The sequence below is a fragment of the Alishewanella sp. SMS8 genome (genome assembly GCF_030737935.1).
Classification (GTDB): Bacteria; Pseudomonadota; Gammaproteobacteria; order Enterobacterales; family Alteromonadaceae; genus Alishewanella; species Alishewanella maricola.
The window spans coordinates 291,100-348,770 of record NZ_JAPJEA010000003.1; the positions used below are offsets into that span (position 1 = coordinate 291,100).

The following is a 57,671-nucleotide window of genomic DNA, read 5'->3' on the forward strand; positions in this document are numbered from 1 at the left end:
GATTTGGTGCTACAAAGTATTCAAGCCGGCGCACGAGGGTTTTTACTAAAAGATGTGTCATTAGACACTTTAATTAGTGCAATTGAAAACTTAGCGGCCGGTGGCAGTTTTTTTCAGCCTAACATCACTGAGCGGCTACTTAGCCAAGTACGTAAACCTACGCCCACTGCTTTTACTAAACCCCTACCTTTAGAGCCATTAAGTGAAAAAGAGCTACAAATTTTACAATTAATGGCAGCCGGTTACAGTAATAAAGAGATCGCCAATGCACTTTGTAAATCGGAGGGAACGGTAAAGAATCAGTGCTCCACCATCCTAAGTAAACTAGGTGTTCGCGATCGCACCAGAGCGGTATTAATGGCATTAGAACTCGGCTTGATCAGCCCATAAACACACCCAAATGCTACTTTAAGTGGCTCAATCTGTCTCAGTGTTGCTTGACCAGTCTCTGAGTACGGTCAGACCAGTACCGGAGTGTGGTCTAACCAGTCTCTAAGTGCGGTTAGACCAGTACCGGAGTGTGGTCTAACCTGTCCCAGAGTGCGGTTAGACCAGAGACAGGTTAGCGTGATTTAGGAGGGGGAGTTGTTAAGCTTTGTAACCGTTGGGGTTGTTGCTTTGCCAATGCCAGGTGTCGCGCACCATATCTTGCAATGTTTTCTCAGTTTGCCAGTTTAGTAAGCGTTTAGCTTTGCTCGGTTCAGCGTAGCAAACGGCAATATCACCCGCTCTGCGGGCTGCAATTTGATAGGGTACCGGCACCTTATTCACATCGCTAAAGGCTTTAACCATATCTAACACGCTGTAACCCACGCCTGTGCCTAAGTTGATGGCTTCAATACCTTTAAAGCTTTGTAAAAATTCAAGCGCTTTTAAATGACCTTGCGCTAAATCGACCACATGGATGTAATCGCGCACACCGGTGCCATCGGCGGTTGGGTAGTCATCGCCAAACACACTTAGCTGCTGGCGTTTACCCACCGCCACTTGTGAAATAAATGGCATCAGATTATTCGGGATACCGTTCGGATCTTCGCCAATTTGCCCACTGCTATCCGCACCCACAGGGTTGAAATAGCGCAATACGGCAATTGACCAGTCGTCATCCGCGCGTTGTAAGTCTTCTAAAATATACTCGATCATCAATTTGCTTTGACCATACGGATTGGTCGCTGAACGCGCTGAGGTTTCTTTGATCGGCACTTCTTTAGCATCGCCATACACGGTCGCCGACGAGCTAAAGACCAGTTTCTTCACGTTAAAATGTTGCATGACCCGGCATAAGGTCACTGTACCGGCAACATTGTTATCGTAGTAGTGCAGCGGCAGCTCAGTGGATTCGCCTACTGCTTTTAAACCGGCAAAATGCACCACCGCAGAAATAGTGTATTGGCTAAAAACAGCGGTTAACGCAGCTTGATCGCGAATGTCGCCATTAATACTGATCAGGCTTTTACCTGAAAGCTGTTCAACGCGTTTTAACGCTTCATCTGAGCTATTGCTAAAATTATCAAAGCTAATCACCTGATAACCCGCACGCAGTAAACACAATGCCGTGTGGCTGCCGATATAACCAGCACCACCCGTTAACAGAATATATGACGACATGCTGTCATTCCTTTGAGAGAAGTTGATCGAAAATTAAGGTAATACTTTCTTATACGGTTTCACTGTGGCTTGTTGATACACACCCGCAGCCCAATAAGGATCTGCCTTGGCCCAAGCTTCGGCGTCAGTTAAAGAGGGAAACTCAGCAATCACTAAAGAACCGGTAAAACCAGCAGCCCCCGGGTTGTCTGAATCGATGGCCGGCAGCGGGCCTGCCATCACTAAACGTCCTTCAGATTTTAACTGTTCTAAGCGTGCTAAATGGTCTGGACGGGCTGCTAACCGTTTTTCTAGACTATTTACCGCATCTTCTGCATAAATCATATATAACATGATAAAACTCGGCTGTTAATAAACTGCTTGCACCTTAGCAGATCTGCTTTTTAAAGCCAATTAGCAGTACGCGCTTTGCTGCTCGGACTAGGATTTGCTTCAACAGACTGTTAGCATGCAACTGACTGTAAAAAACAACAACTATAACTACAACATTTATCCAGGAGTCACGCATCAATGAAACGTGAACAATTTAGCTCCAGCCTAGGTTTTATTCTGGCTGCAGCAGGCTCAGCTGTCGGTATTGGTAACCTCGTCGCTTTCCCTGTGATGGCCAGTAAAAACGGCGGCGCAGCTTTCCTCGTTATGTACGCTTTTTTCGTGTTCTTTATTTGTTTACCGGTGATGCTGGCCGAAATGAGTTTAGGTCGTCATACAAGGCAAAACCCGCTTGGCGCTTACACCGAGATTGGCCAAAACCGCGCTTGGCGCACCGTAGGCTGGTTATCGGTGATCACGCCTTTTATGATTGGCGTGTTCTATTTGGTGATTACCGTCTGGATCGCCGGCTACTTGGGTAAAGCCGTTTTTGGGCAGCTAGACCAATTAGCCGATCCTGCAGGGTTTGGTAATTTTATTACCAGCAACGAGTTATTTGGTTATCTCGCCTTTGTTGTAGTATTAACCTTCTTAATTTTGCAAGGCGGGGTGAAAAAGGGCATTGAAAAAGCCACCACCGTGCTGATGCCAACACTGTTTGTTATGCTCATTGCGTTGGTGATTTACGTACTTACTTTAGAAAACGCTATGCTGGGTGTGAAATTCTTTCTGATCCCTGATTTTACCAAGTTAACCGGCGAAGTTCTCAATGGCGCACTGGCGCAAGCCTTTTTCTCGCTGTCTTTAGCCATGGGTATTTTGATTACGTACGGCTCATACATTCAAAAACATGACAATATCGTCTCAGCCGGTAAAACGGTGGCGGGTTTATCGTTAATGGTGGCCTGTTGTTCGGGTTTATTAATATTGCCTGCGGTGTTTTCGTTTAACCCTGAAATTGAAATTTCGGAACTGTCGACCTCCAGTATTGGCATGATCTTTATGTTCTTACCGAAAATCTTTTTAGCGCTACAGGCCGATATTGGTTATTTTGGCGCGTCTTTTGTTGCCGCGTTTTTCTTTTTATTAGTGTTTTTCGCTGCAATGACTTCACTGGTCTCGATTATTGAAGTGCCAGTGGCCAGTGTTATGGATGGCAAAGGGATCAGTCGTCGCAAAGCCTTGTATCTTTTAGGCAGTGTGATGGTAGCGTTAGCTATCGTTTCCGCTTTATCGTTTGGTCGTGTTGATTGGCTGAGCAATATGCTAAGTTACGGCGGTGCCAATAAGTCATTCTTTGATCTGATTTACGATATGTTTTACGAAACCATCCTGCCATTAAACGGCTTATTACTGTGTCTTTTTGTGATTTACCGCTGGAAAAAACAGAATTTAGATGCTGAAATTAGTGATGGCAATCAGCGCTTTGCCGGCTCATTTTTACAAAAATACGTGAATTTCTCACTGGGTACTTTTATTCCATTAATTTTAGCTATTATTTTTATCAACACTGTCTCTACCATTTACTTTGGTAAAAACTTGTTGTTTTAAGTAAGCGACAACCTTGGTGGCCAGTGTGATAACGCGCTGGCCACGCCGCAAATGTGTTACTTTTTTAAACTTGCCGCTTAAACCTGTGTCGAAATTAAACTGGTGCGTTTACTGCCCAGCGTATCGGGGATTTTCCCTAACTGACATTCCGCTTTACTCACGGTTAATCCTTGCGCACTGCAGCGCTCCGTTAAGATCGGTAAAAACTTTTGCGCTTGCTGTAATGCTTGCGGTTGATCGGTATAAAACTGTAATTGCACATCGTCATCTTGCAACTTGGCCACGGCTAATAATTGGCCTTTATCGGCTAAATCAAATTTCATGGTTAACTGCCAAAAGCGCTGTTTTTGTTCGCTGTCTTTTTGCTCGCGTTCTTTTTGTTCTAACAAAATTTGGCTAATTCGGCTTTCTTGTTGTTGCTGCAAGGCTAACGGGATCAGCCATTGCTGCACATTTGCTGGCACTTCAGCGTTTTGTAGTTGTGCCAATTGCAAAGCACTACTGTGGCTGCCGAGTGCTCGTAGTAAGTTAGAGGCTTGCGCCGGTTCAAGCTGCCCGATATTTTGCGCTAAACGCTGCGCCGTTGGCTCACGTAATGGTCCCGAGGGTTGCTTTAACAAGTGCCCTAATAATAATTGAATGGCCACAGCCAAGGTGCCGGCCGAGGTGGTCATGTTAGGTTGGCTTTGTAAAGGTTGAAAGTTTAACGCTGCTTGCAGTTGTTCTTGTACTTGAGGCGGTGTTAATACCTTAGAGCCATCCGGCTGAGCTTGGCGTAGTAGGTTCAACACTTGCTGAACCTCGGCAGGTAAGTCTGGCAGGCTGCTTAAGGTGGCTGGCGCACTTTGTAATAAAGGTAATAATTGCCGCCAGTGTGTATTGCTGACATCGGTTGGCTGTAACTTTGTTACGGTGGGGGCTGCAGGGGCAGGCTGCGCACCCAACGGCAGAGGTTTGGCAAACTGCTGACTGGCGAGCTGAATTTTGTGTTCACTGACAAGCGGCTGCACGCTTAATTGCCAGGAGGTGGCAGCGTTGTTAGCCGTATTAGCCCCTGCCGTTGCTTGGAGCTGTTGCTGCGCTAAATTAGCATTAACGGTTTTATTGTTATTAGCGGGTGGCAATAATATCAGCGATAAATGTTTGGCAATACTGTTACTTGTGGCTGAACGGGCGTTTAACGGCTGCGCAAGCGGCTCGCCCGCTAACTGGGTGATGGTTTCACCGCGCAACACGCTTTGTTGCAAGGCGGCTAATTGTTTGGGATTTTGCAGTAATTGTGCTTGTTTCGCTGTTAGCTGAATGTTCTCTGGTAAGCCGCTTAATACCTTGATATGAATTTCTATTGTGCCGGGTTTGGTTTCTTTAAAACTTAACTGTAAGGGCAAATCGCTTGGAATGGCAGAGAGTTGTTTGGCTGCCAGCGTCAGTGGCAATTGCAGCAAGCCTTGTGCTGTTTGCACAATAAATTGAGCATTTTGGCCAGTTAACTGTAATTTAGCAAAATAGGGTTGCCCTGCTTGCAGTTTTGGCGTGCTTTCGCTGTTTTGGCCAAACTGGCTGAGGATCTTATCAACAATCGCGGTTTTCATCGGTTCCTCTGGTAACGGGGTATTGAGCTTTCCGCCGGCAGACATTTTCGCGCTGGGCTGGCTTAATTGCGTTTGGGCTGTTGCCGTTGCTGCCAAGTGTGTTGCCGTACTTTTTTGTGATGCATCATCAGGTTTGTTCTGGGGTTGCGTGCTGCCCAAGGTTAATTGGCTACCATCAGACAAGCTAAGTTGCAGTGGCCGGTTCAGTGCACTGCCTGGCAGTTGAAATTGGCCTAAATCTTTTAACGGTTGTATGAGTAACACCCAACTCGCTCGCTCAGTGGCATGGTTGGGTGTGGCTTGAGTAACCAAAGGTTGTAGCAACAGCTTTAGCTGCTGGCGCTCAGGCGGGCTAAGGTTGAGTACTTGGTTATTCAGTTGCAACAGCGGGCTTGCCGTTTGTAATTGTTGAAACACAGAAATTTGTACGGCAGGTTGCTGCAAAGCGAGCTGTAGCTGGGGGCTTAGCGTTTGAAATACCGCTGCGTTTTGCAGGTTAGCCATCGCCGCTCTCTGGCTTGGCATATTGGCTGTTAGTGTGTTAGCCGCTTGGTTGTTGTTATTTGTCGAAAGGTTATAGCTACTGCTGTTTTGCAAAGCGCTTTGCGCCGATGAAGCGTTACTGATACTGGGTAACTTGACCAACTGTAATGTAGCTAATTGCGCGGCGAGGTGCGGGTTAACCCCTTGGCCAGCCAAATGATTAAGCGGTTTGCCACTGGCTAATTGTGCACTCAATTGGTTTAGCTGCTCAGGTTGCAGTAACAAATTGGCTTGTGCGGCTGTTAATTGCTGTGCTTGCGGGTTACCGTGCCACTGCATCACGCGTACGTTCAATTTGTCGGCCGTTGTCGCATTAAAACTCAGTTGCAGCGGCACATTCAGCGGTAACGGTGGTAGGGCAGATAAAGCAAGCCGTTGTAAGCCTTGTTGGCTTTGCAGTAATAATTGCTGCGTCACATTGGGGATGTTATTGGTATGGCTTGAGACCACCATTGCCGGATACGGCACGGCGCTGCCAAGTTTAATCACACCACTGTTCACTGTCGTTTGTGGGTTTAAGCTGGTGTTTGTGTTTAGCTGGCCAAAATTAAAGGGTAACATCACGCTCTCAAGGTTCTGTTGGTTAAAGCCGCTTTTGTTAACAGTGATTATTGAACTGTAAGCGGCACTTGCCGACAAGTTGTGCAAATAGCTGATTTGAATCAAGCTTACGAAGCGGTTCTGATTCGTATTCTGGCGGCATTATGCTACTATGCGCCCAATTTTGTTGGTCGTCGATAGTTAGAGGACTGTGAATATAGCACAACCCACCTTTGCTGTTACTGCCCCCATTTTGCTCGATGCTGCTGATTTAAGCTGCGTAAAGCAAGATCGCGTGCTGTTTGAGCATCTGTCGTTACACTTAAAACCGGGCGAACTTTTGCAGATCAAAGGCAAAAATGGCGCCGGTAAAAGCTCATTGCTGCGAATTCTAGCTGGCTTGGCGCAACCCGATGAAGGCCAACTGCAGTATTTAGCTCAACCCTTACCTGCCGCGTTAAGCGATTACGCCGCCAACTTATGTTTTATCGGCCATCAAAGCGGTATTCATGAGCAATTAACGGCGATTGAAAATTTACAATTTTGGCAAGCGGCTAGCGATCTGCATATTCAAGACGAATTTACGTTACTGGCAGAATTAGGTTTAGCCGGTTTAGAAGATATTCCTTGTCGCATGCTGTCTGCCGGCCAACAGCGTCGGGTATCCTTAGCCCGGCTTTGGGCTACCTCTGCGCAAATTTGGATCCTCGACGAACCTTTTACGGCATTAGATCAATCCGCGATTGTCAGTTTACAACAACATTTTATTGCGCATTTACAGCGCGGCGGCGCGATAATCTTAACGACCCATCAACCACTCAGTATTGAATATCATGCCTTGCGCGCGTTAGAGATCCATTATCGATGGTAAAATTTAGCATTTTTTTACAGCGCGAATTACGTTTACTGGCTCGGCAAAAAGCGGATTGGCTGAATCCTGTGTTGTTTTTTATTATCGTGCTAACTCTGTTTCCATTAGGGGTTGGCCCAGAGCCGAATATGCTGCGTATAATGGCACCAGGGATAGTTTGGATTGCCGCGCTATTAAGCGTGTTATTAGCGGCCGAGCGACTGTTTAAAGACGACTATCGCAATGGGGTGATCGAGCAATTAGTGGCGGCGCAGCAGGCATTAATGCCGTTTGTGCTGGCGAAAATTACCGCGAATTGGTTAAGTACCGGTTTGCCGTTATTACTGTTATCACCGCTAGTGGCTTTGTTGCTGAATATGCAAGGGGCCGCCCTAGAAGCGATGGCGCTAACGTTATTACTGGGCACTCCTGTGCTGAGCTTACTCAGCGTGTTAGGGGCAGGTATCACGGTCTCTGCGGATAAAGGTGGGATCTTACTGGCATTGGTTATTCTGCCTTTATATATTCCGCTATTAATTTTTGCGAGTGCCGCCATTGAAGCGGCCAGTATTGGTTTAGGTTTTACTGGGCAGATTGCCATCTTATTGGCAATGTTTTTGTTCTCGCTGGCGTTGGTGCCTATGGCCGTGTGCAGCGCTTTAAAGATAAATGTGAGCTGATATGTTTAAGTGGTTAGATCCGTTAGCAAAACCAGAAACGCTATATCATTTTTGTGGCAAGTTAACGCCGTGGTTAATGAGTAGTGCCTTGTTTACCTTGTTGTTGGGTAATATTTGGGGCTTAGGCTTTACCCCCACTGATTATCAGCAAGGAGACAGTTATCGCATCATTCATATTCATGTGCCGTCGGCCATTATGTCGATGGGTGCTTATATGGCGATGGCCATCGCAGCCTTTACTGCCTTGGTGTGGCAAATTAAAACGGCCCAGTGGGCAGTATTAGCCATAGCGCCGATTGGTGCGGTGTACACGGCCATTGCTTTGCTAACCGGTATGGCCTGGGGTAAACCCATGTGGGGCGCGTGGTGGGTATGGGATGCCCGTTTAACCTCTGAGCTTATTCTGTTGTTTTTATATTTTGGCGTAATGGCGCTTCATGGGGCTTTTTCAGAGCGGCAAACCGGCGCTAAAGTGGCCAGTTTATTGGCGGTTGTTGGTGTGATTAACTTACCCATCATCCATTTTTCGGTAGAGTGGTGGAACACCCTGCATCAAGGTGCGACCATCACTAAGTTTGCTAAACCGTCCATCGATCCCAGCATGCTCTGGCCTTTGTTAATCAGTTTATTGGCGTTTAGTTTGTTATTAGCGGCGTTAACCTGCGTGCGTTTACGTACAGCGATCCTCGAAAATGAGCAGCATCGGCCTTGGGTTAAACAGTTAGTTAGCAAAGCATAAGCGAGGAGATAGCATGTTATTGAGCAGTTTATTGAACACGTTTTGGCAACTGAGTAGCGAATTGCCGGTGCAACTTTTTGGTGTTTTTCCGTTCTACTTTGCTAGCTTCAGTGATTTTTTAGCGATGGCCAGTAACGGCATTAGTTACAGTTTTTTTGTTTGGTTATCTTTCGGCTTAACGTATTTGTTGTTGATGGGCTTGCTGTGGTGGAGTTATTTCCAGCAACGTCAATTTAAGCAGCACCTCGCCGCAAAAATGGCCAGAGAGCAACGAATCAAGCAGTATCAGGAGCAGCAAAGCTAATGCAACCAAGACGAAAGAAACGCCTGTTATCCATGTTGTTGGTAATCAGTTTGATTGCTGGTGCCGTGGGGGCGATGCTATTTGCCTTACAGCAAAACATTAACTTGTTCTATACCCCAGGTCAGCTTATTCAGGGCCTTGGTGAAGGGAAAATTAAACCCGATGTCGGCCAACGGCTGCGTTTAGGTGGCATGGTGGTGCCCGGCACAGTGCAACGTGACGCTGAAAGTTTAAAAGTGCGTTTTGATTTAACCGACGATTCAGGTGAAATCGCCACGGTTGAGTTTGAAGGCATTTTGCCGGACTTATTTCGTGAAGGCCAAGGTATCGTTGCGCAAGGTGAGTTGCGCAGTGCCACGGTGTTAGCCGCTACCGAAGTGCTAGCCAAACACGATGAAGAATATATGCCTCCAGAGGTGGCCGAAGCGCTAAAAGGCATTCGCCATGTGCCTCCCAGCCAACAGCCCGCGGCTAGCAACGCGAATTACGGAGGCTAGTCGATGATTGCAGAATACGGTCAGCTGGCGCTGACCTTTGCCTTTGCGCTGTCATTATTATTGGCTTTAGTGCCTTTAGCGGGCAGCTTTACCGCCAATGAACGTGCTTTATTACTAGCCAAACCCTTATCAGTGGGTATGTTTGTATTTACTTTACTGGCGTTTATGGCGCTAGCCTGGTCTTTTTATCACGATGATTTTACCGTAATTAATGTGGCCACCAACTCAAGTTCTATTTTACCGTGGTACTACAAGTTAACCGCAGTATGGGGCTCACATGAAGGCTCGATGTTGTTATGGGTTATGATGTTAGCCGGTTGGACAGCCTTAGTGGCGCAATATTCAAAAGCATTACCCTTACTAATGCAAGGGCGAATTTTAGGCATTATGGGGCTGATAAACATCGGTTTTATTGCTTTTTCTTTATTTATGTCAAATCCGTTTGAACGCAGCTTACCGTTTTACCCCGTGCAAGGCAGTGACTTAAACCCATTACTGCAAGACTTCGGCATGATTATCCATCCGCCGTTGTTGTATCTGGGTTATGTCGGTTTTGCGGTGTCGTTTGCCTTTGCGATAGCCGCGTTAATTGGCGGTAAATTTGACAGTACTTGGGCGCGCTGGGCCAGACCTTGGACTTTAGCGGCCTGGATGTTCCTGACCCTGGGCATAATGCTGGGTAGTTGGTGGGCTTATAACGAGCTAGGTTGGGGCGGCTGGTGGTTTTGGGATCCGGTAGAAAATGCGTCGTTAATGCCTTGGTTGGTGGGTACGGCTTTAATCCATAGCTTAGCGGTTACCGAGAAGCGCGGCACCTTTAAATCCTGGACGGTATTATTGGCGCTCGGTGCCTTTTCTCTGAGTTTATTAGGTGCCTTTTTAGTGCGCTCTGGTGTGTTGGTATCGGTACACTCGTTTGCATCGGATCCTGATCGCGGTATTTTCTTATTGATTTTCCTGCTAATCGTTATCGGTGGCTCATTGTTACTTTACGCCAGCCGCATGAACTCGGTGCGCAGTCAGGCGCGTTATCAGCTTTTTTCGCGCGAAGTGATGCTGTGGAGCAACAACGTGTTCTTACTAACCGCTACCTTAGTAGTATTGTTAGGTACCTTATTTCCATTGGTACACAAAGAGTTAGGCTTAGGCTCTATTTCGATAGGTGAGCCGTTCTTTAATCAGATGTTTTATTACCTGACCATCCCGTTTGCCCTGTTACTCGGTTTAGGGCCTTGGGTACGCTGGAAGCAACAAAAAGCCGCGCCCTTGCTCAAGCCCATGTCGTTACTGGCCATCGCTACGCTGATTGTCGCTTTGGGTACCTTAAGTTTACTGCAAAGTGTCGTCGCAAACTTGGCGTTGTTAGGCTTATTGTTAGGTGCTTGGGTAGGCTTATCGGCGCTGAGCGAAATTTATCAGCGATTAGATCAGTTCGGTTCAGTAAAAGCCGGATTAAGTAAATTGCAGGCGTCGCATTATGGTATGACGATGGCGCATATCGGTTTTGCCGTGCTGGTAATTGGTGTGGCCATGACCAAAACCTACAGTGTCGAACGTGATGTGCGCATGGCCATCGGTGATAAGGTGGTGTTAGCCGATTATGAATTTGAGCTACAAGACGTTTATAAACTAAACGGCCCTAATTACGGCGGTGAAGCCGCAGAAATTGATGTAAGACGCACGGATGGCCGCTATGTAACGCATCTGCATGCTGAAAAGCGCGAATACAATATTCAACGGATGATGATGACAGAAGCCGCGGTGCATGCGCGCTTAAGCCGTGATCTGTATGTGTCATTAGGTGAAGCCTTACCGGGCGATGCGTGGGCTATCCGTGTGTATGTAAAACCTTTTGTCAGATGGATTTGGCTCGGCGGCTTGTTAATGTCGTTAGGTGCGTTAATCGCTTTGCTTGATAAGCGTTATCGCAGGCAAGTGCCAGTGCGGGAGACGGCGGATGCGTAAGGCGTTATTTTATATTCCTTTAGCGTTATTTTTAGGCTTGTCGCTGTTTTTACTCAGTGGCTTGTTTTCTGATCCGCGTGAGCGTGACTCGGCTATTATCGACCGGCCGCTGCCGAGTTTCTCGTTACCTGATTTACAGGATCCGAATAAAACTTGGACACCGGACGCACTAAAAGGCGAAACTTTTTTGCTGAATGTGTGGGGAGTTTGGTGCCCCACTTGTAATGCTGAGCTCAGTTACATGACGCAGCTACGTAATGAGCAGGGCATTCGGATTATCGGTCTTTACTACGTGTTACCTGAAGATCCGATGTTTGGCCAAGTCTTCGATTTGCCAACCTTACAGCAAGAGGTTGCCACTAAGCTGCAACAAAATGGCGATCCCTACCAATTTAACATTCTTGATCAACAGCGGCGTTTATCGCTGGATTTAGGGGTCAGTGGCGCGCCTGAGCACTTTATCGTGGATGCCAACGGCATTGTAAGGGCGCATCATATTGGTGATATTAATCCGCAAGTTTGGCGCAGCAAACTCGCGCCGATTTACCAGCAATGGGCGGCCAAACCATGAAGCCATTTTTTACCTTTCTTTGCAGCATCCTTCTGACCGTAGGCTTAAGCAGTGCTGCCAGTGCAGCAGAGAGCCAAGAGTTATTGTCTTTTGAAAGTGAGCAGCAACGGCAACTTTATTTAAAACTGACGGCTGAACTGCGTTGTCCGCAATGCCAAAATCAAAATATCGCCGACTCGAATGCCGTGGTGGCCGTAGATATGCGTGATAAAACCTACGAGTTGGTGCAACAAGGCTTAAGCCGTCAGCAAGTGTTAGATTTTATGATCGATCGTTACGGTGACTTTGTGCACTATCAGCCGCCGGTCAATCGCTACACCATTTGGTTGTGGCTAGCCCCGGTGCTGGTGTTGTTATCATTGTTGCTGTTTCAACTTAAACGCCAAGCTGGTCAGACCGCACTCCGGTACAGGTCAGAGCAGTTGTTAGATGACGCTGCTACCGACTCTGCCGAAAAAGCAAAGTTAAACCAGCAGCTTGAGCAAATTATCGACAGTTATCGGAGTAAAAAATCATGATGTGGCAACTTGCCGCCGGTGCACTCGCCATGTTGGTGTTAAGTACCCTTTTTATTATCTGGCCGCGCAAAGCCGATGCAAAGAATAATCAAACTCCGGCGCAACTTTTTGAAGAGCGCATGCAATTATTGGCGTTAGCACGCGATGCCGGTGAATTGGCTGAGCAAGATTTTGATACCGCCGCCAATGAGTTAAAGCAGCAGTTTTTAGAACAAGAACAGCAAGCCATTCGTTATAAGCAACCCAAACAGCAGCGAGTATTACACCTCAGTTTAGTACTGGTGACGGCGTTAATTGTGGCGGTGGTTTACAGCCAAAATGGCCATTATCGGCAATTATCCGATTGGGAGTATGCCCAGCAAAACTTAGCCAGCTATGGTCAACGCGCATTACTAGGCGAGGGTGAGCCCTTAAACGAGCAAGATATGCAGCTGTTTTCTTTGGCACTGCGCACAAAACTGGCCAATGAAGGTGATGATGCGGTAGCTTGGATGTTATTAGGCCGGGTTTGGATGACCTTGGGGATGCTAGAAGAAGCGATTGAGTCTTTTGAGCGCGCTTTAAAGCTAATGCCAGAGCGCACCCCGTTGTTAATTAGCTACAGCCAAGCCTTGATTATGCTGGGCGGTGATATGAACTTAGCCAAAGCCGGCCAAAGTGTTGCGCGAGTGTTAATGCAAGAGCCTGAAAATATTGATGCGATTTCATTAATGGCGTTAATTGCTTATGAGCGTGGCGATAATGCCGAAGCGATAGCCGCTTGGCAATTATTGGCATCGCGCTTAGCACCTGATGATCCACGTTTAGAGGTAGTGAATGCACGTTTAGCCGAATTAAATGCCCCTGCAACGGTCGGCACTGCCGAGCAAAACGCAGCCTTTGTTCGTGAAGTAAAGGTTCAGGTTAGTGTTGGCGCAGAGTTAGCCGCCGCTCATCCTGGTGCTTCATTGTTCGTGTTTGCTCGTGCGGCAGAAGGCCCGGCTATTCCATTAGCTGCGAAGCGCTTGCCACTAGTTGCTGGTGTAACCGAAATCAGCTTATCTGCAGCCGATGCAATGCAAGCGGGCTGGAATATCGAGCAAACTAATCTTATTCAAGTTGTTGCCCGTATGGCTGTTTCAGGAACAGTTGAGCGCTCTGCGCAAGATGTAGAAGTGGTGTCAGCGGTGCTAAGTTTTGAGCAACCGGTAGTATCCGTACAATTAACTTTGGAACAGTAATATGTCTTTATTCTTTTTTCGAGCCCTAATGATAGGCGGTGTGCTCAGCTTAACGGCCTGTGCTAGCGCACCAAGCGAGCAGCAAGCTGCAACAGCGAATAACACTCAGCCCGCCTATGTTGATGTACGAGATCCACTAGAGCGTATTAACCGTCCGCTCTGGGATTTTAATTACGATGTGTTAGACGCCTATTTACTTAGACCGCTAACCGTAGGCTACATCACGGTAGTGCCAAAACCGGCACGTAAAGGGTTAAGTAATGTAGTCAATAACTTAGGTGAGCCAGCTAGCTTCGTCAACAGCGTATTGCAAGCCAAACCCAAGAAAGCAGCCGTAAGCGTTGGCCGTTTTGTGTTAAACAGCACCACCGGTTTTTTTGGCTTATTTGATGTGGCAACCAATATTGGTTTGACCAATGCTGAAGAAGATTTCAGCCAAACCATGGCGGTATGGGGGATTGGCGATGGCCCATTTTTGATGATCCCTGCGCGTGGGCCTACCACGGTAAGAGATACAGCCGGCTCATTGGTTGATAATTTGTATTTCCCATTAAGCTTATTAAACACGCCGTTAACCATTTCACGTGCCGTAATTGGTGCATTAGACGGTCGTGAGCAGTTAATGCAAGTCGAAAATATGTTAAACGACTCGCTGGATCCCTACTCGTTTGTAAAAGAAAGTTATTATCAGCGTCAGATCTTTAAAATTTACGATGGTAATCCACCACAGCCTGAAGAAACGCTAGACGATGATATGTTAGATTTTCTTGAAGAAATCGAATAATACGCCAAAGCACTGAGGTCATACCACACTCCGGTACTGGTCACACCTCTGACCGCACTCCGGTACTGGTTTGTCCAGTAATGGGTAAAAAAGCCTAATGAAGGCGCGAGCAAATGAAAAGGAAAGCGATATGATCAAAGTCTTAAGTGTGTTTGGCACACGCCCTGAAGCCATCAAAATGGCACCATTGGTTAATCAATTAAAACAAGATGCGGCCTTTGATAGCCGTGTTTGTGTTACCGGTCAGCACCGTGAAATGCTGGATCAGGTACTACAGCTATTCAGTATCGAACCTGAATACGACTTAGCCATCATGAAAGCCGGGCAGGATCTCTATGACGTTACTACCAGTATTTTGCTTAACATCAAACCGGTACTGCGCGAGTTTCAACCCGATATCGTGTTAGTACACGGTGATACCAGCACTACTTTTGCCGCGGCCTTAGCCTGCTATTATGAAAAAATTGCGGTAGGTCATGTCGAAGCCGGCCTTCGTACCGGCAATATTTATAGCCCTTGGCCTGAAGAAGCCAATCGTAAGTTAACGGGCGCTTTAACCCGCTTGCACTTTGCGCCGACGCAAACCTCTGCGGATAACTTATTAGCGGAAAACCTGGCTGCCGCTAACATCGTTATTACGGGGAATACGGTGATTGACGCGCTACTGCAAGTTGTCGACAAAATTGATAACAGCCCAGAATTAAGCGCCAGTTTTGCCAAGCAATTTCCTTTTGTAAAAGACGATCGCCGCATGATTTTGGTAACAGGCCATCGCCGTGAAAGTTTTGGCGGTGGTTTTGAGCAAATTTGTGCTGCGCTAGCGGATATTGCTAAGCAATACTCGGATTGCGATATTGTGTATCCAGTTCATTTAAACCCCAATGTGCGCGAGCCGGTTTATCGTTTACTGAGTGATGTATCAAACGTGCATTTAATTGCGCCACAAGATTATCTGCCATTTGTGTATTTGATGAGCAGAAGTTACTTGGTACTGACCGACTCCGGTGGTATTCAAGAAGAAGCCCCGTCACTTGGCAAACCGGTTTTAGTGATGCGTGACACGACCGAGCGGCCAGAGGCGGTTGATGCCGGTACCGTGAAGTTGGTGGGTACAGATAGAGCTAAAATTGTGGCTGAAGTCACTCGCTTACTCAGTGACAAACCCTACTACGACAGCATGAGCTTCGCCCATAACCCTTATGGTGATGGCAAAGCCTGTGCACGAATTATCGCCACCCTAAAAACCTTCCGCTAAAGACTCCTCAGACCACACTCAGACACCGCTCTGACCTCCGACCACACTCCGGTACTGGTTGGAGCTCTTACCGGTGTCTGAGTGCGGTCGGACCTGTTGTTGGAAATAAGATATTCCAAAACAAGATAATTCGGTTTTGATTTGTTCTGGTAAGCTATAAACACTTACTTAGACGCAGGCGGAGTTATCATGGCAGCAAGTAGCCAAAGCCATTTAAAAGCCCTCGAAAACGAATCGATTCAAATTTTCCGTGAAGTGGTAGCCGAGTTTGATAATCCGGTGATGCTTTATTCGGTAGGTAAAGACTCGTCGGTGTTATTGCATCTGGCACGTAAAGCGTTTTACCCCGGCAAAATCCCTTTTCCACTGTTACATGTTGATACCACGTGGAAATTCAAAGAGATGATTGCGTTTCGTGATCAAATTGCTGTCGATCTGGGCTTAAATTTATTGGTACATCAAAACCCAGAAGGCTTAGCCATGAATATCAGCCCTTTTGAGCATGGCAGCAGCAAGCATACCGATATCATGAAAACCCAAGGCTTAAAGCAAGCCTTAGATAAATACAAATTTGATGCTGCTTTTGGCGGTGCAAGGCGTGATGAAGAAAAATCTCGTGCGAAAGAACGTGTTTACTCGTTTCGCGACAAGCATCATCGCTGGGACCCTAAAAATCAACGGCCAGAGCTGTGGAATATTTTTAATGGTCGAGTTGATAAAGGCGAAAGCATTCGCGTGTTTCCGTTATCAAACTGGACCGAACTAGATATTTGGCAATACATTTATCTTGAGAATATCCAAATCCCAGATTTGTATTTCTCTAAACCGCGCCCTGTGGTGGAACGCGATGGCACCCTAATTATGGTTGATGATGAGCGAATGCCGTTACAACCCGGCGAAACACCCAGCATGAAAAGTGTACGCTTTCGTACCCTAGGTTGTTATCCGTTAACGGGTGCTGTTGAATCCTCAGCGGCAACCTTACCTGAAATCATTCAAGAAATGTTGTTAACCAAAACCTCAGAGCGGCAAGGTCGGGTGATTGATCACGACAGCACCGGTTCGATGGAAAAGAAAAAAATGGAAGGGTACTTCTAATGAGCCATACCTCAGAATTAATAGAGCAGGATATTCTGGCCTACTTAAAGCAGCACGAAAACAAGCAATTACTGCGCTTTATTACGTGTGGCAGTGTGGATGATGGTAAAAGTACCCTGATTGGCCGCTTGTTGCATGACAGCAAAATGATTTTTGAAGATCAGCTTGCGGCTATCACTGAAGACAGTAAAAAAGTGGGTACTCAAGGCGAGCGTGTCGATTTAGCCCTGCTGGTCGATGGCTTACAATCTGAACGTGAGCAGGGCATCACCATTGATGTGGCTTACCGATATTTTTCAACTGAGAAACGGAAATTTATCATCGCCGATACGCCAGGCCACGAGCAATACACGCGTAATATGGCCACTGGTGCGTCGACCTGTGATTTAGCGATAATCCTGGTGGATGCACGTAAAGGCGTGCAAACCCAAACGCGGCGACACAGCTACATCTGTTCCTTGCTGGGTATTAAGCACGTGATTGTCGCCATTAATAAAATGGACTTAGTAGATTACTCTCAAGCCCGTTACAAGGCCATTCAAGAAGAGTATCTGGCGTTGGCTGGGGCTTTAGACATCCCCGATATCCGTTTCGTGCCTATTTCGGCCTTAGAGGGCGATAATGTGGTGCATCCCAGTGAAAAACTGAGCTGGTTCCGTGGCTCAACCTTGATGCAGTATCTTGAAAATATGGAATTAACGCTGGCTGAGAATGACGATTTTCGATTCCCGGTACAACTTGTTAGCCGCCCAAATGCCGATTTTCGTGGTTTCCAAGGCACTATTGCTTCCGGCAATATCGCTGTAGGTGATACCGTGCGGGTATTGCCAGCGGGTACCGTGTCTACCATCAAAAGCATCGTGACCTTTGATGGTGACTTGCAAAGTGCCAACGCAGGGCAAGCCGTAACGCTTACTTTGAATGATGAAATGGACGTTAGTCGTGGCAGTATGTTGGTAAAAAAAGACGCGTTGCCGCATGTTTCATCACGGATGCGAGCCAAGTTAATTTGGTTACATGACACCCCACTAAAAACCGACAGGCAATATTACTTTAAATTTAGCTGTAAAACCACGACAGGTGAGATCAGTAAACTGCATCATCGCATCGATGTGAATACCTTGGCAGAGAAATCAGCGGAAGTGTTAGCGATGAATGAAATTGGCTTGGTTGATGTTAATTTAACAGAAACTATGGCGTTTGATGTTTATCGTAAAAACAAGCTTACCGGTGCGTTTATTATTATTGACCGTTTCAGCAATTTAACGGTAGGAGCCGGCATGATTGATGCGCCCTTAGTTGCGACTGTTGCAGAAGAGGAAGAAATTAAAGGCCTCAGCGATTTTGAATATGAATTGATCATGCTTGTGCGCAAACATTTTCCCCATTTAATGTCTCGGCAGTAATAAATGAGCCTTGAAGCGAGTGTGCTTTTAGGGTTGCTGGTGATGTTGCTGATGGCGTTATTACGCTTTCAGCAGCATGCCGCCGCAGTATTTGGTGCCATGTTACTTGGCTTGTTAGCCGTGGGTTTTATTGATACGGCCGATGTATTAAAAAATGCGGCCAACTCGGGTTTAGCCACGTTAGTGTTGCTGGTTTTAATTTCTTACTCGTTAGAGAAAACCAGTATCTTACGACGTATTTCGCGCTTTCTATTTACCCGCTCTGTGTCGGGTTCGGTGTTTCGCACCGTCAGTTTTGCCGCTTTAGCCTCATCAGTATTAAATAATACCGCCGTTGTGGCAGCTATGCTTAACACCGTGCGTAGCAATAAAACGGTGTCGCCAGCAAAGTTGTTGATCCCGCTTTCTTATGCCGCGATCTTCGGCGGAACTTTAACCTTAATAGGTACTTCGACCAACTTAATCGTGCATTCAATGCTAACTGAAAAAGGCCATCCAGGTTTTGGCTTTTTTGACTTTACCTTGATAGGTTTAGGCGTCACGCTAGCCTGCGGTGGGGTCGTTATTTTTATGAGCCGATTTTTACCGAATGACACTATTGCAGCTGAAAACCGAAGCGCTTACTTGTTAGAAGCTGAACTAATGGGGGACTCGCCATTGGTAGGGCTTACGGTGGAAGAGGCTGGTTTGCGCCATCTTGATGCGTTATTTTTAACTGAAATCGTTAGAGGTAAGCAATTAATCCGGCCCGTAGCGCGTTATGACGTATTGTGTGCTGGCGATAAATTACTCTTTAGTGGCAACGTACATAAAGTCAACGTGCTTAAGCAATTTGTGGGGTTACGTTTATTTGCTGATGATAACGGTTTAACGACGCAAGTATTAACCGAGGTGATGATCAAGGAAGAGTCGGTATTAATCGGTAAAACATTAAAAAGTACCGGGTTTCGTGCCCGGTTCGATGCTGCAGTCGTGGCTGTGCGCCGTGAGGGTGAACAAGTCAGCGGTAAGTTGGGCGATATAGCATTAAAAGCCGGTGATGTAATGTTATTGGCAACTGGGCCAGATTTTAGCAGCAGGCATAACCTGAGTAAAAACTTCTATATTTTGTCGGATATTGATACCGAAGATATGCTCAGTGGCCACCGTGAAAAACTGACGTGGTGGGGCTTTGCGGTGATGATTAGCGTGAGTGTGTTTACTCCTATCAGTTTGTTACAAGCCGCGATGTTCTTTCTGGCCGTGTTATTGTTTGCTAAGTGCTTAACCGTTAACGAAATCAAACGTCGCTTCCCAATAGAAATTTGGTTGGTCGTAACCAGTGCGCTTTGTATTGCCACGGCAATGAATACCACCGGCTTATCGAACGTGATAAGTCAATTTGCAAGCACAGGTTTAAGTGGCCAAGCGCCGTTCTTTACCTTAATGGGCATTTTTTTATTAACTTATTTGTTAACCGAAATGATTACCAACAATGCCGCCGCGGCATTAATGTTTCCTATCGCCTACAGCTTGGCACAGGGGATGGGCGTTGATCCAATACCCATGGTGATGGGGGTGGCATTTGCCGCGTCAGCCAGCTTTATCACGCCTTACGGTTATCAAACCAACTTGATGGTATTCAATGCAAGTAACTACCGCCTTAAACATTTTTTCCTGATGGGAGCGCCCGTTGCTTTTACTTACATCGTGGTTAGTTTACTACTGATCCCTCGCGTTTTTCCCTTTTAACCCAGCTCTCCATCCCAAACACTGATCCGACCACACTCCGGTACTGGTCTGACCTTACTCAGAGACAGCTCCTACCATACTCCGGCACTGGTCCGACCGCACTCTGAGACAGGTCTTACCATACTCCGGTACTGGTCCGACCGCACTCTGAGACAGGTCTTACCTTACTCCGGTACTGGTCTGAGGTCTGATAGGTGAAATTTTTATTTGCAGCTTTTAATTTTGTTTACTATTTTAAATTTTGTTTAACATAAGGTTGCTAAAAATGTCTAGGAGGCTGCGTATGTTTATTGATAATATGCCGTATCACATTGTGCACAGGGGGCATAATCGGACGAACTGCTTCAAGTTTGAAGCAGTAAAAGGAATGTTCTTTTCTATGTTATGCAATAAGTTAGATGAGTGTGGCATCAAGTTACATGCTTTTGTGCTGATGTCGAATCACTATCATCTGTTAGTAACCCCACAATCAGGTAAAGAAGTACCGCATTTTATGCAATGTCTAGGGCGGCATTTTGCCGGCTACTATAACTCGCTGAATGAGAGAACCGGTACGGTATGGGATGGTAAATACTTTGCTAGTTTGGTCGAAAACGATTACTACGTTTTGGCATGTTATCGCTATATCGAACTTAACCCTGTTCGTGCAGGTATTGTTAGAACGCCGGATCAGTATCATTGGTCAAGCTATCATAGCAATGCCGGCGGTTTAAACTCGCAAATCATTGTGCCACATCCTAGCTATGAGGCATTAGGCGATAACAAATTTACCCGGCTACGTGCTTATCGTGAACTGTTTAACGCCGACATCGACAAAGCAGAGTTACAGGCTATCCGTCAGTCGCTGAATAAGAACTTGCCGTGTCAGTCTTTAATTGCAAATAGCAAACAAGTTCAGCCTGAGGCTATGTCAATCTCGGTTTGAATTTAATGCGTACTCAAGGGTGTTTGTAGTAAGGATAAATCACTATTTTTTTTATGCAAAGTAAGTTAGCTTTAGCGCACTCAATATTTGCCTGGAGTTTACATGTTATTACCTGTTGTTTTGGCAGGCGGCAGCGGTAGTCGGCTTTGGCCGCTTTCTCGAGAATTGATGCCTAAACAGTTTTTAACGTTGCATGGCGAAAAGTCTTTACTGCAATCAACCTTGCTGAGGTTAGAAGGGATTAGCGCAGCTAATCCCTTAGTTATTTGTAATGAAGAGCATCGTTTTATTGCGGCAGAGCAGCTAAGACAGCTAAATCTGCTGGATAAAAATATCATTTTGGAACCGATCAGTCGCAATACCGCCCCAGCTATTACGATAGCTGCGTTATATGCTATGCAAAATGGTGAAGATCCCATTTTACTCGTGCTAGCCGCCGATCATGTTTTTTCAGATATAGGTGCTTTTGAAAAGGCAATTATTACGGCTGAACCTTTGGCAGAAAAGGAACAGTTAGTCACTTTTGGCATTAAGCCCGCAGGGCCTGAAACCGGCTACGGATACATTAAACAAGGTAAAATGTTAGCTGAATGTGCTAGCGCATATCAGGTAAAACAATTTATTGAAAAACCTACCATTGAACGAGCTAAACAACTGCTTTTAGACAGTGATGTTTGCTGGAACAGTGGCATGTTTATGTTTAAAGCCAGTGCCTTTTTAAAAGAGCTAGCGGTTTATCGACCAGATATTTTGTTGCATTGCCAAAATGCGGTAGCGAAAACGCTGTCTGATACGGATTTTATGCGTATTAATAAAGAGCTGTTTATGCACTGTCCGGCAGATTCTATCGATTATGCCGTGATGGAACATACTCAATCGGTAGTGGTTGTCCCAATTGAAACGCAATGGAGTGATATTGGTTCTTGGTCTGCTTTGTGGGAGTTAGGATCAAAAGATGTTTGCGGTAATGTGCAACATGGCGCGGTGCTACAGCTCAATAGCAACAATAATTATGTGTATGCTGAAAGTGGTTTGGTTGCAACGGTAGGCTTAGAAAACACCATTGTTATTCAAACTAATGATGCTGTGTTAGTGGCGAATAAAGATCAAGTCCAGCAGATTAAAGAAATAGTCAAAAAGCTCAAAGAGGAAGGTCGATCAGAGCATTATACACACCGACAGGTTTATCGGCCTTGGGGGCAATATGACGTTATTGATCAAGGCGAAGGGTATAAAGTAAAACGTATTACTGTTTTACCTGGCGAAAAGTTGTCATTACAAAAGCATCAATATCGCGCTGAGCATTGGATAGTGGTGTCTGGCCAAGCAAAAGTTACACTGGGTAATGTTGAGCAAACTCTAGTCGAAAACCAATCAATCTATATTCCGATTGGTTGCATACATGCACTAGAGAATCCTGGAAATGCTTCATTGGAGTTGATTGAAGTTCAATCTGGTCGTTATCTTGAAGAGGATGATATTGAACGTTTTACTGATCGATATGGCAGAATCTAGCAAAAAATGAGTACCGGTAATTTAGCATACCGGTACTCTTAACTTTATTTTTAACCAAAAATCCCGCGTGTATCAATTACAACTTTTGCAGCCACTTCGTTAATATGCAGCGCTTTGAATTGACGGTGATCTACTAGCACTACTAACACATTGGCGCGCTCTAATGCTTTAGCGAGGGTAGTGAGTTTATCGTTGTGTTGGCTCATGCGTTTAGGCAATTCTTTAATGTTAGGCTCTACTAACAAAATCTCACCGACGTTGTCATTGATAAGATGCTCGGCAATATCTAAAGCTGGGCTTTCGCGTAAATCATCAATATCGGCTTTAAAGGCTAAACCTAAGCAAGCGATAACAGGGCGTTTGAATTGATCAGCCGCTTCTTTCACTTTATTAATAACATAATGTGGTTTGCCGTCATTAATTTCACGTGCAGTGCGGATCAGGTTGGCTAAATCTGGAGCTGAATCAACAATAAACCAAGGGTCAACGGCAATACAGTGGCCGCCAACACCCGGGCCAGGGCTTAAAATATTCACCCGTGGATGACGATTCGACAGTTTAATTAATTCCCAAACGTTAATTTTTAACTTATCGCAGATCAGTGATAATTCATTGGCAAAGGCAATGTTCACGTCACGAAAGGCGTTTTCAGTCAGTTTGGCCATTTCGGCAGTACGGGCGGTGGTGCGTAAACACTCACCACGTACAAACAGCTGATACAACGACATGGCCTTTTCAGCGCAGCGCTCGGTAATACCACCAATAATACGGTCGTTACTTACCAGCTCTTGCAATACACGGCCGGGTAAAACGCGCTCAGGGCAATGCGCAATATACACATCGGCAACGTCTGAATGATCTAACGGCACTTTTAAGTCAGGGCGTAACTCTTTTAACCATTCGGCAATTTGCTCTGTGGTGCCAACCGGCGAGGTCGACTCTAGAACAATCAAGTTACCTTTCTCAATAACTGGCGCAATATTCTCTAACGCGGTACGAATGTAACTGAGATCGGGTGCCTTGTTCTCTTTAAACGGGGTGGGCACCGCAATCATAAACACTTCTGCCTTCTCAGGTACCAGCGAAGCGCGCAATTTACCGGTTGTAACTGCAGCCTGCACCAACATATCCAAGTCGGGTTCCACAATGTGGATCTTGCCCTGGTTGATGGTATTAACCGCATGCTCCGACACATCAATCCCGACGACTTCAACACCACGCGAAGCAATTACCGCTGCTGTAGGTAAACCGATGTAACCTAAGCCAATAACAGACACTTTAGAAAACTGAGATAGCATTAATGATTCCTTGCAACGCTTATACAATGAGTATGAATAAGCTCATCTTAAGGTGCTGAATATGAATATACAATTTATCTGTAAAATAATTATTCAAATATCAGCATGAATTTTTCTTTTTGGGCTATTAAGGGGCTCTGAGTGTTGCCTGACCTGTCTCTGAGTGTGGCCTGACCTGTCTCGGAGTGAGGTCAGATCAGTGTCTGAGTGTGGCCCGCCCCTTTACCGGAGTGCGGTATGACCAGTTGCTAGGGGAGGTAAGCTGTAATGGTTTTGACAATCCCCTCAGCAAAGTTGGTGCTGGGTTGCCAACCAAGTTGCTGGGTGATTTTTGTGGCATCTAAAGCATAGCGACGATCATGCCCGGGGCGGTCTGCCACAAATGTGATCAGCTCGTTGTAATGGTTAATACCCATTTTGCTAGCCGGTATAAGCTTATCGAGCTCATGACAAATAATGCTTACCACCTCTAAGTTAGTCAGTTGGTTATTCGCGCTAATGTTATAGCTTTCACCAACAGTACCTTTTTGCAATACCGTTAATAACGCCTTGGCGTGATCTTCTACAAACAACCAATCGCGAATTTGCTGGCCATCCCCGTAAATGGGCAGCGGTTGGCCTTCAAGGGCGCGGTTTATCACTAACGGTATCAGCTTTTCTTGATGCTGAAATGGGCCATAATTATTGGTGCAATGGCTAATTAACACCGGCAAACCATAAGTACGTTGCCAAGCTTGAACTAAATGATCACTGGCAGCTTTACTGGCCGAATAAGGGCTACTGGGATGATAGGCACTTTGCTCGGTTGCGGCGTGCGCGTTTAGGGGAATGTCGCCATAAACTTCATCCGTTGACACATGCAGTAACCTAAACACCTGCTGCTGTAGAACTGGCAACTGTGCCCAATATTTTCGGCAGGCTTCAAGTAAGCTAAAGGTGCCAACAATATTGCTTTGTATAAAAGGCGCGGCAATATTGATAGAACGATCAACATGGCTTTCTGCCGCTAAATGAATCACATACTGCGGTTGATACTCAGCAAATAGCAAATGAAGCTGAGCCTCATCAATAATATCAAGCTGTTTAAACACGTAACGCGGGTGCTGCTCTGCCGTTTTCAACGCCAACGGGTTTGCGGCATAAGACAGTTTATCAATATTCACGATAGTAAAGTCAGTTGTTGCTAACAGCAAACGCACCACAGCAGAGCCAATAAAACCTGAACCACCGGTAACAAACACACACTTATTCATTCTTTTCTCTTACAAAGCCGTTAAAAGGTGCCAATAAAGCGACAGAGCTTTATGTATAATACACCCATTAGCGCACTACTTAGCCTACTCATGCAGATCACTAAAACACACTTACCAGACTGCCTGCTGATCCAACCGCCGGTGTATCATGATAACAGAGGTCATTTTCGTGAACTTTACGTCGCGGCCAAATACCAAGCGGCGGGTTTAACCCAAGCTTTTGTGCAAGATAACTTATCAAGCTCTCAACAAGGTGTAGTGCGCGGCATGCATTTTCAGCGCTTTAAGCCGCAAGGTAAACTGATATCTGTTTTGCACGGTGAAATTTATGACGTGATGTTAGATTTACGCCCCGCATCAGCCAGCTTTGGCCAATGGCAAGGTATTTACTTAGATGCACAGCAAGCACAACAGCTGTGGATCCCGCCTGGATTCGCGCATGGTTTTCAGGCATTAAGCACTTTTGCTTTAGTTTCATATAAAACTACAGCGTATTACGACCCAACCGATGAAGGCGCGTTTAACGCGCTGGATCCAAAGCTTGCTATTACATGGCCGCAGCCAGTAACTGTGATGTCAGACAAAGATCGCACAGCACCGGCTTTTGAGGTTGTTAAACAGCAACTGATAGCCGCTATATAATGGTAATTACGCCAAACATTTTACTCACCGGCGCTAACGGCCAGTTAGGTAAAGCGATTGCCGCAGAACTACTGGCTGCCAATATGGCTTTTGTGGCTACAAGCCGTGAAGAGTTGGACATTACTAACCAAGCCGCATTATCCGCTTTTTTACACCAGCTAAAACCCACTATTATTATTAACTGCGCGGCCTACACTGCAGTAGATCAAGCCGAAACAGACAGCGAAACCTGCTTTGCGGTAAACGAGCTTGCCGTTAAAGCGTTAGCTGAATACTGCGACCAAACAGAAAGTGTACTCATACACTTTTCAACAGATTACGTATTTGACGGTACCAGCAGCAAGCCATACGAAGAGCAAGACAAGCCAAATCCGCTTAATCAATATGGTAAAAGTAAGCTAGCGGGGGAGTTAGCCATTCAGCACGTAGCCTGTCAGCATTACATTATCAGAACCAGTTGGTTATACGGTGATACGGGCAAAAATTTTTACACCACCATGTGTAAGCTTGCACAACAGCCACAGGCAGTAAAAGTAGTTAACGATCAAATAGGTGCGCCAACAACGGTAAAAGCGTTAGCCGCGGTGATAACCTGCGTTTTAGAAAAACACACAACTCAACAAGCATTACCCTATGGTACTTATCATTATTGTAGTGATGAGTTTAAAAGTTGGTATCAGTTTGCTAAAGACATTTTTACCGAACAGCAAAGTAACACCCCGTTGGATCCGATATCGGCAGCCGACTATGCCCTTAGTAAACCAGGTATTGCAATAAGGCCGAGCAATAGTTGTTTGAATAGCGCAAAACTCGCAAAGTGGCTAAAAAATAACACTGAATTCTAGCCACTGAGTATGAAATGATTAATTAGGTGCAGTAACTTGAATACTGACAGTACTGTACTTAGCCCATTTACCGGTAGCGCGAGCTGAGGCGGTTAGTTTGCTGCGTTCAATTTGATTCAGTAAATACTGCTGATAGCTGGCGTTTTCATCATAGCGAATAACCGACACGGCCACCGTAGCGCGAATATTCTCATCAAATTTGTCGTCAATACCGTAGTCGGCCGGCGCCACATCATCAGGATATTGACCTTGTAACGGCCCTATAAAACTTTGGAAATAGCGGGTACCGTCAGTCAACGTGGTTTGAACATACAAATAAAACGTGTTGAATCCCGGTATTGCCCCTAAGTTGTAGTTAAAATTGTCTGAGGGTAAATCACGCACTAAAAAATTCTCTAATGCACTCATGGCATCACTGGTAGGTATGTTCAATACAACAGCGTCATTTATCGGGGGTAAAAAGTTTATGCGTTGCGATGCAGAACGTAATACCGTGCCTCCATCTGTCACATCAAATTGAGTATCAGAAGCTCGCACCATAATATAGTTAACACCATCTAATTCATTAAAAACAAAAGCCTCATTGCTATTCATGCGGCTTCTTAAATTAATCGTGCCTGTTTCAGTAAAGTGCCCTTCCAGCAATGATGCACTGCTGCTATTTACGCTAACGGGTATGGTCGACACATTTTGATCCAGTGTTAAGCTCACTTCGCTGTTCCCATTGTATTGTCGAATGCTACCCGCGATAGCATTGGCAGAGCCATGGTTGGCAAACGCCGTTAACAGCGGCCAACTGCCGTTAGCGACACGGCATATGCCTACCTGCTCAAAAAGCACTTCATTAAAAGCGGGGGAGGATTTGCGAAGTTCAGGGCTACTAAAACCAGTTAACTGAACGTCGCTAGCACTAAGCGCCCCGTTAGGCGAATTGACTCGCACATTAGTATTGCGACATTCGCAGCCTTGTTGCGTTTTACCAGGAACGAAAATGGTACCCATATCAACCACAGGGTGCTGCGCGTAGGAGTTAACAACAAACTCGGCACCCGCGCCGGTGCTAAACGTGATAACACTTAAGTTCACCGTATTGGCACCGGTAATGGCAGCAGAAATTTGACCTGCCGAATTCGCTTTATGCCGGCTGAGAACTTGCCAGTTTTGATCATGCACCAGTATTTCGGCGTTAGGTGAACTTGTTGTGGTACCGCATTGCGTTTCTTGAATAACATTGGCTTGCAGCGTTAAGGTGGTGTTATTGTTGCCAGAGCCATTTCCCGGGGAAGCATCATTACCGGACCCGCCGCCGCAGCCGGTTAGTAAAAGGCTGATTATGACGCTTGTAATTGCGTTTTTATTTAACATTGCCATGTCCTTATTTGCTTTTTATTGATGTTTTCAACGTAGTTTACATATTAGCGCGAAGCTTTCAATTGGAATATACATAAAAGCCATTTAGATAACATTAACTGGTCCAACCGCACTCCGGTACAGGTACGACCACACTCTGAGTCAGATCCTACCAGTCTCTGAGTGTGGTCTAACCAGTATCAGAGTGCGGTCGGGCCAGTTGGCGGGGTCGAGCGGTGTAATGTGGTTGCTTGCACAGGGGGGCTTTGGTAGCATTGCCAACGAATTAGCCATTACAGGACGTTAAACACAACGATGCGGCTCACTACAACAGTTTCTATGGCGCTTGCCGCCGTGCTATTCACCCAACAACTGCACGCAACGCCGTGGCTGAAAACGGACGATCCTTATTTACAACAAAGCTTACAGCAACTTGCTAACGCCGGTTTGATCACCACACCCGTCAATACCTGGCCAGTAATGTGGCAACCCATCTTGCAAGACTTGGCCAATATCGACGTTAATCAGCTTAGCGCGGCACAGCAACAAGCGTTTTACCGCATTCAATCGGCCGCCAGTTTTTCGCAGCAAACGCAAATTAAAAGCTTAGCCTTGCAGGGCAGTACCGATCCTATCGGTCAACAAGGTTTCGGCGTGCAGCACCAACAAGATGGCTTGTTAAGTATTGGTGCAGAGCTAAAAGGCGGCAACTGGGCGGCAGGGGTGTTTCAACAAGTAAGAACCGACAGTTACGACGCCAACGAATATTCAGAAAACAAACAGCATTGGGATAACAGTTACGCGGCCTATACGGCAGGCAATTGGGTGCTAATAGCGGCACTGCAACCGCAATGGTGGGGCCCGGCTATCCACAGCAGCTTTAACTTCAACAATCAGCAGCGGCCCACTCGTAGCGTGCAATTAAGCCGTTTAAACCCCAATACCCCGTTGCTAAACAACCTGGCCTGGCTTGGCCCGGTAAGTTTTAATATTCAAGTGGGTAGTTTTGCCGGCACTTCGCCGCTGCGCCATGCCAACTATGCCGCAAGTCGGTTGGGTATAAAGCCATTTTCAAAACTAGAACTGGGTTTTAGCGCCCGTAATGTTGAACCCAATTTTACGGAATTACCGCTTCAACAGCCCTACAGCACGCTATTACCCCAAGATAACCTACGCACCTTTGGTGCTGATATGCGTTATCATGTGTCTGAAGTAGCAGCTCTTTATGCCGAAGTGTCGCATCAACAAGCTGACAAAAGCGCCACCGGCTGGCTAGTTGGCAGCCATTATCACTTAGGTAACGACAGTGTACTGATCCGCTTTTTCGCAGAATACCAACAGCTGCCCGAGCACTATAACCAATGGCTATTTATTGAACCTGGCGCCGAAGCCGCACCCATTGATAACGAGTGGGTGATGGGTTTACAGCTTACTACTCCGTCGGGTAAAGCCGGTTATCTGAAGCTTAGCCAAAGCAACTATCAGCTAAACAACAACAACAACAACCTTGCGCAATTAAAGCGCGCTGTGGCCTTACATCTGGGTTACCAGCAGCCATTGTGGAATAGTTTATTGAAGCTCGACTATCAACTGCAAAAAACCGATAACCTGAGCGACAATACCGATTTTAACCATGCTATTGGTGCCCGTTGGGAATGGCGTTGGTAGTGATCGAAAATTCAGCACTTAGCCTGGCTTGTGGGCTAAAGTGTTTGACGCAGCGGTTAGGCAACCTTACCATTGCGCTTGCAAAACAATGGACGCAATAAGTTATGGATAACTGGTACTTGCTATACAGCAAACCCAAACAAGAAGGCCGGGCGCAAGAGCACCTAGCAAACCAAGGCTTTGAAAGCTTTGTACCTCATATCCATATCACCAAAATTCGTGCTGGCAAACACATCACTAAAACTGAGCCCTTATTTCCACGTTACATTTTTTTAAAAGCAGCCTGTGATGTTAATTTATCCAGTATTCGCAGTACCCGTGGTGTAGCCGGCTTTGTTAAATTTGGCCAAACCCTCGCATCGGTGCCAGAACAGCTTATCCATGGACTGCTGAATCAACAAATTGCCTTACAACTCCAAGCACCTGCGCCAGTTTTTCAGCCAGGGCAACCATTAGAAGTGCTATCAGGCCCGTTTGCTAGCCTAAATGCGGTATTTCAACAAGCCGATGGCGACAGTCGCAGTATTATTTTATTAAATTTTTTAGGCCAGCAAGTTAAATTGGCAATGAATAACAGTAACTTAGTTGGCAAAGCAAACATTAATAACAACTAATTTTATAAAAGTTACACCAATACATGCAGTAAAGCGGGGCGGTTTTAAGCTATAATCCCGCGCTTGATAAAATAGATTTGCAGTTCTGGGGCGCATAACTCAGTGGCGGTAGCGTGCCTGAACAGCAGCAAAACATCATTTTGATAACTAACAATACGGAAGCATTTTCATGGGGTTGTCTAAGAGTTTTTTCCGCACCTTGGCGTTAAGTGCTGCTGCAGTGTTGTTTACTGCAAGCGCAACGGCACAAATCACTGCGGCACAGATTGAACAGTTTAAACAACTTCCTCGCGCCCAACAGGAAGCGTTAGCCGCGCAATATGGTGTCGATTTATCGCAACTAAGCGGCCAAAGCAACTCGGGCAGTGTTACACCGTCGCCAAGCTTGCAACAGCTTACGCCGATGCGCCAGGTTAATACCCAAGCCGACGATGTAATAGAAAATGCCACCGGCATGATGAACAACTCTGCTGATGATAAACCTGAAGCGGCCATAACAACTAAGCAAAAGCCACGCAACTTACGCCAAAGCTTACAGCAATTTGGCTACGATTTATTCGCCGGCTCGCCCAGCACCTTCGCCCCCGTGTCAGATGCGCCAGTACCGGTAGATTATGTGGTTGGCCCAGGCGACAGCATTCGCATCCAGCTTTATGGTAAAGAAAACGTACAACAAGAGCTTAGCGTTGATCGCAACGGCCAAATCTTCTTTCCTAATATTGGCCCCTTAATGGTTAGCGGCTTAACCTTCAACGAATTAAAGCAAAACCTCAATGCTGTAGTAGAGCAGCAAATGATTGGTAACCAAATAAACGTTACCATGGGTTCATTGCGCTCTATTCGGGTATTTGTGCTAGGCGAAGCCTTTCAACCGGGTGCTTACACCATTAGCTCGTTATCCACCGCTACCCATGCCGTGTTAGCGGCCGGCGGTGTGAAAAAAATTGGCTCGCTGCGTAATATCGAAATTAAACGCAGTGGCAAAACCGTCGCTAAGTTAGATTTATATGATTTACTGCTGCGCGGCGATACCTCGGGTGATATCACTTTGCAACCGGGTGATGTGGTCTTTATCCCTACAGTACAGCGCACCGTGGGTATTGGTGGCGAAGTATTACGCCCCGCCATTTACGAGCTTAAAAATGAGAAAACCGCCGATGACATCGTACGCTTAGCCGGTGGCTTTTTACCCACGGCTTTTCCGGCGGCTTCACGCTTAGAGCGCATCGATAACAATGGCGCGAAAATTTTAAAAGATATCGACCTTACCCAAGCCAGCGGTAAAACAGCGGCCTTATGGCAAGGCGATATTATCGAAGTGTATTCAGTACTGGATCAAATCGACAATATTGTGAAGTTAAGCGGCCATGTGCATCGCCCTGGTGGCTTTGGCTGGCGCGAAGGCATGCGTATCAGCGATGTACTGCCCGATCTGCGCGAGTTACTGCCTAACCCCGATTTAAACTACGGTATTATTCGCCGCGAAACCTACCCAACGCGTGAAATTGAAGTGATTGCCTTTAACCCCGGTATCGCAATAACCCAGCCTAATTCTGCAGCAAACCTTGCGTTAAAAGCCCGCGATACGCTGTTTTTATTTGGTAGCAATGAAGATCGTGAACAGCGCTTAGCCACACTGATTGCCGAACTACGCGACCAAGCACGCTTCTTACAACCGCCTAAAGTGGTATCGCTACGCGGTTATAGCCGTTTTAGTGGCGATTTCCCGCTCACAGCAGGTATGACGCTAGGTAACTTATTACAAGCAGGTTTTGATTTAGACCAATTTGCCGATAAAAACTATGCCTTACTGGCGCGCTTTAATAGTGAAACGGTAAAAACCAGCGTGCAAGTGGTGTCGCTGGCCAACCCAAACAGCCTAGCTATTCCATTACAAGCGCTAGATAAGCTGTATGTGTTTTCAATGACAGAGCCACGTGAGCCTGTCATAGAAGGCTTGGTGGCGCGTTTATTACAGCAAGCTGACAAATCAACTCCGCAAATGGTGGTAAACATTGAAGGCGATGTGCGCTTCCCCGGGCGTTACCCATTAACTCGAGATATGAGTGCAGAAGATTTAATTGAAGTTGCTGGCGGTTTTCGCGAATCAAGCTATGCAGTAAGTGCCGAATTAACTCGTCGCTCAACAGATGGCAGCTCTAACTTTGTAACTGACCATCAAGTACTAGAGCTTAGCCAAGCAGCCAGCAAAACCCTCAATCCATTAGACACCCTGCAAATTAAGCGTATTCCAGAGTGGCGCGACAGTAACACGGTAAAACTGGTGGGTGAAGTGCGTTTCCCAGGTATTTATACCGTTAAGCGCGGCGAACGTTTAGCCGATGTGATTAACCGTGCCGGTGGCTTTACCAGTTTAGCCCAGCCAGAAGCGACAGTATTTAGCCGCGCCAGCATTCGTGAAAACGAACAGCGGCAATTAGAAGCGCTGCGCTTAGGTTTACAGCAGGAACTTGCTGCTCAGGCGGTTACCGCAACCAATAGTTCCAACAGTGTCGCCGATGCCGAAGCCTTGTCTGCTAAATTAAATGAAACGCAAGCCGTAGGGCGTTTAGTTATTGATATGGATGCGGCCTTAGCCGGTAACAATGGCCAAAACATTGAGCTAGAAGATGGCGATGAAATTTTCGTACCGCAACTGCGCAATGCCATTAGCATTATTGGTGAAGTACACAGCCCCTCAAGCCATGTATTTACGGCGGGCGTATCGGTTAAAGACTATTTAAGCCGCGCCGGTGGCTTTAAACAACGCGCCGACAAAGACGCGGTATATGTTATTAAAGCAGACGGTAGCGTAATGAATAACCACAATAGCTGGTTTGCCATTAGCCGTAACCGTTTAGAGCCAGGCGATACCATCGTAGTACCACTTAATACCGAGTACAAAGATGGCTTAACCATCTGGGCAACCGCGACGCAAATTATATATAACAGCGCCGTTGCTATAGCCGCTATTGCGACGCTTTAATAATGTTGAATGTTGAATGTTGAATGTTGAATGTTGAATGTTGAATGTTGAATGTTGAATGTTGAATGTTTAGTTTTTGGTGCTTGGTTGCTGGTGGCTATAGCCGGTAACCAGGCAGCAAATAGCTTTAACAAGGAATACTATGTCTGAGAATATAAACGCGCCGCAAACTGCAGCCGCGGATGACGAAATTGATTTGCGCGAGCTTTTTAGTGCCATATGGCAAGGTAAGTGGATTATTGCCGGCACGTCCTTTGTGTTTGCCGTGCTGGCTGTGATTTACGCGCTAAGCTTACCAAATATTTATAAAAGTGAAGCGCTACTATCACCCGTATCACAAGATGGTGGTTTAAGTATTCCTGGGCAATTAGGTGGCTTGGCGGCGTTAGCAGGGGTGAATTTAGGTGGTGGTGCCAATGACAAAACCACCTTAGCCATAGAGGTTTTGAAAAGCCGTGATTTTATTGGCCGCTTTATCGAAAAGTACGATTTATTTATACCGGTAATGGCCGCTGAAGGTTGGAACAGAGGCAGTGACAGTTTAATTATTGATAGTGATATCTTTAATACAGAAACGAATGAGTGGGTACGTAACGTAAAAGTGCCTTTTTCACCTAAACCGAGTATTCAAGAAACCTATACCGAATTTATGAAGCTGCTAAGTGTGTCGCAAGATAAAACCAGCGGTATGGTAACGCTCAGCCTACAGCACTATTCACCCTATTTAGCCAAAGATTGGGCAGATAAATTAGTTCTAGAAATTAACGAAGATATGCGTAACCGTGAACTTATCGAAGCGCAACGCAGTATCAGTTATTTAAATGAACAAATTAATCAAACTAATCTAGCCGATGCTAGAGCAATGCTATTTTCGTTAGTAGAGGAGCAAACTAAGACGTTAATGTTAGCGAATGTCCGTAGTGAATATGTCTTTAAAACTGTTGACCCTGCCTTAATAGCGGAGAGAAAGTCGAAGCCGTCTAGAATGTTAATTTGCATATTACTTGTTTTAATTGGATGTGTTGTAGCTACGTTTATAGTAGTAATAAAACATTTCAGCTTTAAGTAATAAAGTAATTTTAAAATTTTTTAGGTGTCCTTTATTAAAGTGATGATAAAAACTAATATTTCAGATATTAACAATAATTTAAAAGGTAGTTTCATCTGTGTTTGTTAATATTTTGGCAAATATTTTTGGTAGATTGTGGGGTACATTATCAGTATTTTTATTTATTCCTCTATATATTAAATATCTTGGCTTTGAAAACTATTCAATAATAAGTTTCTCTTTAGTTTTAAGCAGCCTAATTATGATAATAGGTACAGGGTTTACATCCGCATTGTCAAGAGAGTTAGCTAGGGCGGACATAAACAGTGAAAAAAAGAAGACTGTATTTGTAACATTAGAAACATTTTTTTTCATAATTGTACTTTTTTTTGTTTTGCTAGGATTGTTTTTAATAAATATTTATTCAGGAGATATAATAAAGTCAGATCTTTATTCGTCCAAAGAATTTAAATATTTATTTTGTATAATCATAGTTGAATCAGGTTTGCAATTTTTTATCAAATTTTACCTTGGTGGCTTTTTAGGTCTTGAAAAACACATATTAGCTAATTGGTTTCAGGTTCTTTGGGGAGTGTTTCGTAATGGTTTAGTGGTGCCTGTTCTAATAATTAGCCCTATCTTGGAGTCTTTTTTCTTATGGCAATTATTTGTTTCTTTTATTTTTGTTTTTATATTTAGAGCTTTTTTAAGTAAAGAGATTTCAGGTAGTTATTTTTTATTAAAATTAAATATAGACGTGAAAGTATTGAAGAGCATATGGCGTTTTGTTTTAGGCATGTTTTTAATATCACTTGTTGCTGCTGTAAACACTCAAATGGATAAGTTAATGATAAGTATCAAGTTGCCAGTTGAAGAACTTGGTTTTTACACGATGTCAGTAACCTTGGCAATGGGAATACTAGTAATTGTGAGTCCTATCTCAGCAGCAATACTTCCTAGGCTTACTTCTTTATATTCAGAAAGAAATGTTGAAGAAGCAACAGTTTTATATAACTCAACAAATTTTTATACTTCCATTTTAATATTTACAGTAATGTCACTTTTAGTGTTTAACGCCGAGCGCCTGTTATTTATTTGGACTGGAAGCCATGAAATTTCTTACAAAGCTGGTATGTATCTTCCAATAATAGCTGTTTCTATGGCTATGCTTTCTCAGCAGGTTATTCCTTATGCTATAGCTGTAGCTAACGGCTATACAAAATTAAATAATTTAATTGGTTTTTTGAGTATTATGATCACTTTACCAGGCTATTGGTATGGAATTTCAATGTATGGTGTATTTGGTGCTGCAGTGGTTTTCTGCTTCGTTCAGTGTGTAACTTGTTTATTTTATAAGTATCTTATTGAAAAAAAGTTTTCTTATAAAAGTAGTATTTTAGAATCATACATGTACAATCTTATTTTTCCTTTAATAATTACTTCGTTGATTGCATATTCGTTGACATTTTACTCATTCCAAGGGATTTCTAGATTCATATCACTATTAGATATTGGATTTAATTTCTTAGTTACTTTTCTGCTCTCTTTACTAATTTTAAAGCCAAGCTTTGCTAAGAAAGTATACCTAAAAGTTCTCAAGGGAAACAGCTAAGAGTTATATATGATATTTTTTCAATTTCTAATTGATTTTTAAAGGATTCAATGCAAATTTCAATAGATTCTATAATTAATGAGTTAATGAGTTAATGAGTTAATGAGTTAATGAGTATTTCTAATTGATTACAATTTTATTATTTTTTAAGTGAGTTTTAAATGAAATATGATTTTAAAGACAAAGTGGTATTAGTAACAGGTGGAACTGGTTCTTTTGGTGGAATGTTCGCTACTTATCTTTTGAAAACTGATGTTAAAAAAATCATCGTTTTCAGCCGTGATGAAAAAAAACAAGAAGATATGAGAAGAACATATCCAGATCCTAGAATGACATTTGTGATAGGAGACGTGCGTGATATTGATTCTGTAAATAGAGCTATGAAAGGAGTTAACTATGTTTTCCAAGCAGCTGCTTTGAAACAAGTGCCCTCTTGTGAATTTAATCCTTTTGAAGCCGTAAAAACAAATGTAATCGGTTCAGAGAATGTACTAAACGCCGCTGTCGATAATCAAGTTGAAAAAATAGTTGTTTTGAGTACAGATAAAGCAGTTTATCCTATCAATACTATGGGTATTACTAAAGCTCTGATGGAAAAAATTGCGATAGCCAAGGCAAGGGACGTTTCAATTAAAGGTAATGGTCCAAAAATTACTATTACACGTTATGGAAATGTCATGTGCTCAAGAGGTTCGGTTATACCTTTCTTTATTGATAGAATTTTAAAAGGTCAACCTTTGACTATTACAGATCCGAACATGACTAGGTTTATGATGTCTTTAGAGCAGTCAGTTGACTTAGTTTTGTTCGCACTTTTTGATGCTTCTCAAGGTGAAATTGCTGTTCAAAAATCACCTGCAGCGACTGTGCAGCAGGTTGCTGAATCACTTATGCGTCTTTTAAAGAAAGAGGTACCTTTAGAAATTGTTGGTGCAAGACATGGTGAAAAGATGCATGAGTCACTCTGTTCTAAAGAAGAAATGACTTTAGCAATTGATTGCGAAGATTATTTTAGAGTGCCTGCAGATTTACGGAATCACGACTATAGCTTTCAGGCAAGTAATGTTATTAAACATAAAAACGAATATGCATCTTACAACACAAGGATGCTAAATTCAGAAGAACTTGATTTCCTCTTGAAAAGTCAACCTTATGTAAAGGGATATTTGAAGTAATGAGAGTTTTAGTTCTAGGTTCAAATGGTATGCTTGGCCAGAAAGTTGTTGAATATTTCAATACAAAAGCTGGATTTACTGTAATTAAAGATTCTTTAAGATTTGATTACTACAATCACATTAGTTATGTAAATTACATCAATGATCTGAAGCCTGATTACGTTATTAATTGCATTGGATTGATCAAGCAAAAATCTACTGATTTTAGTGCACTTGTAATGTTAAACAGTTTTTTACCATTTCTAATAGCTCGCTCTATCAAAGCAAAATTTATTCATGCAAGCACAGACTGTGTATTCTCTGGTGATTTCAATTCAAAAAAAGATATTGATAGCATTCCTGATTGTATCGATGATTATGGAATTTCTAAATATTTTGGTGAGTTAGGACTATTAAGGTTGTCTAATGCAAAGATTATCAGAGCTTCTATTATTGGTGTTACTGAAAATTATCAATCAAAAGGATTAATGGATTGGTTTGCAAAAACAAGGCAAGGTGATATTGTTAATGGATTTGTCAATCATTTATGGAATGGCATTACAACTTTAACGTGGTGTGAAATTTGTCACAGAATTATCTTAGGTGAAATATCTCTAAATATTATTCAAGCAGGAACTAAAGAAATATACTCTAAATATGATATGTTAAATATATTTTCTAAATTTTTTCCAGGAACAGCTGATGTAATACCGTTTTCAGATGTTAATAGCATTGATAGATCACTTGAACCAAATTACTTTGTAGATAGTTTAGAGATACAAATGTCTAATTACTTTAGGTGTAGTGAATAAAAATGAATATAATTTTAAGCATAGTTATACCAACAAAAAACCGCTATTACTATTTGAAATTTATTCTCGATTATTTTTCAAGTATACCTGATGACGATATTGAGTTGGTTGTTCAAGATAACAGCGATTATAACATTTCTCATGATACTAAAATTTATATAGATTCTCTTAATGACAATCGTATAATCTATAATCACAATGATAAAGATTTATCACAAAAAGATAACTGTGATTTAGCAATATATCAAGCAAAAGGTCATTATGTTTTAATGTTAGGAGATGATGATATTTTTAGTAAATTTTTGATAAATTACTGTAGAGACTGGAAGGCTCAAAATGTAGACGCAGTTCTTACTAAAAGACCTGTTTATAACTGGCCAGATGTAACACCTCGTTTTTATAAAAACAGCTCATCTTCAGATTTTAATCTGCCACCTTTTAAAAGAAAAGAAGAAGAATTTGATTTAAATGAGTTGAAAAATAAGTTTATAAAAACAGGTGGTGTTGAAATCGGAAACATGCCTCGGGTTTATCATGGTATTGTGACAAAAGCTGCATTAGATACAATTTATTTAAAAACTGGTTCCTTCTGTCCTGGACCAAGCCCTGACATTGCAAATGCTATTTCTTTACTCTTTACTATAAATAAGTTTATCTATATTGACGTTCCTTTAATTGTATCAGGGCAATCAATCAAAAGCGCTGCTGGCAAAGGTAGTCAGGGTCAGCATTATGATGAAGTATATAACGTTAAACAATTGCCTGTTAATCAATCTCAAAAGTGGCTAGATTTTGTCCCATATTATTGGTCTGGAAAAACAATATATGCTCAGTCTTCTTTTGAAGCACTTGAAGCTCTGGGATTAAGTTCTGTAGCAAAGAGATTAAATAAAGAGTACATGTTGGCATCTTGTTTGGTCTTTGATTTTAGATTTTTCAAACGTATTAAAAAAGCTATTTTTAATGTTGGTTTTTTATCTATACCAGCCATTATTTATTATTATATTTTAATATGGGCAAATAGGTTGAAAGTTCATTTTAAGCGTTTTTTTAAATCTGACAAGTCTCGTTTATTTTACTTGGAAAGTAATGATGTTCGCGGTGTTATTGACGTTATCGACAAAGATATCAATATTTAGAATATATAGAATATATAGAATATATAGAATATATAGAATTTGAAGCTTCTATCCATTTCACTAAGTGTGGTCAAAATGAACAATTATATTCTTTGTAAATCATTTTTACTTGTTTCGTTATTATGATAAAAAATATTCTACTGAGAGCTTTCTATACTTTATCATCCACTGGTTCTCTACTTCAAAAAATAAGCCTTTCAAGTGAAATATCGTTAATTTCAATTGTTGCACAATTGGTTGATTCGAATTTTAGAAAAATACAAATTTATTTTTTCTTTATAATGTCATCATTACTTTTATTTAATATTCTATTTTTATCTGTTGGTGATTCATTTTTTAAATTTAGTTCTTTTGCTGTTGCTGTTATAACTCTGTCAGTGATTTCTTTTTCAAATCTAGAACGTTTGTATGAATCTAAATTATTTTTAGTCAAATTTGCTTTTTTTTCTGTATTTATATCTTTTTTTACATCGTTGACAGAGACTTTTTTTATTGATTTTATAGATGCAAGAACAAATTTGGTTTTTGTCTTAGAGAGATTTACTTTCTTTTTTGATGAACCATCACATTACGGAATTTTTTTAGCTTTAGTCTTGCACATGTGCAGTTTGAAAGGGTATGGTCGTTTCTTTGCTTTAGTCTTATTTTTTGGTTTATTAATGACATGGTCTTTATCTGGTTTTTTATTATGGGTTCTGATTTTTTTATATAAAAACGTTACTAATTTTAATAAGAAGGCTTTTAAGTCTTTTTTCTTTTTCTTTATTTTTTGTTTGTTTTTATTTGTTTTTTGGGTTGGATTTGTTTCTCATTTAGATTTTTGGCTTGTTCACAAGCTTGAATCAATTTTCTTGCTTTTTAGTGGTGAAAATAAGGTTAGCAGCGCATTACTCCGCTACAATTCTACATTTATGTTTGTTAATTATTTTTACGAATGTTACCTTAATGCCGATTTTCAGTCTTTTTTATTTGGTGAAGGTTTTGGGAATTTGAGTAAATGGATTAATGACTTTTATTATTATAACTTCGGTATTAATGAAATAGGTGAAGTTAGTAGTTTTTTGTCTGCAATTGCAATTCAAAATGGTTTTGTTGGCTTGTCAATCTTTTTTGTTTCCTTTTATTCTTGCTTTAGTTCGTCATCAATATTGAAACCTAATTTTTTTCATTTTTCTGTTTTGATTTTTTTTCTATCCTTATTCTCAGGTTTCGCTTATGGAAGTCTAGCTATTCTTTACTACTTTATACTTATTATCATTGCTGTTGATATCAGAAAAAAACTTTCATAAAATCAACGTGTATTTAGTTTTCTGGTTTTTATTCCGTAATTTCTATTGAGGTGCAATTATTTGAACTCTTTTAATTCGATTGATGTACTAATTTCGACTTATGGTGATCGTATCGATAACTTAAAAACTGTTATTCAGGCTCCAAAGCCAGGTGTAAACTATTTAATTGGTCATCAAAGTCCAGTTCCTTATGATTTATTTTCTGGAAGAGATGATGTTCATTACTTTCAATTAGATAGCCTTGGTGTTGCTAAAAGTAGAAATTTCCTTCTCAATGTTTCAACTAGTGATATATGTTATTTTTGTGATGATGATATAATTTTAGCAGATGATTTTGATCAAGTTCTTTTCGATACACACAACAATGACAGTAGTGAAGTGATAACTTATTGTGTAAGAGATGAATTTGGGAATCCTCGAAAAAAAATTTTGAGCCCAACTAAAATCAGAAGAAATATTTTTAATATTCTATCCGTAGGTACAATCGAGATAAGTTTGAAAAGAAAAAGCCTTGGTTCTATTCGTTTCTCTGAGAATATGGGGGCTGGTTCACTTATCCCTGTTGGCGATGAGTCTGTTTTTCTATCAGAGTTCATTAAATCCCAAAAAGCAGTATGTTTTTTCAATCGTACAATTGCTTACCATCCACAAATTTCTTCCGGCTATGAATCTAATTATATGATGGTTTATGCTCGCGGTTATACTATTCGTAAAGTTTATGGCTTATTTTTAGGTTTTCTAGTTTTGTCAATTTTTTCTATTAAAAGGCCAAGTCTAGTTTTTAAACCATCAGTTGCAAAAGGTGTAATTAATTATATTAAAGGTTTTTTTGCTTATAGCTCTCTTTGATAATTACGTATTTTTTCAATGCTTATTTGGGTTTTATATGACATTAGTTTCTATTATTATGCCAAGTTATAATACTTCTAATTTTATTTTTTCAGCTGTTCAGAGCGTTTTAGACCAAACTTTTCAAGATTGGGAGTTGATTATAGTCGATGATTGTTCAACAGATTCTACCTGTAGAATTCTAAAAGAATTTTTTGATCCTAGAATTAAAGTAATAATAAACGAGAAAAACCTTGGCGGTGCATCTTCAAGAAATATCGCAATTAATGCTGCCAAAGGCAGATACCTAGCTTTTCTTGATTCTGATGATTTATGGCCTTCTTCTAAACTTGAAAAACAAATTTCTTTTATGCAGCAGTATGAAGTAGGTTTTTCATTTACTGGCTATTCCACTATTACTGAGCAGGATGAATTGATGCACAGTATTGAAGTCCCGGCACGTGTTAACTTCAACAAGTTACTCAAACATAATTATATTGGTTGCCTTACTGCGATTTATGATACAAAGCCTTTCGGGAAAATTTATATGCCATTGGTGCGAAAGCGCCAAGATTTTGCCTTGTGGCTTGAGTTGTTAAAGCGTTTTGATTATGCATATGGTTTAAATGAAAACCTTGGATACTATCGGATTAGAGCCGGTTCGCTCTCGGCAAGTAAGGCCGATGCTTTTAAGTATTACTGGCGTGTTTTACGCCAGGTAGGCGAGTGTAATGTGTTTAGTGCCTCATATAATATCGCCTGGTATTTGTTTATCGTTATGCTTAAAAAGAAGCATGTAAAGTTGTATAACCGAATATTCATAAGTTGATTGCGTGAATAATAACAAAATTCTTATTACTGGTACTACTGGCTTTATAGGTAAAGCACTTCTTGAGTGCCTGATTCACAGTGAATGCTTCATTGTAGCCCCCACTAGAAGGCCTCTAACAACACTGCCCAGCAATCTTGTAATGCCTGTACTATTTGATATTGCTGCACTACCAGATAGGCCTGACTGGTTTGATGGTTGCAAAATTGCTATTCATATTGCGGCAAAGGCACATGTCGCAGGTGAGCCAATAGCTTCATTTAGACAGGTGAATACTGAGGCGACGTTTAATCTGGCAAGACGTTGCGCTGAGGCTGGTGTAAAACGATTTATATTCCTGAGCTCAATTGGCGTTAACGGTATTAGTAACTTCGAACCATTTACTATGCTTGACACGCCTTCACCGGTTGAGGCTTATGCTGTATCGAAGCTTGAAGCCGAAATCGGCCTAAAGCAGATTGCTAAAGAAACCGGAATGGAGGTTGTGATTATTCGTCCGCCATTGGTATATGGACTAGATGCACCGGGCAATTTCGGTAAGTTAGCTAAGCTAGCACAAAAAAACCTACCATTACCCTTGGGTGCCATCCATAATAAGCGCAGTTTAGTAGCTCGGGATAACCTAGTAGATTTAATTATTACTTGTATTGATCACCCGAAAGCAGCTAACCAAACCTTTTTGGTGAGTGATGATCAGGATGTATCCACCACTGAATTACTGCAAATGATGACCCGTGCTGCCGGTAAAAAGCCAAGGCTTATTCCAGTGCCAGTAAGTTGGCTAAAGCTGGCGGGTAAACTAACCGGTAAACAAGCTGTGATTGATCGCTTGTGTGGTAACTTGCAGGTAGATATAAGCCATACTAAAGACACTTTAAACTGGAAGCCACCGGTTACGGTGGAAGAGGGGATTGCTCGCTGCTTCGCAGGGAGTGAATAGTGTTTAGTTTTGAGTGTTGAGTTTTTTTATTTTTGAGGTTTTATGTTGATTCGGTTGTTAGATATTATTTTTTCTTTTTGTGGTTTGGTATTTGGTTTTCCTGTTCTGGTTTTTTTAACTATTATTGGTTTATTTGATACCGGCTCGCCAATCTTTCGGCAAGTTAGGGTTGGGCGTAACCAAAAGCCTTTTACGTTGGTAAAATTTCGCACCATGAAAAAAGATACTGCATCAGTGGCCAGCCATTTAGCCAGTAGCAGTGCCATAACGCCTTTTGGTGGTTTTTTACGTAAAACGAAATTGGACGAATTGCCGCAATTATGGAATGTTTTAAAAGGTGAAATGAGCTTAGTAGGGCCACGCCCGGGTTTGTTTAATCAAGAAGAGTTAACGGCCGCTAGAGAAAAAATGGGTGTGTTTAAGGCGCGCCCGGGGATTACCGGTTTAGCGCAAGTGAATGAAATTGATATGTCTACCCCAGAGTTGTTAGCTGAAACTGATGCTAAGATGTTGGAAAACTTAACGCTTGCTGATTATTTTAAATACATTTTTATGACTGTTGCCGGAAAGGGTAGTGGGGATAGGGTTAAGTAGTGTTTAGTGTTTAGTGCTTAGTGCTTAGTGTTTAGTGCTCAGTGCTCAGTGCTTAGTGTTGAGTTTTAGTTTTGCTTTTTGTTAATGGTCTGTGTTTTTTTTTGATGGTTTGATGCTATAGATATTTCGATGTGAATTGAGTTGGGCCTCTATTATGTCGAATAATATCCAAAGAAAAGCTTTTGACTTCGCTGTGAGGGTGGTTAGGCTTTATCAATTCCTTGTAAAGCAACATAAGGAATTTGTGCTGTCTAAGCAATTGCTTAGAAGTGCTACCTCTATAGGGGCTAATATTAATGAAGCTCAAGCGGGTCAGTCAAAGGCAGACTTTGTCTCAAAAATGTGTATCGCTAGTAAGGAGTCGAGAGAAGCCCGATATTGGTTAGAGTTACTTTGCTGCACAGGTTATCTAGATAAAAACCAACCTCAAGTAATTAGTTTAGTTAATCAGAACGATGAACTGATTAAGATATTAACAGCCATAATCAAAACATCACAGCGTAAAACTAAGCACTCAAAACTAAACACTTAAAACTAAAGAGGTTCAAGGATGACCAAATTAGCTTTCCCGCCCACCTTTATCCACCACGGCGCTGTTGATGGCGTTACGGGTTCTTGCCATGAGTATCAGCTTGCGGCTGATTATGCTGTACTTATTGACTGCGGCCTGTTTCAGGGGGATGAACAAGGCAGCGGCAGCAATAAAGCTAATCTCGCTATTCAATTCCCTATTCATCATATTCAAGCACTAATTGTTACCCATGTGCATATTGATCATGTTGGGCGCATCCCTTATTTGTTGGCGGCTGGTTTTAAAGGGCCGATTTATTGCTCTGAAGCTTCAGCGCATTTGTTGCCTTTAGTGTTAGAAGATGCGCTTAAGGTGGGTGTTACCCGCGATGAAAAGCTCATCGCCGGTTTTTTAAGGGCGATTGGTCGGCAACTGGTGCCCTGTAAATTTAAGCAATGGCTAAATTTACCTACGTTAGAAGGTGAAGTGGTAGCGCAGTTTCGGTTACAAAAAGCCGGGCATATTTTAGGCTCGGCCTATGCTGAAATTAAACATCAGGTCGCAAACAAGCCCTTTATTACCGTGTTTTCGGGTGATTTGGGTGCGCCGTATTCGCCGTTATTACCCGCGCCTAAACCGCCTTATGCTGCCGATATTGTCGTGTTAGAAAGCACCTATGGCGATAAACTGCATGACGATCGGCGCCATCGCATCAAGCGCTTACAGCAAGTGTTGTTGCATGCACTGCAAGATAACGGCACTGTTTTGTTTCCGGCCTTTAGTATTGGCCGCACCCAAGAGCTGCTGTATGAGCTCGAGGCGCTCATTTTTAAACTAAAAGATCAGCCCATTCACCAACAACTGCGCTGGCAAGACCTCACCATTATTGTTGATTCGCCCTTAGCCGCAAAGTTTAATGTCGCCTATCAGCAACTCGCGCCGTTTTGGGATGCTGAAGCTAAACAGCGTTTACACTCTGGTCGCCATCCTCTGAGCTTCGCGCAATTACATACCATTGATAGCCATGCCGAACATTTAGCGGCGGTGAATTTACTTGCCAGCACCGGTAAACCGGCTATTGTTATTGCGGCAAGTGGTATGTGCGAAGGCGGCAGGGTGGTGAATTATTTAAAAGCTTTACTGGGTAGTCGCATTCATCAAATTGTCTTTGTGGGTTATCAAGCACGTGGCACCTTGGGGGCGGCTATTCAACAATATGGTCCGCGCGGTGGCTATGTTATGATCGACGGCAAACGGGTTGATATTCAAGCTGAAGTGTTGACGTTAAGCGGCTATTCAGCCCATGCTGATAAAAAAGGGCTGGTGCAGTTTATAAAGGGGATGCGCCGCAGGCCCCGGCAAGTTAGGATAGTGCATGGTGATGTTGCGGCGAAATTGGCGCTCCAGTCAGCGTTGGCAGCATATGTAGAAGATGTGGTGATTGCGGAGTGATGAGTGTTTAATGTTGAGTGTTTAATGTTTAATGTTGAGTGTTGAGTGTTGAGGGGTATTGCTATGAGACTAACTGAACAACAACAGCAAATTATCAGGCAAGTGTTTTTAAAACATTTTGGTCATAACTCTGAGTTACGCTTGTTTGGTTCAAGAATCGATGATAACGCCAAAGGTGGCGATATTGATCTCTACATTGAACCAGAATTTTGTTCTGTCGACGATATTGTTGAAGCTAAGCTCAATGCGCTTGTTGAACTCCGCCTTGCGCTGGGCGATCAAAAGATTGATTTGGTGATTAATCGTAAAAACGGAACCGCATTGCCCATTTATAAAATTGCTAAAGAGACCGGTGTTCCGTTATGAACAAGGCTATTTTTCAGGGGATCATTGAAGTATGTATAGTGCATGCAGAGCGCTTGCGCTGGTCCATGAGGTATTTAGCTGAAAAAGCCCCTTTTACTGCAGATAGTTTGGCGCAACTGACCGATATCGAACTGGCAATATTTGACCAATTTATCGTGCGTTTTTCTAAATTGCAGGATGCGATGGGTGCTAAGCTACTACCGGCGATAATAGATTTAACCCATGAAGAGGGTGAGCTTAATACGTTTATCGATAAATTGAACCGACTTGAAAAGATAGGTGCACTTGATTCAGTTGAGCAGTGGTTAAAACTCAGGGAAATGCATAATCAATTTGCCCACGACTATCCTGATGATCCGGAAATTCAGGCTGCCTTGCTTAATAAAGCTTTTGGTATCGCTGAGTAGCTATTACAGTGTCTTGAGCGCGTAATTCGTTTTGCTGCGAAATACGGTGGTTAGTTTTTAGTTTTGGCTTTTTTTAATAAGTTATTTCAAGTTTGACTATTTGCTGCTGCAGATCTTTCGATATGCATCTAATCGGTTTTTGTTATGTCGAATAACGCCTAAATTTGCAATTGCGTATTTTGCACGGTGATGTTTCGCCGAAGCAGTCGCTGCAAGAAGCATTGCTTGGTTTAGTGAATAATATTTTGATTGGTTAATAAAGGGACTCTATGTCAGGTTTAAAAATTGCCGTAGCCGGTACGGGTTACGTGGGGTTGTCGAATGCAATGTTGCTTGCTCAGCACAATGAAGTTGTGGCTGTTGATATCGTGCCAGAAAAAGTGGCGCTATTAAATGCTAAACGATCCCCTATTGAAGATAAGGAAATTAGTGATTTTTTAGGCAATAAAACGCTGCAATTTACTGCAACCTTGGATGCGGTTGCGGCCTACCGCGATACCGACTTTGTGATTATTGCTACGCCAACTGATTACGACCCCGTTACTAATTACTTTAACACCAGCAGTGTTGAAACGGTGATTCAAGCGGTAATGGCGGTTAACCCCAACGCGGTAATGGTGATTAAGTCGACTGTACCGGTGGGGTTTACTAAAGCGGCCAGCGAGAAGTTTGCTACTGAAAATCTGATTTTTTCACCTGAGTTTTTACGCGAGGGTCGGGCACTTTACGACAACTTATATCCATCACGCATTATTGTGGGTGAGCAAAGTGCTCGTGCAGAGCAATTTGCGGCTTTATTACAAGCGGGTGCGGTTAAACAAGATGTAGCTGTGCTGTTTACACACAGTACGGAAGCCGAAGCAATTAAACTATTTTCAAATACTTACTTAGCACTTCGTGTTGCTTACTTTAATGAACTAGACAGCTATGCTGAAAGCCATGGCTTAGATTCACGGCAAATAATTGAAGGTGTGGGTTTAGATCCACGTATTGGTAATCATTACAACAACCCGAGCTTTGGTTATGGTGGCTATTGTTTACCGAAAGACACCAAGCAGTTGTTGGCTAATTATAAAGATGTGCCGAATAACATCATTCAGGCAATAGTTGAGGCCAATCGAACGCGTAAAGACTATATTGCTGATGCAATTATTAAGCGTAATCCTAAAATTGTTGGTGTGTACCGCTTAGTAATGAAAGCTGGCTCTGATAATTTCCGTGCTTCGGCTATTCAAGGTATCATGAAGCGCATTAAAGCCAAGGGCGTAGAAGTGGTGGTGTTTGAACCCGAGCTGAAACAAGCTGAATTTTTTAACAGTCGGGTCATTACAAATATTGACGAGTTTAAAAAAATTGCTGATGTTATTGTCGCAAATCGACACAGTGATGTATTGGCGGATGTCGCTGACAAAGTTTACACCCGTGATTTATTTGGTAGTGACTAGCTTGTTTCATAAGCGGTAACCAGTTTGCTCAATGCACCGTCATTAGGCCCTTTGGGCCGGTTACTGCTGCGAAAGCAGCTAGTCACCAGCAGTATAGCTGTGAGTAATGTTTCAAAAAAGTTGGAGTTTAGATGCATTATTTAGTAACTGGCGCTGCTGGTTTTATTGGCTTTTATGTTTGCCAGCGTTTGTTGGCTGCAGGGCACAGTGTTGTTGGGCTTGATAACTTGAATGATTATTATCCGGTGCAACTTAAACACGATCGCTTAGCGCAGTTAGCTGGGAAGCCGGGGTTTCGGTTTATGCAAATGGATTTAGCCGACCGCGCGGGCATCGCAGCGCTATTTGCTGCTGAGCAGTTTCAGCGGGTTATTCACCTGGGTGCCCAAGCGGGGGTGCGTTATTCACTGGAGAACCCATTGGCCTATGCCGACAGCAATGTTATTGGCACCCTAACTATTTTAGAGGGCTGCCGGCATAATAAGGTTGAGCACCTGGTGTATGCGTCGTCGAGTTCGGTGTATGGTATGAACGCGAAAATGCCGTTTAGCACCACCGACCGGGTGGATCATCCGGTTTCGCTTTACGCCGCAACCAAAAAGTCGAACGAGTTAATGGCGCATACTTACAGCCACTTATATGGCATACCTACCACCGGCTTACGCTTCTTTACTGTGTATGGCCCTTGGGGCCGCCCAGATATGGCACCGTTTTTATTTACCAAGGCTATTTTAGGCGGTGAACCGATTAAAGTGTTTAATCATGGCCAGATGATGCGAGACTTTACTTACATTGATGACATTGTTGAGGGCATAGTGCGAATTCAGGCCAAACCACCTGTTGCACAACCACAATGGGATGGCAGTAATGCTTCAGAAAGTTTTGCCCCGTATAAAATCTTTAATATTGGTAACAATCAACCCGTAAAGTTAATGGCGTTTATTGAGGCCATAGAGCAAGCCGCCGGTAAAACAGCGATAAAAGAATATTACCCGATGCAAGACGGTGATGTGCCGGCCACTTATGCTGATATTGATGATTTGCAAGCCGCTGTGGATTTTACACCTGCCACATCAATTGACTTGGGCATGCAGCGCTTTGTGGATTGGTATCGGGGGTATTATAATGTTGAGTGTTGAGTGTTGAGTGTTGAGTGTTGAGTGTTGAGTGTTGAGTTTTTAGTTTTTAGTTTTTAGTTTTTAGTTTTTTATAGTCAGCTATTAGTTTGGCTTTAGCAATTTTGAATGGAAGAAATATGCAAAAAAGTATTGTGCGTAAAGCAGTCATTCCCGTGGCGGGGTTGGGAACCAGGATGTTACCGGCTACTAAAGCTATTCCAAAAGAAATGCTGCCGGTGGTGGATAAACCGCTTATTCAGTATGTGGTGCAAGAGTGTATTGCTGCGGGCATTAAAGAAATTATTTTGGTTACGCACTCGTCTAAAAACAGCATTGAGAACCATTTTGATATTAGTTTTGAACTTGAATCGATGTTAGAAAAACGGGTTAAACGCCAATTATTAGATGAAGTACAAAAAATTTGCCCGAAAGATGTGACCATTATGCATGTGCGGCAAGGTCAAGCTAAAGGCTTAGGCCATGCGGTACTCTGTGCTCGGCCTTTAGTAGGTGATGCACCTTTTGCCGTGGTATTACCTGATGTGTTAATTGATGGCTACGACAGCGATTTAAAGCGCGATAACCTAGCGCATATGGCCACTTTATTTAGTGATACCGGTGTTAGCCAGGTAATGGTTGAGCCGGTGCCAATGGAAAATGTGACCAGTTATGGTGTAGCCGATGTGCAAGGTCAGCCGTTAGCGGCGGGCGAGTCCATTGCGATGACGGCGATTGTTGAAAAGCCGCCGGTAGATGAAGCGCCATCTAATTTATCCGTAGTGGGCCGGTATGTGTTTTCGTCTGATATTTGGGAAGCGTTAGAATATACGCCACTAGGCGCGGGTGATGAGATCCAACTTACTGATGCCATTGCGATCTTGATGAAAGCGCAGGCGGTAAATGCTTATCACATTAAAGGCCGCAGCCATGATTGCGGCAACAAGCTGGGCTATATGCAGGCATTTGTTGAATATGGCTTGCGGGATAAAAACCTTGGGCCAGATTTTCAGCAGTGGTTAACGGGCTTGCTCAACGCTAACCGCTAAAAAGGCCTTATTACGCTATACTATTTTGTAAAGTTGTTTATAAAGTTTGCCGGTGAGGTTGCCGGTAACTAGGAGTTCATCATGCTTGCATGGTTACTGGCGTTACCGCGCTCAGTGAAACGTATTATTTCGGTAGGTATAGATACCTTTTTTCTGGTGTTGTCGTTAGCTTTAGCGTACTTGCTCACGCAAGGGCAAGAAACACAGCAGCTGCAACCTATTGTTTTGGCTTTCGTTATTGCTTTGCCGCTTACCTTGTTTATTTTTACAAAACTGGGTTTATATCGTGCGGTTATTCGTTATGTCGGCCAGCATGCTTTAGGCGCGGTACTCTTTGGTATTGTGCTAAGTGCTATTGCACTGGCCAGTTTGTTCGCTGTTATGGGGGTACATGACCGTACTAACTTGGTGATTGTGTATGCCTTGGTTGCTTTGGTTACTTCGGGGGGTATTCGTTTAGGCGCCCGTATGTTGTTTCAGCCGAACAATAATGGCCATAAAACCCGAGTGTTAATTTATGGTGCGGGTTCTTCGGGGCGCCAATTGGCGCAAGCCTTATTAAACGGCGAACAATATCACCCGGTGATGTTTGTAGACGATGATACTACCTTGCAGCGTTCAACCATTTTAGGTATTCCGGTTAGTAGCCCAGACGGTATTGCCAGTTTAATTAAACAAAAAAATATTGGCCGGGTGCTACTTGCCATGCCGTCGGCCAGTCGCTCGCGTCGCCGTGATGTATTGGATCAGTTAGAAGAGTTACCGATCCCAGTATTATCTATTCCGGGCATGAGCGATGTGGTGAATGGCAGCATGCGTATTGATGAGTTGCAAGACGTAAAAATTGAAGATTTACTCGGCCGTGATCCGGTTGCACCAAAACTAAAACTGCTTAACGCCAACATTAAAGGCAAGGTGGTCATGGTAACCGGTGCTGGCGGGTCTATTGGCTCTGAGTTGTGCCGGCAAATTATTCGGTGTGAACCTATCACCTTGTTGCTGTTTGAGCTGTCCGAATATGGTTTGTATGCGATAGAGCAAGAGTTAAAGAATTTTATTTTGCAAGAAGGTTTGGATGTTACGTTAATTCCTGTTATGGGTACGGTGCAGCGACAAAACCGCCTTGAAACCGTAATGCGCACGTTTAAGGTGAATACCGTTTATCATGCTGCGGCTTACAAGCATGTACCGCTAGTTGAATATAATGTGGTTGAAGGTGTACGCAATAATGTATTCGGTACTTGGTTTACCGCTGATGCGGCTATTAAAGCCGGCGTAGAAACCTTTGTGTTAGTTTCAACTGACAAAGCGGTGCGGCCAACCAATGTGATGGGGGCGTCTAAACGCTTAGCCGAATTAGTGTTGCAAGCCTTGGCGCAGTATCAAACTAAAACCCGTTTTTGTATGGTGCGCTTTGGTAATGTGCTGGGTTCATCTGGTTCCGTTGTTCCTTTATTTAGGGAGCAAATTCGTAAAGGCGGGCCAGTGACTATTACGCATAAAGATATTATTCGTTATTTTATGACCATTCCGGAAGCGGCGCAGTTAGTGATACAAGCCGGTGCGATGGGCAAAGGCGGTGATGTTTTTGTGCTTGATATGGGCGAACCAGTCAAAATTTCTGATCTGGCAAAAAGAATGATCCACTTAATGGGTTTAGAAGTGCAAGACGAGCAGCACCCCGATGGCGATATTGAGTTGCGCTACACGGGCCTTCGACCAGGTGAAAAATTATACGAAGAACTGCTGGTGGGTAACAATGTGCGCAAAACTGAGCACAGCAGAATTATGGCTGCCGATGAAGTGTGTTTAACCTGGCCTGAAATGCAACATTTACTGCAACGGTTAGACAAAGCCTGTGATGAGTTTGCGGTGGAAGATATTATTGCGCTAATTCGTTCAGCACCAACAGAATTTAACTACAGTAATGCGACCAGCGATTTAGTGGCGAACGCGGCATGCGATGTGAGCACGGCGGCGCAAATTGCCTCTATTGCTAATGCAACCGCGCCGTTAACATTAGCGACAGTTAGGGATGAAAACAAAACACAGCAAATTGCCTAATGGTAATAAAGGTAATAGTGTCATCTAACTATGCGTAAATGAAATGAGTTAATTGAAACACAATGTCACGTTGTCAAACCCCATGTTATCGGGTATTCTTGTCAACAATATATTTTTACTTTAGAGGGATATTTATGAAAAAGTTAAGTTTAGCTGCGGCGGCTTTATTGTTGTCAATGGGTGTTAGTGCTCAAGCTACAAATACCGCTTCAACTACTGCGTCTTCTGTTACTACTTTTGGTTCATTGTCTGTAGCAACGTTAACTGCAGCAGGTGTTGCAGCAGCAGTAGCTGCGGCAATTGTGTCTAACGCTTCAGCTGACGGCTTGGTAGTGGATGGTGGTGATGGTGGTGATGGCGGCCCAACTGATCCAGTATTTACGCTGGTTTGTAACGAAGGCGACGGTGTGCCAGTAGATGGCGTTTGTACTAACAACAGCACCACAGTTACTGTTACGGGTACAGGTACAAACACGAGCACTATCAGTGTGCCAGTGACAACAACTTACCCAGCTATCGCAACTATTCTGCCATAATTGGTATTGTTAAAAAAAGCCGCCTGTTGGCGGCTTTTTTTTGAGTGTAGCTCACCTGAGGCTTTACCTTTATGAACTCGCTAGCGCGTATTTTACTGCTTGTTATTTTGAGCTTTTTATCAGGCTGTTCCAATACTTATCAACACTATGCCAATATGGCTAAACAAGTGTTCAAAACCCCAACAGATATCACCTTAACCTATAGCACTATTGTGCAGGCGAATAACGATTTTTTATACGTGCGGTTGGGTGAAAATTCGCGTATTGCCATGGGTTTAATGGCGGTTGATGGCGAGCAGATGAAATGGCTGTCGGCAGATCAATCTGTGTTAGTAACCGATCACGGCCGCATCATAAAAACCTTGGGTTTAAGTAATGATTTACTGTATGTCAGTAACCTGTTATCTGACCCCTTAAAGTGGAACAGCCTTAATAACAGTGCTTGGATCCGAGCTGTAGATTGGCACGCCGGTGAGTACGGCTATCAAATTCGCTCTAAGTTTTCTGTGCAGCAAGACCAGCTGACTTTTTTTACCCATTCGGTTAATACCATTAAAGTGATTGAAACGCTTGAGTATGATAATCCTGCTTCGTTTTGGCGTTTTGATCAACAATGGCAAAATGTTTTTTGGCTTGAGGCGAAAACGGGGCAGGTATTAAAAAGTCAGCAGCAATTACAACCTGGTACTCAGCCTTTAGAGCTGGTTTTTATTAGTGAAGTGGTGCGGCATTTGAATCGCGAAGGGCTATTTATCGCCGAGGATGCAATATGAAACTTATCACAGCACTATTTATGGGTTTATGTTGTGCCGCCAGTGGGGTGGTGGCAGCCAAGCCCGTAGTTGAAGTAAAAATGGGTTCGACTGAATTTAAATTTGAGCAGCAACCGCGATTAACTGAGGTGCTCGCACCTGTGGCGCTGCAGCAAGCCTGGTATTGGCCGGCAAGCCAGTTGTACCGTTTGGATGCTTTACAGCTTGAACAACAAAGAAGCGAAGCCTTAGCGTTAATCTCTGCGTTAATGCTCGATGCGGATGATGAGGTGCAACTTTTATTAAAACGGCTGGCTGACGAGCTTTCTTCTTGGCAACTGGCAGAAAAAATTCCGCTTGTTATCGATTATGATTTAGCCCGAGCTAAACAGGCATTTAATCCGCTTTTCGAAAGTGGTCATTATCGTTTGCAGTTAAAGGTTAGGCCAGTAGAAGTACCTGTGTGGGGTGCAGTGGCAAAAAATGTTAATTTACCACTGCGTTCAGCAACAAGCGTGCATGACTATTTTGACGCCATACCAGAACATCCAACAGCCGATACCAGCCGCTTTTATCTTATTCAACCCAATGGCAACGTCATTGAAATTTTGCGTGGTGCTTGGCAACAAGACCGAGTTGAGGTTATGCCCGGTTCAACTTTATATATTCCTTTTTCGCATGGTTATTTTTCTAAAGACTTTGCCGAGTTGAATAAAAAACTTCTAGCACTTGCCGTGAACAGGATGGATTAATGCAGAACATCTCTTCCGTATTTAAATTATCGGCGCTTGCCATCTTATGTATGCCCGGTGCAGCCTTAGCAGATGATACTTGGCAGCAAGCACCGGCGCGGGTATCTCAAGCTATTCATGGTGGTGTAGGTTTACTGCAAACGCCCACATCTCGCATGGCAGCGGATGGTGATCTTTCGCTTAATTATACCGATAACGAAGAATACCGTTTTTGGTCGGTCAGTATTCAGCTGTTCCCATGGATGGAAGCCACCGCACGTTATACCGATGTTCGTACTAGGCTTTATAGTGACTCGCCAGGATTTAGTGGCGATCAAACACTTAAAGACAAAGGCTTAGATGTTAAGTTTCGTTTATTACAAGAAAGCCGTTATTTACCTGAAGTGTCGCTGGGTTTTAAAGACTTTGGTGGCACAGGCTTATTTGAAAGTGAGTTTGTAGCTTTGAGTAAGCGCGCGGGTGATTTTGATTTTCATTTAGGAATGGGCTGGGGCTATTTAGGTACCGCCGGTAATATAACCAACCCTTTTTGTGAAGTGCGCGACAGTTTTTGTAATCGCCCTGGCGGCACTCTTGGTCAGGGGGGGAAAATTAGCTATTCAAAATTCTTTAAAGGCCCGGCTTCTGTTTTTGGTGGCATAACCTATCAAACACCGTGGCAACCACTAGTATTAAAATTAGAATATGAAGGCAACGACTATACCGAAGATCGTGCGGGTGTGTTAGCGCAAGACAGCCGCTGGAATGTAGGTGCGGCTTATCAATGGGATGATTTTACGTTTGATGTTAATTATCAGCGCGGTAACACCTTAGGTTTTGGCGTGCATTACCGGCTGAATATGCATGAAGCCAGCCAAATTAAGATCACCCCCGCTAAGCTGCCGGTAACGGGTGTTAAAATTGATTCGTCTGCCAATATAAACTTTAACCAGTTAACGCATAACTTATATTACAACGCCGCATTTTTACCCAAAAGTATTCGCATGACGAAGGATGAGTTTATTTTGCATGGGCAGTCTCTCAATTATCGTGATGATGTTGAGCTAACCGATCGGGTCGCGCGCGTGATTATTGCGCAATTGCCTGAAAATATTAAAACTATTCGACTTGTTGAATATGCTAGCCATATGCCGCAAGTTGAAAAGCTGATTAATGTGCAAGATTTTATTGATGTGGCACAGAACAATTTGTTCCAGCCTGATCTACGTTCAACCTATGTTAGACAACAGCCCGATGCTGCTGCGCTGGAGTTAGTTAATTTAACCGATGACCGTGGTTTTTATACCGGCTCTGAAATTTTTTGGGTGCAATCTTTTGGTAACCCAGAAAAATTCTATATGTATCAAGGCGGTTTATTTTTAGGGGGCGGATATCGTTTTAACAACCAATTTAGTATGAATGCCACGGCTAAACTTACCGTGTTAGAGAATTTTGATTCCTTTAATTTTAAAGTGGATGCTCAGGAGTCGGCATTACCTAGAGTGCGTACTTATGTTCGTGAGTATGTTACTCGCAGCAAATTATCGGTTGAAAACATTTATGGGCATTGGCAGCAAGAAATTGCGCCGTCAGTTTTTGCGCAAGCCTACGCGGGTTACCTTGAAACGATGTTTGCAGGGGCCGGGGCAGAGTTTCTGTATCGACCTGTTGATAGTACGCTAGCCTTTGGCGTCGATTTAAACTATGTAAAACAGCGTTCATACGAAAATGATTTTGGGTTTCTGGATTACAAAACCGTAACGGGGCATGTGAATGTTTACTGGCAACCTGAGTTTCTAAAAGACACCTTGTTAACCTTCAATATCGGTCAGTTTTTAGCTAAAGATAAAGGGGTTAATGTTGATTTTGCTAAGCGGTTTGATAGCGGTATCGTTGTGGGCGCTTATGCTGCGATAACGGATGTCAGTTCAGAAGAGTATGGCGAAGGCAGTTTCACTAAAGGCTTTTATATATCATTACCGTTTGATTTGTTCTCGATTAGCCCTGCTAAAGGCCGAGGCCGTATTCCATGGGTACCCATTGGTCGAGACGGTGGTCAACCGCTTAATCGCCCCATTAAGCTTATCGACAGGACCGAGAGCCGTTCACCGTTCTACGACTAACTAGTCGTACCGAAATCCGGTACAAGCCATGCCAGTTAAATACACTGGTATGGCCACACTCCGGTACTGGTTGTACCACACTCAGGCACTGGTACAACCACACTCCGGTACAAGTCAAACCTCTGACCACACTCCGGTGCCGGTCCGACCAGTCGATTTAGCCAGTTATAACGTAAACTAGTTTATTGAAGTTTATTAGTAGTTTTGTTTAAGGCGGTAATAGATGATTTATTTTAACAGTCAGAGTATCCCCGAGCTTGCTGGCTTGAATTTTTCTCAGCGAATGGAAGTGATTCGTACCGCAGCTGATAGGCTAGCAGCACCTACAAAAATAACTTTGAATATTATTAAGTTAATTATTCTTTCTACGTTATTTATTTTAATTGCTCGCGCTGAAGGTTTAGCCATCCCAGGTTATATTCTGTTATTGGTAGTGGTTTATCCGTTGATCACACGGCCTATTACTTTTTATTTATGTCGCTCACAGTTTGCCACAATTCGCCGGCAGCAGTTTCCAGAACAACAAGCTTAGTCTTTAGCATGCCCAAAGGTGTCTGAGTGTGGCCAAACCAGTACCGGAGTGCGGTCTGACCAGTGTCTGAGTGTGGACAAACCAGTACCGGAGTGCGGTCTGGCCAGTGTTGTAGTGGGGGGTTAGGTGATGCCGCGTTGTTTCATGATGTCGGCAATCTCTGGCAAGCTAGCTGGGTCGTCGATAGTGGAGGGGACTTGGTAGCTTTGCCCTTCACCTATTTGCCGTAACAGTTTGCGTAATATTTTACCCGAACGTGTTTTGGGTAGCCGAGGCACGATTAATGCTTTTTTAAAGCTGGCAACTGCGCCGATTTCTTGTCTTACTAACGCGACTAACTCTGCTTGCAGGGTCGTTTCATCAACGGTGATGCCGTTTTTCAGTAGCACGAAACCTACAGGCTGCTGACCTTTTAATTCATCAGGTAAACCGATAACACAGCATTCTGCTACGGCAGGGTGCGAGGCTAAAATCTCTTCCATTTCGCCGGTTGATAAACGATGCCCGGCAACGTTAATGACATCATCCGTGCGCCCCATCACAAACAGATAACCGTCTTCATCCAGGTAGCCGCCATCGCCGCTGCTGTAATAGCCTGGGAAGTTAGTTAAGTAACCGGCTTTAAAGCGCTCTGGATTGTCCCAGATGGTGGTTAAGCACCCTGGAGGCAGTGGCAGCTTAATTGCTATGTTGCCTTGCGTGTTGGCGGGTACAGCTTGTCCTGCATCATCTAATATTTGCACATGATAGCCAGGTACAGGTTTGGTTGACGAGCCTGGCTTGGCTGGCAGTAATTCAACACCGGCTAAATTGGCGCAAATGGCCCAGCCTGTTTCAGTTTGCCACCAGTGATCAATTACAGGTTTACCTAATACCTCGCAAGCCCATTGATAGGTGGGGGGATCAAGCCGCTCACCGGCCATAAAAACATGTTTTAACTGGCTTAAGTTATGCGGTTTTAACAGCTCAGCATGCGGATCTTCTTTACGAATGGCACGAAAGGCGGTGGGCGCAGCAAAAATGGCTTTTACGTTATATTCCGCACATACTCGCCAGAATGCACCTGCATCGGGTGTAAATACCGGTTTACCTTCATACAAAATAGTGGTGGCACCTGCAAGCAGTGGGCCGTAAACAATATAAGAATGCCCAACCACCCAGCCCACATCTGAGGCGGCCCAAAACACATCGCCGGCTTGAATATCATAGATAGCTTTCATGCTGTATGTTAAGGCAACCGCATGCCCGCCATTATCACGCACCACGCCTTTAGGCTTGCCGGTGGTGCCAGAGGTATAAAGGATGTAAAGCGGATCCGTACTTTTCACCGGCACGGCGTCTACGGCTGTGGCATTAAGCATTGCGTGTTGCCAATCCACATCCCGCCCTGCAACTAGGGTTGCAGGATCTTGCGGGCGCTGAA

Annotated in this window: 53 protein-coding genes (2 of these 53 only partly in view); 46 read left to right on the forward strand and 7 right to left on the reverse strand. The window is 43.5% G+C overall.

Annotated features, from left to right (window positions below):
- Nucleotides 1–390: the 3' portion of a response regulator transcription factor gene (locus ORJ01_RS11820; protein WP_306178193.1), read on the forward strand. It extends 261 nt beyond the left edge of the window; 390 of the gene's 651 nt are visible here — the last part of the coding sequence; its start codon lies beyond the left edge, outside the window; the stop codon is at nucleotides 388–390.
- Nucleotides 391–588: 198 nt separating this feature from the next.
- Here ORJ01_RS11820 and galE read toward each other — a convergent pair whose 3' ends face one another.
- Both galE and ORJ01_RS11830 read right to left on the reverse strand, forming a co-directional pair.
- Nucleotides 589–1,608, reverse strand: a complete 1,020-nt coding sequence (gene galE, locus ORJ01_RS11825) for a UDP-glucose 4-epimerase GalE (protein ID WP_306178194.1) — start codon at nucleotides 1,606–1,608, stop codon at nucleotides 589–591.
- Between the two features lie 33 nt (nucleotides 1,609–1,641).
- Nucleotides 1,642–1,941, reverse strand: a complete 300-nt coding sequence (locus tag ORJ01_RS11830; protein ID WP_226750194.1) for a YciI family protein — start codon at nucleotides 1,939–1,941, stop codon at nucleotides 1,642–1,644.
- Between the two features lie 177 nt (nucleotides 1,942–2,118).
- On the opposite strand from ORJ01_RS11830, the gene ORJ01_RS11835 reads away from it, so the two are divergent.
- Nucleotides 2,119–3,531 carry a sodium-dependent transporter gene (locus tag ORJ01_RS11835; RefSeq protein ID WP_226750193.1) on the forward strand — a complete coding sequence of 471 codons (1,413 nt, stop codon included), beginning with the start codon at nucleotides 2,119–2,121 and terminating at the stop codon, nucleotides 3,529–3,531.
- A 77-nt stretch (nucleotides 3,532–3,608) separates the two neighbouring features.
- Here the strand turns inward: ORJ01_RS11835 and ORJ01_RS11840 are convergent, their stop codons facing one another.
- Nucleotides 3,609–6,227, reverse strand: a complete 2,619-nt coding sequence (locus ORJ01_RS11840; RefSeq protein WP_306178195.1) for a flagellar hook-length control protein FliK — start codon at nucleotides 6,225–6,227, stop codon at nucleotides 3,609–3,611.
- Nucleotides 6,228–6,417: 190 nt separating this feature from the next.
- Here ORJ01_RS11840 and ccmA point away from each other — a divergent pair, with 190 nt between their 5' ends.
- The 16 genes from ccmA (at nucleotide 6,418) to ORJ01_RS11920 (ending at nucleotide 22,264) form a co-directional block, all read left to right on the forward strand.
- On the forward strand, nucleotides 6,418–7,077 hold the full coding sequence (gene ccmA, locus ORJ01_RS11845) for a cytochrome c biogenesis heme-transporting ATPase CcmA (RefSeq protein WP_306178196.1): 660 nt from the start codon (nucleotides 6,418–6,420) through the stop codon (nucleotides 7,075–7,077).
- Entirely contained in the window at nucleotides 7,071–7,736 is a 666-nt protein-coding gene (gene ccmB, locus ORJ01_RS11850) for a heme exporter protein CcmB (RefSeq protein WP_229584390.1), read from the forward strand. The genes ccmA and ccmB overlap by 7 nt, the downstream gene beginning before the upstream one ends.
- Before the next feature lies 1 nt (nucleotide 7,737).
- A complete protein-coding gene (locus tag ORJ01_RS11855; RefSeq protein ID WP_306178197.1) occupies nucleotides 7,738–8,475 on the forward strand; it encodes a heme ABC transporter permease in 738 nt (245 codons plus the stop codon).
- 13 nt (nucleotides 8,476–8,488) lie between these two features.
- Entirely contained in the window at nucleotides 8,489–8,779 is a 291-nt protein-coding gene (ccmD, locus tag ORJ01_RS11860; RefSeq protein WP_306178198.1) for a heme exporter protein CcmD, read from the forward strand.
- On the forward strand, nucleotides 8,779–9,276 hold the full coding sequence (ccmE, locus tag ORJ01_RS11865) for a cytochrome c maturation protein CcmE (protein WP_226750187.1): 498 nt from the start codon (nucleotides 8,779–8,781) through the stop codon (nucleotides 9,274–9,276). Before ccmD ends, ccmE begins: the two co-directional genes overlap by 1 nt.
- Before the next feature lie 3 nt (nucleotides 9,277–9,279).
- A complete protein-coding gene (locus ORJ01_RS11870) occupies nucleotides 9,280–11,241 on the forward strand; it encodes a heme lyase CcmF/NrfE family subunit (protein ID WP_306178199.1) in 1,962 nt (653 codons plus the stop codon).
- Entirely contained in the window at nucleotides 11,234–11,812 is a 579-nt protein-coding gene (locus ORJ01_RS11875) for a redoxin family protein (protein WP_306178200.1), read from the forward strand. Before ORJ01_RS11870 ends, ORJ01_RS11875 begins: the two co-directional genes overlap by 8 nt.
- Nucleotides 11,809–12,330 carry a cytochrome c-type biogenesis protein gene (locus ORJ01_RS11880; RefSeq protein WP_306178201.1) on the forward strand — a complete coding sequence of 174 codons (522 nt, stop codon included), beginning with the start codon at nucleotides 11,809–11,811 and terminating at the stop codon, nucleotides 12,328–12,330. Before ORJ01_RS11875 ends, ORJ01_RS11880 begins: the two co-directional genes overlap by 4 nt.
- Nucleotides 12,327–13,550 carry a c-type cytochrome biogenesis protein CcmI gene (gene ccmI, locus ORJ01_RS11885; protein ID WP_306178202.1) on the forward strand — a complete coding sequence of 408 codons (1,224 nt, stop codon included), beginning with the start codon at nucleotides 12,327–12,329 and terminating at the stop codon, nucleotides 13,548–13,550. The genes ORJ01_RS11880 and ccmI overlap by 4 nt, the downstream gene beginning before the upstream one ends.
- Nucleotide 13,551: 1 nt before the next feature.
- Nucleotides 13,552–14,334 (forward strand): VacJ family lipoprotein, encoded by a 783-nt coding sequence (locus ORJ01_RS11890; protein WP_306178203.1) that lies wholly within the window; start codon nucleotides 13,552–13,554, stop codon nucleotides 14,332–14,334.
- Nucleotides 14,335–14,464: 130 nt separating this feature from the next.
- The gene (wecB, locus tag ORJ01_RS11895; RefSeq protein WP_306178204.1) at nucleotides 14,465–15,589 is read left to right on the forward strand and encodes a non-hydrolyzing UDP-N-acetylglucosamine 2-epimerase; all 1,125 of its coding nucleotides are present in this window, start codon (nucleotides 14,465–14,467) and stop codon (nucleotides 15,587–15,589) included.
- Between the two features lie 189 nt (nucleotides 15,590–15,778).
- Nucleotides 15,779–16,687 (forward strand): sulfate adenylyltransferase subunit CysD, encoded by a 909-nt coding sequence (cysD, locus tag ORJ01_RS11900; RefSeq protein ID WP_306178205.1) that lies wholly within the window; start codon nucleotides 15,779–15,781, stop codon nucleotides 16,685–16,687.
- A complete protein-coding gene (gene cysN / locus ORJ01_RS11905; RefSeq protein WP_306178206.1) occupies nucleotides 16,687–18,093 on the forward strand; it encodes a sulfate adenylyltransferase subunit CysN in 1,407 nt (468 codons plus the stop codon). Before cysD ends, cysN begins: the two co-directional genes overlap by 1 nt.
- Nucleotides 18,094–18,096: 3 nt before the next feature.
- A complete protein-coding gene (locus ORJ01_RS11910; RefSeq protein WP_306178207.1) occupies nucleotides 18,097–19,824 on the forward strand; it encodes an SLC13 family permease in 1,728 nt (575 codons plus the stop codon).
- 298 nt (nucleotides 19,825–20,122) lie between these two features.
- Nucleotides 20,123–20,749, forward strand: a complete 627-nt coding sequence (locus ORJ01_RS11915) for a transposase (RefSeq protein ID WP_306178379.1) — start codon at nucleotides 20,123–20,125, stop codon at nucleotides 20,747–20,749.
- Between the two features lie 102 nt (nucleotides 20,750–20,851).
- Nucleotides 20,852–22,264, forward strand: coding sequence for a mannose-1-phosphate guanylyltransferase/mannose-6-phosphate isomerase (locus tag ORJ01_RS11920; protein WP_306178208.1), 1,413 nt, complete (start codon nucleotides 20,852–20,854; stop codon nucleotides 22,262–22,264).
- Between the two features lie 50 nt (nucleotides 22,265–22,314).
- On the opposite strand, the gene wecC is transcribed toward ORJ01_RS11920, so the two are convergent.
- Nucleotides 22,315–23,562, reverse strand: coding sequence for a UDP-N-acetyl-D-mannosamine dehydrogenase (gene wecC, locus ORJ01_RS11925; protein ID WP_306178209.1), 1,248 nt, complete (start codon nucleotides 23,560–23,562; stop codon nucleotides 22,315–22,317).
- Between the two features lie 248 nt (nucleotides 23,563–23,810).
- The gene (gene rfbB, locus ORJ01_RS11930; RefSeq protein WP_306178210.1) at nucleotides 23,811–24,815 is read right to left on the reverse strand and encodes a dTDP-glucose 4,6-dehydratase; all 1,005 of its coding nucleotides are present in this window, start codon (nucleotides 24,813–24,815) and stop codon (nucleotides 23,811–23,813) included.
- A 51-nt stretch (nucleotides 24,816–24,866) separates the two neighbouring features.
- Here rfbB and rfbC point away from each other — a divergent pair, with 51 nt between their 5' ends.
- Nucleotides 24,867–25,457, forward strand: coding sequence for a dTDP-4-dehydrorhamnose 3,5-epimerase (gene rfbC / locus ORJ01_RS11935; protein ID WP_306178211.1), 591 nt, complete (start codon nucleotides 24,867–24,869; stop codon nucleotides 25,455–25,457).
- A complete protein-coding gene (gene rfbD, locus ORJ01_RS11940; protein WP_306178212.1) occupies nucleotides 25,457–26,302 on the forward strand; it encodes a dTDP-4-dehydrorhamnose reductase in 846 nt (281 codons plus the stop codon). Before rfbC ends, rfbD begins: the two co-directional genes overlap by 1 nt.
- 18 nt (nucleotides 26,303–26,320) lie before the next feature.
- Here rfbD and ORJ01_RS11945 read toward each other — a convergent pair whose 3' ends face one another.
- Complete coding sequence (locus ORJ01_RS11945; RefSeq protein ID WP_306178213.1) at nucleotides 26,321–27,667, reverse strand: hypothetical protein; 1,347 nt, start codon at nucleotides 27,665–27,667, stop codon at nucleotides 26,321–26,323.
- Nucleotides 27,668–27,991: 324 nt separating this feature from the next.
- On the opposite strand from ORJ01_RS11945, the gene ORJ01_RS11950 reads away from it, so the two are divergent.
- From ORJ01_RS11950 to ORJ01_RS12075, 26 genes are all read left to right on the forward strand, one after another.
- A complete protein-coding gene (locus ORJ01_RS11950; protein ID WP_306178214.1) occupies nucleotides 27,992–29,320 on the forward strand; it encodes a capsule assembly Wzi family protein in 1,329 nt (442 codons plus the stop codon).
- A gap of 104 nt (nucleotides 29,321–29,424) precedes the next feature.
- Nucleotides 29,425–29,934: a transcription/translation regulatory transformer protein RfaH gene (gene rfaH / locus ORJ01_RS11955; protein ID WP_306178215.1), complete on the forward strand. Its 510-nt coding sequence runs from the start codon at nucleotides 29,425–29,427 to the stop codon at nucleotides 29,932–29,934.
- A 169-nt stretch (nucleotides 29,935–30,103) separates the two neighbouring features.
- Nucleotides 30,104–32,920 carry an SLBB domain-containing protein gene (locus ORJ01_RS11960; protein ID WP_306178216.1) on the forward strand — a complete coding sequence of 939 codons (2,817 nt, stop codon included), beginning with the start codon at nucleotides 30,104–30,106 and terminating at the stop codon, nucleotides 32,918–32,920.
- Between the two features lie 142 nt (nucleotides 32,921–33,062).
- Nucleotides 33,063–33,989: a Wzz/FepE/Etk N-terminal domain-containing protein gene (locus ORJ01_RS11965; RefSeq protein ID WP_306178217.1), complete on the forward strand. Its 927-nt coding sequence runs from the start codon at nucleotides 33,063–33,065 to the stop codon at nucleotides 33,987–33,989.
- A gap of 97 nt (nucleotides 33,990–34,086) precedes the next feature.
- Nucleotides 34,087–35,580 (forward strand): lipopolysaccharide biosynthesis protein, encoded by a 1,494-nt coding sequence (locus ORJ01_RS11970; RefSeq protein ID WP_306178218.1) that lies wholly within the window; start codon nucleotides 34,087–34,089, stop codon nucleotides 35,578–35,580.
- A gap of 161 nt (nucleotides 35,581–35,741) precedes the next feature.
- Nucleotides 35,742–36,755, forward strand: a complete 1,014-nt coding sequence (locus tag ORJ01_RS11975) for a polysaccharide biosynthesis protein (protein WP_306178219.1) — start codon at nucleotides 35,742–35,744, stop codon at nucleotides 36,753–36,755.
- On the forward strand, nucleotides 36,755–37,546 hold the full coding sequence (locus ORJ01_RS11980) for a sugar nucleotide-binding protein (protein WP_306178220.1): 792 nt from the start codon (nucleotides 36,755–36,757) through the stop codon (nucleotides 37,544–37,546). Before ORJ01_RS11975 ends, ORJ01_RS11980 begins: the two co-directional genes overlap by 1 nt.
- 2 nt (nucleotides 37,547–37,548) lie before the next feature.
- Nucleotides 37,549–38,685 (forward strand): glycosyltransferase family 2 protein, encoded by a 1,137-nt coding sequence (locus tag ORJ01_RS11985; RefSeq protein WP_306178221.1) that lies wholly within the window; start codon nucleotides 37,549–37,551, stop codon nucleotides 38,683–38,685.
- 122 nt (nucleotides 38,686–38,807) lie between these two features.
- Nucleotides 38,808–39,974, forward strand: a complete 1,167-nt coding sequence (locus ORJ01_RS11990) for a hypothetical protein (RefSeq protein ID WP_306178222.1) — start codon at nucleotides 38,808–38,810, stop codon at nucleotides 39,972–39,974.
- A 60-nt stretch (nucleotides 39,975–40,034) separates the two neighbouring features.
- Entirely contained in the window at nucleotides 40,035–40,823 is a 789-nt protein-coding gene (locus ORJ01_RS11995; protein WP_306178223.1) for a glycosyltransferase family 2 protein, read from the forward strand.
- A 37-nt stretch (nucleotides 40,824–40,860) separates the two neighbouring features.
- Nucleotides 40,861–41,631 (forward strand): glycosyltransferase family 2 protein, encoded by a 771-nt coding sequence (locus ORJ01_RS12000; RefSeq protein ID WP_306178224.1) that lies wholly within the window; start codon nucleotides 40,861–40,863, stop codon nucleotides 41,629–41,631.
- A 4-nt stretch (nucleotides 41,632–41,635) separates the two neighbouring features.
- Nucleotides 41,636–42,571, forward strand: a complete 936-nt coding sequence (locus ORJ01_RS12005; protein ID WP_306178225.1) for an SDR family oxidoreductase — start codon at nucleotides 41,636–41,638, stop codon at nucleotides 42,569–42,571.
- Nucleotides 42,572–42,613: 42 nt separating this feature from the next.
- Nucleotides 42,614–43,165: a sugar transferase gene (locus ORJ01_RS12010; protein WP_306178226.1), complete on the forward strand. Its 552-nt coding sequence runs from the start codon at nucleotides 42,614–42,616 to the stop codon at nucleotides 43,163–43,165.
- A gap of 154 nt (nucleotides 43,166–43,319) precedes the next feature.
- Nucleotides 43,320–43,697 carry a four helix bundle protein gene (locus ORJ01_RS12015; RefSeq protein ID WP_306178227.1) on the forward strand — a complete coding sequence of 126 codons (378 nt, stop codon included), beginning with the start codon at nucleotides 43,320–43,322 and terminating at the stop codon, nucleotides 43,695–43,697.
- A gap of 18 nt (nucleotides 43,698–43,715) precedes the next feature.
- Nucleotides 43,716–45,128, forward strand: coding sequence for an MBL fold metallo-hydrolase RNA specificity domain-containing protein (locus ORJ01_RS12020; protein WP_306178228.1), 1,413 nt, complete (start codon nucleotides 43,716–43,718; stop codon nucleotides 45,126–45,128).
- Nucleotides 45,129–45,191: 63 nt separating this feature from the next.
- Nucleotides 45,192–45,494 (forward strand): nucleotidyltransferase domain-containing protein, encoded by a 303-nt coding sequence (locus ORJ01_RS12025; protein ID WP_306178229.1) that lies wholly within the window; start codon nucleotides 45,192–45,194, stop codon nucleotides 45,492–45,494.
- Entirely contained in the window at nucleotides 45,491–45,901 is a 411-nt protein-coding gene (locus ORJ01_RS12030; RefSeq protein ID WP_306178230.1) for a hypothetical protein, read from the forward strand. The genes ORJ01_RS12025 and ORJ01_RS12030 overlap by 4 nt, the downstream gene beginning before the upstream one ends.
- A 269-nt stretch (nucleotides 45,902–46,170) precedes the next feature.
- Nucleotides 46,171–47,346, forward strand: a complete 1,176-nt coding sequence (locus ORJ01_RS12035) for a nucleotide sugar dehydrogenase (protein WP_306178231.1) — start codon at nucleotides 46,171–46,173, stop codon at nucleotides 47,344–47,346.
- A gap of 131 nt (nucleotides 47,347–47,477) precedes the next feature.
- A complete protein-coding gene (locus tag ORJ01_RS12040; protein ID WP_306178232.1) occupies nucleotides 47,478–48,485 on the forward strand; it encodes an NAD-dependent epimerase in 1,008 nt (335 codons plus the stop codon).
- A 116-nt stretch (nucleotides 48,486–48,601) separates the two neighbouring features.
- The gene (gene galU / locus ORJ01_RS12045; protein ID WP_306178233.1) at nucleotides 48,602–49,510 is read left to right on the forward strand and encodes a UTP--glucose-1-phosphate uridylyltransferase GalU; all 909 of its coding nucleotides are present in this window, start codon (nucleotides 48,602–48,604) and stop codon (nucleotides 49,508–49,510) included.
- An 81-nt stretch (nucleotides 49,511–49,591) separates the two neighbouring features.
- Entirely contained in the window at nucleotides 49,592–51,574 is a 1,983-nt protein-coding gene (locus tag ORJ01_RS12050; RefSeq protein ID WP_306178234.1) for a nucleoside-diphosphate sugar epimerase/dehydratase, read from the forward strand.
- Nucleotides 51,575–51,708: 134 nt separating this feature from the next.
- On the forward strand, nucleotides 51,709–52,110 hold the full coding sequence (locus ORJ01_RS12055) for a hypothetical protein (protein ID WP_306178235.1): 402 nt from the start codon (nucleotides 51,709–51,711) through the stop codon (nucleotides 52,108–52,110).
- A gap of 71 nt (nucleotides 52,111–52,181) precedes the next feature.
- Nucleotides 52,182–52,883, forward strand: a complete 702-nt coding sequence (locus tag ORJ01_RS12060) for a YjbF family lipoprotein (protein ID WP_306178236.1) — start codon at nucleotides 52,182–52,184, stop codon at nucleotides 52,881–52,883.
- The gene (locus tag ORJ01_RS12065) at nucleotides 52,880–53,614 is read left to right on the forward strand and encodes a capsule biosynthesis GfcC family protein (RefSeq protein ID WP_306178237.1); all 735 of its coding nucleotides are present in this window, start codon (nucleotides 52,880–52,882) and stop codon (nucleotides 53,612–53,614) included. Before ORJ01_RS12060 ends, ORJ01_RS12065 begins: the two co-directional genes overlap by 4 nt.
- Nucleotides 53,614–55,716 carry a YjbH domain-containing protein gene (locus ORJ01_RS12070; protein ID WP_306178238.1) on the forward strand — a complete coding sequence of 701 codons (2,103 nt, stop codon included), beginning with the start codon at nucleotides 53,614–53,616 and terminating at the stop codon, nucleotides 55,714–55,716. Before ORJ01_RS12065 ends, ORJ01_RS12070 begins: the two co-directional genes overlap by 1 nt.
- A gap of 223 nt (nucleotides 55,717–55,939) precedes the next feature.
- Nucleotides 55,940–56,248, forward strand: a complete 309-nt coding sequence (locus ORJ01_RS12075; protein ID WP_226750136.1) for a DUF6170 family protein — start codon at nucleotides 55,940–55,942, stop codon at nucleotides 56,246–56,248.
- Nucleotides 56,249–56,370: 122 nt separating this feature from the next.
- On the opposite strand, the gene ORJ01_RS12080 is transcribed toward ORJ01_RS12075, so the two are convergent.
- Nucleotides 56,371–57,671, reverse strand: partial view of a propionyl-CoA synthetase gene (locus ORJ01_RS12080; protein ID WP_306178239.1) — the 3' portion only. 583 nt of this gene lie beyond the right edge of the window; only the last 1,301 of its 1,884 coding nucleotides appear in the window; its start codon lies beyond the right edge, outside the window; the stop codon is at nucleotides 56,371–56,373.

Bases quoted from the DNA above. Each gene is read 5' to 3' on its own strand.
- galE (WP_306178194.1), bottom strand. From the start codon at position 1,608: ATGTCGTCATATATTCTGTTAACGGGTGGTGCTGGTTATATCGGCAGC.
- ORJ01_RS11830 (WP_226750194.1), bottom strand. From the start codon at position 1,941: ATGTTATATATGATTTATGCAGAAGATGCGGTAAATAGTCTAGAAAAA.
- ORJ01_RS11835 (WP_226750193.1), top strand. From the start codon at position 2,119: ATGAAACGTGAACAATTTAGCTCCAGCCTAGGTTTTATTCTGGCTGCA.
- ORJ01_RS11840 (WP_306178195.1), bottom strand. From the start codon at position 6,227: ATGTTACCCTTTAATTTTGGCCAGCTAAACACAAACACCAGCTTAAAC.
- ccmB (WP_229584390.1), top strand. From the start codon at position 7,071: ATGGTAAAATTTAGCATTTTTTTACAGCGCGAATTACGTTTACTGGCT.
- ORJ01_RS11855 (WP_306178197.1), top strand. From the start codon at position 7,738: ATGTTTAAGTGGTTAGATCCGTTAGCAAAACCAGAAACGCTATATCAT.
- ccmD (WP_306178198.1), top strand. From the start codon at position 8,489: ATGTTATTGAGCAGTTTATTGAACACGTTTTGGCAACTGAGTAGCGAA.
- ccmE (WP_226750187.1), top strand. From the start codon at position 8,779: ATGCAACCAAGACGAAAGAAACGCCTGTTATCCATGTTGTTGGTAATC.
- ORJ01_RS11870 (WP_306178199.1), top strand. From the start codon at position 9,280: ATGATTGCAGAATACGGTCAGCTGGCGCTGACCTTTGCCTTTGCGCTG.
- ORJ01_RS11875 (WP_306178200.1), top strand. From the start codon at position 11,234: ATGCGTAAGGCGTTATTTTATATTCCTTTAGCGTTATTTTTAGGCTTG.
- ORJ01_RS11880 (WP_306178201.1), top strand. From the start codon at position 11,809: ATGAAGCCATTTTTTACCTTTCTTTGCAGCATCCTTCTGACCGTAGGC.
- ccmI (WP_306178202.1), top strand. From the start codon at position 12,327: ATGATGTGGCAACTTGCCGCCGGTGCACTCGCCATGTTGGTGTTAAGT.
- ORJ01_RS11890 (WP_306178203.1), top strand. From the start codon at position 13,552: ATGTCTTTATTCTTTTTTCGAGCCCTAATGATAGGCGGTGTGCTCAGC.
- wecB (WP_306178204.1), top strand. From the start codon at position 14,465: ATGATCAAAGTCTTAAGTGTGTTTGGCACACGCCCTGAAGCCATCAAA.
- cysD (WP_306178205.1), top strand. From the start codon at position 15,779: ATGGCAGCAAGTAGCCAAAGCCATTTAAAAGCCCTCGAAAACGAATCG.
- cysN (WP_306178206.1), top strand. From the start codon at position 16,687: ATGAGCCATACCTCAGAATTAATAGAGCAGGATATTCTGGCCTACTTA.
- ORJ01_RS11910 (WP_306178207.1), top strand. From the start codon at position 18,097: ATGAGCCTTGAAGCGAGTGTGCTTTTAGGGTTGCTGGTGATGTTGCTG.
- ORJ01_RS11915 (WP_306178379.1), top strand. From the start codon at position 20,123: ATGCCGTATCACATTGTGCACAGGGGGCATAATCGGACGAACTGCTTC.
- ORJ01_RS11920 (WP_306178208.1), top strand. From the start codon at position 20,852: ATGTTATTACCTGTTGTTTTGGCAGGCGGCAGCGGTAGTCGGCTTTGG.
- wecC (WP_306178209.1), bottom strand. From the start codon at position 23,562: ATGCTATCTCAGTTTTCTAAAGTGTCTGTTATTGGCTTAGGTTACATC.
- rfbB (WP_306178210.1), bottom strand. From the start codon at position 24,815: ATGAATAAGTGTGTGTTTGTTACCGGTGGTTCAGGTTTTATTGGCTCT.
- rfbC (WP_306178211.1), top strand. From the start codon at position 24,867: ATGTATAATACACCCATTAGCGCACTACTTAGCCTACTCATGCAGATC.
- rfbD (WP_306178212.1), top strand. From the start codon at position 25,457: ATGGTAATTACGCCAAACATTTTACTCACCGGCGCTAACGGCCAGTTA.
- ORJ01_RS11945 (WP_306178213.1), bottom strand. From the start codon at position 27,667: ATGTTAAATAAAAACGCAATTACAAGCGTCATAATCAGCCTTTTACTA.
- ORJ01_RS11950 (WP_306178214.1), top strand. From the start codon at position 27,992: ATGGCGCTTGCCGCCGTGCTATTCACCCAACAACTGCACGCAACGCCG.
- rfaH (WP_306178215.1), top strand. From the start codon at position 29,425: ATGGATAACTGGTACTTGCTATACAGCAAACCCAAACAAGAAGGCCGG.
- ORJ01_RS11960 (WP_306178216.1), top strand. From the start codon at position 30,104: ATGGGGTTGTCTAAGAGTTTTTTCCGCACCTTGGCGTTAAGTGCTGCT.
- ORJ01_RS11965 (WP_306178217.1), top strand. From the start codon at position 33,063: ATGTCTGAGAATATAAACGCGCCGCAAACTGCAGCCGCGGATGACGAA.
- ORJ01_RS11975 (WP_306178219.1), top strand. From the start codon at position 35,742: ATGAAATATGATTTTAAAGACAAAGTGGTATTAGTAACAGGTGGAACT.
- ORJ01_RS11980 (WP_306178220.1), top strand. From the start codon at position 36,755: ATGAGAGTTTTAGTTCTAGGTTCAAATGGTATGCTTGGCCAGAAAGTT.
- ORJ01_RS11985 (WP_306178221.1), top strand. From the start codon at position 37,549: ATGAATATAATTTTAAGCATAGTTATACCAACAAAAAACCGCTATTAC.
- ORJ01_RS11990 (WP_306178222.1), top strand. From the start codon at position 38,808: ATGATAAAAAATATTCTACTGAGAGCTTTCTATACTTTATCATCCACT.
- ORJ01_RS12000 (WP_306178224.1), top strand. From the start codon at position 40,861: ATGACATTAGTTTCTATTATTATGCCAAGTTATAATACTTCTAATTTT.
- ORJ01_RS12010 (WP_306178226.1), top strand. From the start codon at position 42,614: ATGTTGATTCGGTTGTTAGATATTATTTTTTCTTTTTGTGGTTTGGTA.
- ORJ01_RS12015 (WP_306178227.1), top strand. From the start codon at position 43,320: ATGTCGAATAATATCCAAAGAAAAGCTTTTGACTTCGCTGTGAGGGTG.
- ORJ01_RS12020 (WP_306178228.1), top strand. From the start codon at position 43,716: ATGACCAAATTAGCTTTCCCGCCCACCTTTATCCACCACGGCGCTGTT.
- ORJ01_RS12025 (WP_306178229.1), top strand. From the start codon at position 45,192: ATGAGACTAACTGAACAACAACAGCAAATTATCAGGCAAGTGTTTTTA.
- ORJ01_RS12030 (WP_306178230.1), top strand. From the start codon at position 45,491: ATGAACAAGGCTATTTTTCAGGGGATCATTGAAGTATGTATAGTGCAT.
- ORJ01_RS12035 (WP_306178231.1), top strand. From the start codon at position 46,171: ATGTCAGGTTTAAAAATTGCCGTAGCCGGTACGGGTTACGTGGGGTTG.
- ORJ01_RS12040 (WP_306178232.1), top strand. From the start codon at position 47,478: ATGCATTATTTAGTAACTGGCGCTGCTGGTTTTATTGGCTTTTATGTT.
- galU (WP_306178233.1), top strand. From the start codon at position 48,602: ATGCAAAAAAGTATTGTGCGTAAAGCAGTCATTCCCGTGGCGGGGTTG.
- ORJ01_RS12050 (WP_306178234.1), top strand. From the start codon at position 49,592: ATGCTTGCATGGTTACTGGCGTTACCGCGCTCAGTGAAACGTATTATT.
- ORJ01_RS12055 (WP_306178235.1), top strand. From the start codon at position 51,709: ATGAAAAAGTTAAGTTTAGCTGCGGCGGCTTTATTGTTGTCAATGGGT.
- ORJ01_RS12060 (WP_306178236.1), top strand. From the start codon at position 52,182: ATGAACTCGCTAGCGCGTATTTTACTGCTTGTTATTTTGAGCTTTTTA.
- ORJ01_RS12065 (WP_306178237.1), top strand. From the start codon at position 52,880: ATGAAACTTATCACAGCACTATTTATGGGTTTATGTTGTGCCGCCAGT.
- ORJ01_RS12070 (WP_306178238.1), top strand. From the start codon at position 53,614: ATGCAGAACATCTCTTCCGTATTTAAATTATCGGCGCTTGCCATCTTA.
- ORJ01_RS12075 (WP_226750136.1), top strand. From the start codon at position 55,940: ATGATTTATTTTAACAGTCAGAGTATCCCCGAGCTTGCTGGCTTGAAT.